General features: G+C 68.7%; 48 protein-coding genes and 1 tRNA gene. 30 read left to right on the top strand and 19 right to left on the bottom strand.

Going from position 1 to position 57,414, the window contains the following annotated elements; all coding sequences use genetic code 11:
* Nucleotide 1: 1 nt before the first annotated feature.
* From AB0395_RS11250 to AB0395_RS11220, 7 genes are all read right to left on the bottom strand, one after another.
* On the bottom strand, nucleotides 2-241 hold the full coding sequence (locus tag AB0395_RS11250) for an acyl carrier protein (protein WP_271220373.1): 240 nt from the start codon (nucleotides 239-241) through the stop codon (nucleotides 2-4).
* A 73-nt stretch (nucleotides 242-314) separates the two neighbouring features.
* Nucleotides 315-1,271, bottom strand: coding sequence for a beta-ketoacyl-ACP synthase III (locus AB0395_RS11245; protein WP_366279305.1), 957 nt, complete (start codon nucleotides 1,269-1,271; stop codon nucleotides 315-317).
* The gene (locus tag AB0395_RS11240; protein WP_366279304.1) at nucleotides 1,268-2,164 is read right to left on the bottom strand and encodes an ACP S-malonyltransferase; all 897 of its coding nucleotides are present in this window, start codon (nucleotides 2,162-2,164) and stop codon (nucleotides 1,268-1,270) included. Before AB0395_RS11240 ends, AB0395_RS11245 begins: the two co-directional genes overlap by 4 nt.
* 117 nt (nucleotides 2,165-2,281) lie before the next feature.
* Nucleotides 2,282-3,391, bottom strand: coding sequence for a helix-turn-helix domain-containing protein (locus AB0395_RS11235; protein WP_366279486.1), 1,110 nt, complete (start codon nucleotides 3,389-3,391; stop codon nucleotides 2,282-2,284).
* A 199-nt stretch (nucleotides 3,392-3,590) separates the two neighbouring features.
* Complete coding sequence (locus AB0395_RS11230; RefSeq protein ID WP_366279302.1) at nucleotides 3,591-4,067, bottom strand: DUF350 domain-containing protein; 477 nt, start codon at nucleotides 4,065-4,067, stop codon at nucleotides 3,591-3,593.
* Nucleotides 4,068-4,114: 47 nt separating this feature from the next.
* Nucleotides 4,115-5,275, bottom strand: a complete 1,161-nt coding sequence (locus tag AB0395_RS11225) for a glutathionylspermidine synthase family protein (protein ID WP_366279300.1) — start codon at nucleotides 5,273-5,275, stop codon at nucleotides 4,115-4,117.
* A gap of 10 nt (nucleotides 5,276-5,285) precedes the next feature.
* Nucleotides 5,286-5,690, bottom strand: a complete 405-nt coding sequence (locus AB0395_RS11220; RefSeq protein ID WP_366279297.1) for a hypothetical protein — start codon at nucleotides 5,688-5,690, stop codon at nucleotides 5,286-5,288.
* 139 nt (nucleotides 5,691-5,829) lie between these two features.
* Here AB0395_RS11220 and AB0395_RS11215 point away from each other — a divergent pair, with 139 nt between their 5' ends.
* Nucleotides 5,830-6,531 carry a YafY family protein gene (locus tag AB0395_RS11215; RefSeq protein ID WP_366279295.1) on the top strand — a complete coding sequence of 234 codons (702 nt, stop codon included), beginning with the start codon at nucleotides 5,830-5,832 and terminating at the stop codon, nucleotides 6,529-6,531.
* A gap of 286 nt (nucleotides 6,532-6,817) precedes the next feature.
* The gene (locus AB0395_RS11210; RefSeq protein WP_366279293.1) at nucleotides 6,818-7,789 is read left to right on the top strand and encodes an alpha/beta hydrolase; all 972 of its coding nucleotides are present in this window, start codon (nucleotides 6,818-6,820) and stop codon (nucleotides 7,787-7,789) included.
* Nucleotides 7,790-7,869: 80 nt separating this feature from the next.
* Here the strand turns inward: AB0395_RS11210 and AB0395_RS11205 are convergent, their stop codons facing one another.
* Entirely contained in the window at nucleotides 7,870-8,403 is a 534-nt protein-coding gene (locus AB0395_RS11205; RefSeq protein WP_366279291.1) for a MarR family transcriptional regulator, read from the bottom strand.
* A 77-nt stretch (nucleotides 8,404-8,480) separates the two neighbouring features.
* On the opposite strand from AB0395_RS11205, the gene AB0395_RS11200 reads away from it, so the two are divergent.
* Nucleotides 8,481-9,749 (top strand): amidohydrolase family protein, encoded by a 1,269-nt coding sequence (locus AB0395_RS11200; RefSeq protein WP_366279289.1) that lies wholly within the window; start codon nucleotides 8,481-8,483, stop codon nucleotides 9,747-9,749.
* Nucleotides 9,750-9,772: 23 nt separating this feature from the next.
* Here the strand turns inward: AB0395_RS11200 and AB0395_RS11195 are convergent, their stop codons facing one another.
* Nucleotides 9,773-10,081, bottom strand: a complete 309-nt coding sequence (locus AB0395_RS11195) for a metalloregulator ArsR/SmtB family transcription factor (protein WP_366279287.1) — start codon at nucleotides 10,079-10,081, stop codon at nucleotides 9,773-9,775.
* Between the two features lie 373 nt (nucleotides 10,082-10,454).
* Here AB0395_RS11195 and AB0395_RS11190 point away from each other — a divergent pair, with 373 nt between their 5' ends.
* Nucleotides 10,455-12,278, top strand: a complete 1,824-nt coding sequence (locus AB0395_RS11190) for a bifunctional serine/threonine-protein kinase/glutamate ABC transporter substrate-binding protein (RefSeq protein ID WP_366279285.1) — start codon at nucleotides 10,455-10,457, stop codon at nucleotides 12,276-12,278.
* Between the two features lie 179 nt (nucleotides 12,279-12,457).
* Here the strand turns inward: AB0395_RS11190 and AB0395_RS11185 are convergent, their stop codons facing one another.
* Nucleotides 12,458-14,038: an alpha/beta fold hydrolase gene (locus tag AB0395_RS11185; protein WP_366279282.1), complete on the bottom strand. Its 1,581-nt coding sequence runs from the start codon at nucleotides 14,036-14,038 to the stop codon at nucleotides 12,458-12,460.
* 104 nt (nucleotides 14,039-14,142) lie between these two features.
* Complete coding sequence (gene aceE / locus AB0395_RS11180) at nucleotides 14,143-16,890, bottom strand: pyruvate dehydrogenase (acetyl-transferring), homodimeric type (protein ID WP_366279280.1); 2,748 nt, start codon at nucleotides 16,888-16,890, stop codon at nucleotides 14,143-14,145.
* Between the two features lie 393 nt (nucleotides 16,891-17,283).
* Between aceE and AB0395_RS11175 the strand changes: the two genes are divergently transcribed.
* The 7 genes from AB0395_RS11175 (at nucleotide 17,284) to AB0395_RS11145 (ending at nucleotide 20,754) form a co-directional block, all read left to right on the top strand.
* Nucleotides 17,284-17,691: a secondary thiamine-phosphate synthase enzyme YjbQ gene (locus AB0395_RS11175; RefSeq protein WP_366279277.1), complete on the top strand. Its 408-nt coding sequence runs from the start codon at nucleotides 17,284-17,286 to the stop codon at nucleotides 17,689-17,691.
* A gap of 123 nt (nucleotides 17,692-17,814) precedes the next feature.
* Nucleotides 17,815-18,243, top strand: a complete 429-nt coding sequence (locus AB0395_RS11170; RefSeq protein ID WP_366279275.1) for a DUF3052 domain-containing protein — start codon at nucleotides 17,815-17,817, stop codon at nucleotides 18,241-18,243.
* An 83-nt stretch (nucleotides 18,244-18,326) separates the two neighbouring features.
* Nucleotides 18,327-18,785: a peroxiredoxin gene (locus AB0395_RS11165; RefSeq protein WP_366279272.1), complete on the top strand. Its 459-nt coding sequence runs from the start codon at nucleotides 18,327-18,329 to the stop codon at nucleotides 18,783-18,785.
* A 59-nt stretch (nucleotides 18,786-18,844) separates the two neighbouring features.
* Nucleotides 18,845-19,168 (top strand): hypothetical protein, encoded by a 324-nt coding sequence (locus tag AB0395_RS11160; protein ID WP_366279270.1) that lies wholly within the window; start codon nucleotides 18,845-18,847, stop codon nucleotides 19,166-19,168.
* Between the two features lie 111 nt (nucleotides 19,169-19,279).
* Nucleotides 19,280-20,227 (top strand): ROK family protein, encoded by a 948-nt coding sequence (locus tag AB0395_RS11155; protein WP_366279268.1) that lies wholly within the window; start codon nucleotides 19,280-19,282, stop codon nucleotides 20,225-20,227.
* Between the two features lie 31 nt (nucleotides 20,228-20,258).
* Nucleotides 20,259-20,333: transfer RNA gene (locus AB0395_RS11150), tRNA-Val, on the top strand.
* 286 nt (nucleotides 20,334-20,619) lie between these two features.
* Nucleotides 20,620-20,754, top strand: a complete 135-nt coding sequence (locus AB0395_RS11145; protein ID WP_366279265.1) for a hypothetical protein — start codon at nucleotides 20,620-20,622, stop codon at nucleotides 20,752-20,754.
* A 40-nt stretch (nucleotides 20,755-20,794) separates the two neighbouring features.
* Here the strand turns inward: AB0395_RS11145 and AB0395_RS11140 are convergent, their stop codons facing one another.
* The gene (locus AB0395_RS11140; protein WP_366279264.1) at nucleotides 20,795-21,802 is read right to left on the bottom strand and encodes a recombinase family protein; all 1,008 of its coding nucleotides are present in this window, start codon (nucleotides 21,800-21,802) and stop codon (nucleotides 20,795-20,797) included.
* Between the two features lie 299 nt (nucleotides 21,803-22,101).
* Between AB0395_RS11140 and AB0395_RS11135 the strand changes: the two genes are divergently transcribed.
* Both AB0395_RS11135 and AB0395_RS11130 read left to right on the top strand, forming a co-directional pair.
* On the top strand, nucleotides 22,102-22,671 hold the full coding sequence (locus AB0395_RS11135; RefSeq protein WP_366279484.1) for a TetR-like C-terminal domain-containing protein: 570 nt from the start codon (nucleotides 22,102-22,104) through the stop codon (nucleotides 22,669-22,671).
* Between the two features lie 71 nt (nucleotides 22,672-22,742).
* Nucleotides 22,743-23,921, top strand: coding sequence for a GDSL-type esterase/lipase family protein (locus tag AB0395_RS11130; RefSeq protein WP_366279261.1), 1,179 nt, complete (start codon nucleotides 22,743-22,745; stop codon nucleotides 23,919-23,921).
* Nucleotides 23,922-24,018: 97 nt separating this feature from the next.
* Here the strand turns inward: AB0395_RS11130 and AB0395_RS11125 are convergent, their stop codons facing one another.
* Nucleotides 24,019-27,138: a Tn3 family transposase gene (locus tag AB0395_RS11125; RefSeq protein ID WP_366279258.1), complete on the bottom strand. Its 3,120-nt coding sequence runs from the start codon at nucleotides 27,136-27,138 to the stop codon at nucleotides 24,019-24,021.
* Between the two features lie 148 nt (nucleotides 27,139-27,286).
* Nucleotides 27,287-27,496 (bottom strand): hypothetical protein, encoded by a 210-nt coding sequence (locus AB0395_RS11120; protein ID WP_366279256.1) that lies wholly within the window; start codon nucleotides 27,494-27,496, stop codon nucleotides 27,287-27,289.
* A gap of 190 nt (nucleotides 27,497-27,686) precedes the next feature.
* Here AB0395_RS11120 and AB0395_RS11115 point away from each other — a divergent pair, with 190 nt between their 5' ends.
* Both AB0395_RS11115 and AB0395_RS11110 read left to right on the top strand, forming a co-directional pair.
* Nucleotides 27,687-28,394 carry a hypothetical protein gene (locus tag AB0395_RS11115; RefSeq protein ID WP_366279253.1) on the top strand — a complete coding sequence of 236 codons (708 nt, stop codon included), beginning with the start codon at nucleotides 27,687-27,689 and terminating at the stop codon, nucleotides 28,392-28,394.
* Nucleotides 28,395-28,671: 277 nt separating this feature from the next.
* Entirely contained in the window at nucleotides 28,672-29,022 is a 351-nt protein-coding gene (locus tag AB0395_RS11110) for a hypothetical protein (protein ID WP_366279251.1), read from the top strand.
* A gap of 240 nt (nucleotides 29,023-29,262) precedes the next feature.
* On the opposite strand, the gene AB0395_RS11105 is transcribed toward AB0395_RS11110, so the two are convergent.
* Entirely contained in the window at nucleotides 29,263-29,583 is a 321-nt protein-coding gene (locus AB0395_RS11105; RefSeq protein WP_366279249.1) for a GYD domain-containing protein, read from the bottom strand.
* 361 nt (nucleotides 29,584-29,944) lie between these two features.
* Between AB0395_RS11105 and AB0395_RS11100 the strand changes: the two genes are divergently transcribed.
* On the top strand, nucleotides 29,945-30,805 hold the full coding sequence (locus AB0395_RS11100) for a 3-methyladenine DNA glycosylase (protein ID WP_366279247.1): 861 nt from the start codon (nucleotides 29,945-29,947) through the stop codon (nucleotides 30,803-30,805).
* Nucleotides 30,806-31,481: 676 nt separating this feature from the next.
* Complete coding sequence (locus AB0395_RS11095) at nucleotides 31,482-32,507, top strand: SPFH domain-containing protein (protein WP_366279245.1); 1,026 nt, start codon at nucleotides 31,482-31,484, stop codon at nucleotides 32,505-32,507.
* Nucleotides 32,508-32,987: 480 nt separating this feature from the next.
* On the opposite strand, the gene AB0395_RS11090 is transcribed toward AB0395_RS11095, so the two are convergent.
* Nucleotides 32,988-34,466: a M4 family metallopeptidase gene (locus AB0395_RS11090; RefSeq protein WP_366279242.1), complete on the bottom strand. Its 1,479-nt coding sequence runs from the start codon at nucleotides 34,464-34,466 to the stop codon at nucleotides 32,988-32,990.
* Nucleotides 34,467-34,878: 412 nt separating this feature from the next.
* Between AB0395_RS11090 and AB0395_RS11085 the strand changes: the two genes are divergently transcribed.
* The 7 genes from AB0395_RS11085 (at nucleotide 34,879) to fxsT (ending at nucleotide 45,301) form a co-directional block, all read left to right on the top strand.
* Entirely contained in the window at nucleotides 34,879-35,730 is an 852-nt protein-coding gene (locus AB0395_RS11085) for a hypothetical protein (protein WP_366279241.1), read from the top strand.
* A 168-nt stretch (nucleotides 35,731-35,898) separates the two neighbouring features.
* Nucleotides 35,899-36,426 carry a hypothetical protein gene (locus AB0395_RS11080; RefSeq protein ID WP_366279238.1) on the top strand — a complete coding sequence of 176 codons (528 nt, stop codon included), beginning with the start codon at nucleotides 35,899-35,901 and terminating at the stop codon, nucleotides 36,424-36,426.
* 31 nt (nucleotides 36,427-36,457) lie between these two features.
* Complete coding sequence (locus tag AB0395_RS11075; RefSeq protein WP_366279236.1) at nucleotides 36,458-37,429, top strand: DUF4231 domain-containing protein; 972 nt, start codon at nucleotides 36,458-36,460, stop codon at nucleotides 37,427-37,429.
* A 171-nt stretch (nucleotides 37,430-37,600) separates the two neighbouring features.
* Complete coding sequence (locus AB0395_RS11070; protein WP_366279233.1) at nucleotides 37,601-37,774, top strand: hypothetical protein; 174 nt, start codon at nucleotides 37,601-37,603, stop codon at nucleotides 37,772-37,774.
* A gap of 14 nt (nucleotides 37,775-37,788) precedes the next feature.
* A complete protein-coding gene (locus AB0395_RS11065; RefSeq protein WP_366279230.1) occupies nucleotides 37,789-40,083 on the top strand; it encodes an FxsB family cyclophane-forming radical SAM/SPASM peptide maturase in 2,295 nt (764 codons plus the stop codon).
* Nucleotides 40,084-40,184: 101 nt separating this feature from the next.
* On the top strand, nucleotides 40,185-41,399 hold the full coding sequence (locus AB0395_RS11060; RefSeq protein WP_366279228.1) for a TIR-like protein FxsC: 1,215 nt from the start codon (nucleotides 40,185-40,187) through the stop codon (nucleotides 41,397-41,399).
* A 5-nt stretch (nucleotides 41,400-41,404) separates the two neighbouring features.
* The gene (fxsT, locus tag AB0395_RS11055; protein ID WP_366279225.1) at nucleotides 41,405-45,301 is read left to right on the top strand and encodes an FxSxx-COOH system tetratricopeptide repeat protein; all 3,897 of its coding nucleotides are present in this window, start codon (nucleotides 41,405-41,407) and stop codon (nucleotides 45,299-45,301) included.
* A gap of 2 nt (nucleotides 45,302-45,303) precedes the next feature.
* Here the strand turns inward: fxsT and AB0395_RS11050 are convergent, their stop codons facing one another.
* On the bottom strand, nucleotides 45,304-46,170 hold the full coding sequence (locus tag AB0395_RS11050; protein ID WP_366279222.1) for an alpha/beta hydrolase: 867 nt from the start codon (nucleotides 46,168-46,170) through the stop codon (nucleotides 45,304-45,306).
* Between the two features lie 180 nt (nucleotides 46,171-46,350).
* Here AB0395_RS11050 and AB0395_RS11045 point away from each other — a divergent pair, with 180 nt between their 5' ends.
* From AB0395_RS11045 to AB0395_RS11030, 4 genes are all read left to right on the top strand, one after another.
* A complete protein-coding gene (locus AB0395_RS11045) occupies nucleotides 46,351-47,367 on the top strand; it encodes an RNA polymerase subunit sigma-70 (protein ID WP_366279219.1) in 1,017 nt (338 codons plus the stop codon).
* Between the two features lie 97 nt (nucleotides 47,368-47,464).
* Nucleotides 47,465-48,571: a serine hydrolase domain-containing protein gene (locus AB0395_RS11040; protein WP_366279217.1), complete on the top strand. Its 1,107-nt coding sequence runs from the start codon at nucleotides 47,465-47,467 to the stop codon at nucleotides 48,569-48,571.
* A gap of 127 nt (nucleotides 48,572-48,698) precedes the next feature.
* Entirely contained in the window at nucleotides 48,699-50,696 is a 1,998-nt protein-coding gene (gene recQ / locus AB0395_RS11035) for a DNA helicase RecQ (protein WP_366279214.1), read from the top strand.
* Between the two features lie 252 nt (nucleotides 50,697-50,948).
* Complete coding sequence (locus AB0395_RS11030; RefSeq protein ID WP_366279212.1) at nucleotides 50,949-52,199, top strand: hypothetical protein; 1,251 nt, start codon at nucleotides 50,949-50,951, stop codon at nucleotides 52,197-52,199.
* Nucleotides 52,200-52,402: 203 nt separating this feature from the next.
* Here AB0395_RS11030 and AB0395_RS11025 read toward each other — a convergent pair whose 3' ends face one another.
* Nucleotides 52,403-53,266, bottom strand: coding sequence for an NAD(+)/NADH kinase (locus AB0395_RS11025; RefSeq protein ID WP_366279209.1), 864 nt, complete (start codon nucleotides 53,264-53,266; stop codon nucleotides 52,403-52,405).
* Nucleotides 53,267-53,317: 51 nt separating this feature from the next.
* Nucleotides 53,318-53,734, bottom strand: a complete 417-nt coding sequence (locus AB0395_RS11020; RefSeq protein WP_366279207.1) for a hypothetical protein — start codon at nucleotides 53,732-53,734, stop codon at nucleotides 53,318-53,320.
* 558 nt (nucleotides 53,735-54,292) lie between these two features.
* Here AB0395_RS11020 and AB0395_RS11015 point away from each other — a divergent pair.
* Together AB0395_RS11015 and AB0395_RS11010 are read left to right on the top strand one after the other, a co-directional pair.
* Nucleotides 54,293-55,678, top strand: a complete 1,386-nt coding sequence (locus AB0395_RS11015) for a family 2B encapsulin nanocompartment shell protein (protein WP_366279204.1) — start codon at nucleotides 54,293-54,295, stop codon at nucleotides 55,676-55,678.
* Between the two features lie 476 nt (nucleotides 55,679-56,154).
* Nucleotides 56,155-57,222, top strand: a complete 1,068-nt coding sequence (locus AB0395_RS11010; protein WP_366279482.1) for a family 2 encapsulin nanocompartment cargo protein polyprenyl transferase — start codon at nucleotides 56,155-56,157, stop codon at nucleotides 57,220-57,222.
* Nucleotides 57,223-57,414 lie beyond the last annotated feature (192 nt).

The following is a 57,414-nucleotide window of genomic DNA, read 5'->3' as shown; positions in this document are numbered from 1 at the left end:
TTCAGTTCTGGATGAAGTTGATGACGTCCTTGACGGTCTTGAGGTGCTTGAGCTGCTCGTCGGGAATCTCGACGCCGAACTCGTCCTGGGCGGCGACTGCGATCTCGACCATGGACAGCGAGTCGATGTCGAGGTCGTCAACGAAGCTCTTCTCCGGGCTGACCTCGGAGGCCGGGATCCCGGTGATCTCGTTGATGATCTTGCCGATACCAGCGAGGATCTCCTGCTCGGTCAGGGCCATGTCGAGTGTTCTCCTTGGGTTTTGGTGATGATTCGGTGTTCTTCGGGTTTTGCACGGCGGGGCCGTACAAGCTTTATGGGATCTCGATGACCTGGCCGGCGTAGGTCAGACCCGCGCCGAAGCCCAGCAGCAGGGCGAGCCCGCCCGACTGGACCTCACCGCGTTCGATCATCCGGGACAGCGCCAGCGGGACGGAGGCCGCCGAGGTGTTGCCCGCCAGCACGAGGTCCTTGGCGACGACGGCGTTCTCCGCACCGATCTTACGGGCGATGGCCTCGATGATGCGCAGGTTGGCCTGGTGGGGCACGAAGGCCGCGAGATCGGCGGGGTCGACTCCGGCGGCCTCGCAGATCTCCCTGGCCACCGGGTGGAGCGCCGTGGTGGCCCAGCGGAACACCATCTGGCCCTCCTGGCTCAGGAAGGAGTCGCGGTCCTTGACCATGATCGCCTCGGACTTGTCGCCCGCGCTGCCCCACACCACGGGGCCGATGCCCGGGGTCTCCGAGGGGCCGACGACCGCGGCGCCCGCGCCGTCGGCGAAGATCACGGCGGTGGTCCTGTCGGTCCAGTCGATCCACTGGGAGAGTTTCTCGGTGCCGATGACCAGCACGTTGGTGGCCGAACCCGCGCGGATGGCGTCGTCGGCGACGGCCAAGGCGTAGCAGAAGCCGGAGCAGGCGGTGTTCACGTCGAATGCGCCGGGGGCGTCGATGCCGAGGCGGGTGGCGACCCGGGCGGCGGCGTTGGGGATCTGGCTCTCGAGCGTGCAGGTGGCGACGATCACCAGGTCGATGTCGGAGGTCGAGAGCCCGCTGGCGGCGAGGGCCTTGCCGCCAGCCTGCACGGCCAGGTCGATCTCGGACTCGGACTCGGTCGCGATCCTGCGTTCCTTGATGCCGACCCGGCTCTGGATCCACTCGTCGTTGGTCTCCATGGTCGTCGACAGGTCGTCGTTGGTGACCACGTTGGACGGCTGGTAGTGGCCGAAGGCCAGGATCCTCGCGCCTGGAGCGCCCTGTCGTACTTTCACTTGAGGGCCTCTCGCGCCGCATCCAGATTGTCGGGGGTCTTCAGGGCGACGGTCTTCACCCCGCGCAGTGCGCGCTTGGCGAGCCCGGTCAGCGTGCCCCCGGGAGTAAGTTCGATCATCGTGGTGACGCCCATGTCGGCCATGGTCGCCATGCAGGCGTTCCAGCGGACCGGGTTGGCGATCTGGCTGACCAGGCGGTCGACGAACTCGGCGCCGCTCGCGACCGCGGCGCCGTCGGCGTTGGACAGCAGCGTGACGGCCGGGTCGCCCGGGGTGATGGCGGCGGCGGCGACGCGCAGCCGGTCGACCGCGGGGGCCATGTGCTCGGTGTGGAAGGCACCCGCGACGGAGAGCGCGACGAGCTTGGCCCGCGCGGGCGGGTCGGCCTTGAACTCCTCGAGCTGCGCCAGGGTGCCGCCCGCCACGATCTGTCCCGCGCCGTTGACGTTGGCGGGGGTGAGGCCGTGCTTGTCGATGGAGGCGAGCACTTCCTCCTCCTCGCCGCCGAGGACGGCGATCATGCCGGTCTTGGTGACCGCGGCCGCCTCGGCCATGGCCAGGCCGCGCTCCCGCACGAGGGTCAGGGACTGCTCCGGGGTCAGCACTCCGGTCAGGGCGGCGGCGGTCAGCTCACCGACGCTGTGCCCGGCGACGATGTCGGGGGAGGCCCCGAGGATCTCGGCGACGGCCAGCCCGGCGGCTACGAGCAGTGGCTGCGCCACCGCGGTGTCGCGGATCTCGTCCGCGTCCGCGGTCGTCCCGTAGGAGATCAGATCGAGGCCGATCAGGTCGGACCACGCGGACAGGCGGTCCGCCAGACCCGGTATCTCGAGCCACGGGGTCAGGAAACCTGGAGTCTGGGCGCCTTGGCCCGGCGCGACGAGTACGAGCACGAAATCCAGCCTGCCCTGTAGAAGTTCACTACACGGATAGGGATCCTAACGAACTTTGTGCTCACTATCTTGTAGGAAGCCTACAGCGCGAGTTTCACGGAGGTTAAGTAAAGAGGGCTACGTCACGATCGTTTCGGACAGGCGGCCGAGGATGAGTCCTACCTGCAGTGTGAAGGCGGAACGACCCTCCGTCGGCTGGTAGCCCGTCAGTTCGGTGATCTTGCGCAGGCGATAGCGAACCGTGTTGGGGTGCACGAACAGTAACCGGGCCGTGGCCTCCAGGGAGGTGCCCTGCTCCAGGTAGGTCGCGAGGGTGTCGAGGAGGGGAGTTCCCGCCAGCGGGACGTAGACGTTCTCGATCAGCTGGTTGCGCGCGTCGGCGTCGCCGTCGATGGCCCGCTCCGCCAGCAGGTCCTCCGCGTGGACGGGCCTGGGGGCGTCGGGCCATCCCGCGGCGGCCCGCAGCCCGGCTATCGCGGCCCGCGCCGAACTGGCGGCGGCCTGCAGGTCGTTCACCTCGGGCCCGATCACGATCGGGCCGGGGCCGAAACGCGGGACCACGTGCTTGGCCGCGGCGCCGACGCTGTCCGCGCCGCCCACGATCACGATCAGCCGGCCACCCTGGACCCCGGCCAACATGTCGAGACCGGACCTGCGGCCCCGATCGCGCAGCCCGTCGATCACCGCCTGCGGGTCGTCGTCCGGCGTCTGCCCGGCCAGCACCACGATGGGGGAGGAGGTCCAGCCGAGCGCGGCGGCCCACGAGTGCAGGCCGTCGTCGACCTCACCCCTGACCAGCGCGTCGACGATCAGCGCCTCGAGGCGCGCGTCCCAGGCACCGCGCGCCTCGGCCTCCCGTGCATAGACCTGGGCGGCGACGAACGCGACATCGCGGGTGTAGCGGAGCATCGCCTGCTGGAGCTGGTCCTCCCCGCCCGGCGCGGCCAGCTCCCCGGTCTGCGCCTCGACCACCTCGACCACGATCCGGACGATGTCCACCGTCTGCTGCAGCGATATGGACCGCTTCAGCTCCCTGGGCGCGGTGCCGAAGAACTCGATGCTGGGGGTCGGGCGCCCCTTTCCTGCGTGCTGGAACCACTCGACGAACGCGGCGATGCCGGCCTGGGCGACCAGCCCGACCCAGGACCTGTCCTCCGCGGACAGGGCACGGAACCACATCAGCCGGTCGTCCATCCTCGCCATGGCGGCCGTCCCCAGCGCACCCATGGCCCTTTCCAGCCTGCGCGTGGTGTCCTGCCGTACCCGGTCCGAGTGGAGATCACTCGGCTCGGCCTCGGCCACGACGTCGCTGTGTCTGCTGGCTCGCTCGTTCCGCTCCCTCACGTGACTAAGAGTGCCAGGTCGGATGAGATGCACCAGCCGTCGCCCGTGATCGGGCGCGGGCCCCGCGCCCGATCAGGCGGGATCAGATGACGGCGACGGCGGTGATCAGGCCGATGACCATGTGGGTGACCGCCAGGAGTCGCGTGCCCGGCTGAAGGTCGGCCTCCTCGACCAGTTCGCGGACCGAGATGCCCGCCACCTTGTCGAAGGCGATCATCGCCACGGTCTGTACGGCGATGCCGACCAGCCCGAAGACCAGGGTCGCCAGCAGGCCCTCGTGCAGCGCCCCGCCCGAGGACCAGATGGAGGCCGCGACGATCAGCCCGACGGCGGCCAGGCCCGAGGCGGTGAGCGTCGCGGCGTTGGGGTTGCGGTCGACCTTGATCAGTCGGCTGAGCTTGCCCGGGGTGGCCAGGTCGATCACATAGAAGCCGATGATCAGCAGGATCACGCCGAGCGCGGCGTAGGAGGCGATGGCGAGGGCGCCGCGGCCGAGGGTCTCGGCGAGCGAGACCGTGTCCGCGCCCGCGGTCGCGAGCTGCTGGGGTGTGGGGGTCATGGTTGCTCTCTTTTCGGGACTCAGAGCTCGATGGGGTTCTTCGGGCCTCAGAGCTCGATGCGGTGCGGGACGAAAGACGACGTGTCGTCGGTGATGAATCCCGAGGTCTCGCGGATGCCGACCCCGGCCGCCTCGTCGTGGACGACCCAGGCGCCGAGCACGGGACGCCAGCCGTCGAAGACCGGCAGCGCCTGGAACTCCTGGTAGACGTGGCCCTCGGCGCCGTAGTCGCCCGCGGTCTCGACGCGCTGGCCGGGGGTGACGATCCGCATGCTCGCGCCCTCCCTGCCGAGCAGCGGCTTGACGATGTAGGAGGGCATGTCCCGGGGGCCGTCGAGGTAGGCGGGCAGCAGGTTCGGGTGGCCCGGATACAGCTCCCAGAGCACCGCGAGCAGTGCCTTGTTCGACAGCAGCATCTTCCACAGTGGCTCGATCCAGGTGGTGGAGACCTGGTGGCGCACCGCCTGGGCCCCGAACGGGTCGGTGATCGCCCACTCCCACGGGTACAGCTTGCAGAGCGAGCGGATCACCCGGCGCTCCATGTCGACGAAGCGCAGGTTGAGGCCGTCCCAGCCGATGTCCTCCATGGCCACGGCGATGGTGTTCAGCCCCGCCTGCCCGGCGGTCTCCTGGAGGTAGGCGAGCGTCATCGCCTCCTCGCCGGTCTCGTCCATCCTGGTCCAGGCGAAGTGTGCGGGCCCGGTCGGCAGCCCGGTCGCTATCTGCCGCCACCGGTCGATCAGCCGCTCGTGGATGGAGTTCCACTGGTCGTCCTCCGGGTGGAGGTCACGCAGCCAGAACCACTGCACCACCGAGCTCTCCAGCAGGCTGGTCGGGGTGTCGGCGTTGTACTCCAGCAGTTTGGCCGGGCCCGTCCCGTCGTAGCGGAGGTCGAAACGGCCGAACAGGTGGGGGTCGCCTCGTCTCCACGACGCGGCGATCTCCGGCGCGGCCCACGCGGGCACGGCGAAGTCGGCGTAGCGGCCGTGCTCGACGACGTGCTCGACGGCGTGCAGGCACATCCGGTGCAGCTCTTCGACCTGCTCCTCAAGGCTGAGCACCTCGTCCATGGAGAAGACGTACTGCACGCCTTCGTCCCAGTAGGGGCGGTCAAGGCCGTCGGGGTGCGCCGTGCGGTGGTAGGCCAGGCCCTGGCCTTCGATGATGCTCTCCCAGCCGTCCCTGGGGAGCGAGATCTGTCGTCTCATCTGCCCTGGCTCAGCTGCCGCCGCCCCAGCGGCTTCCGAAGCCGCCGCGTTGGATCACCGTGCCCTTGCGGGTCACGATCTGGACGTCGGACGGTCGCACGGTGGTACCCCGCCCGATCCTGCTCCCCAGCCTCGTGCCGCCGTAGTACCAGCGGTAGGCGCCGCTGGAGCCGTAGTAGCGGGGATGGTCGTCGTCGCAGTAGTCGTCGTCGACGATCGTGTAGGAACCGTCCGGCTGGTAGCTGTTGAGGTCGACGCACTCGGCGCCGACCTCCTCGTAGTCGTCCTGCGCCGAGCAATAGCCGACGAGGAGCAGCGAGACGACGCCTATCCCGGTGAGGGTGATGACCTTTGAGGCTTTGGAACCCGAAGGCTTGGCGTCGGGCTTGCGGGAGAGGTTCTGTCCAGCAGCCATCGGGTGTTTCGGACTTGCGGCCATCAGGCTCCAATGCGATGTGTCGCAACAGGGTATCGATGCTGTTTTGTCTGTTCAACCGTTCATCAGGGACGGGGACACACCGAGACTGTCGGTATCGGCGCGTAACGTCGCGAGTGTGAACCGCACCGATCGGCTTTACGCTCTGGTCGAGGAGCTTCGCGCCGTCTCGCCCAGGGCCCGTCCCGCCCGCGAGCTCGCCGCCAGGTTCGAGGTGAGCATCCGCACGGTCGAGCGCGACATCTCCGCTCTTCAGCAGTCCGGCGTGCCGATCTACGCCGAGCCCGGCAGGCGCGGCGGTTACGTTCTCGACAAGAGCATGACGCTGCCTCCGCTCACCTTCACCCCGGCGGAGGTGGTCGCGGTCGCCGTCGCGCTCGGCCGCGCAAAAGACAGCCCGCTCGCCTCCCACGCCCGCAGCGCCCTGCGCAAACTGGTGGCCGCGATGCCGCCGCCCGAGGGGGCCACGGCCAGGGATCTCGCCGCGCGGATCCACCTGGTCGTCGAGCCCGAGCCGTACCCCAGGGTGTCGAAGGTGATCGAGCGGGCGCTGCTGCACCGGCGGGTGCTGCGGATCGAGTACGAGGACCGGAAGGGGGATGCGACCGTCCGTGAGGTCGAGCCGACGGTCTTCGTCGGCGGACGCGGCGGCCACTGGTACCTCGTGGGCATGTGCAGGCTCAGACAGGACGTGCGTGTCTTCAGGCTCGACCGCATCCGCAGGGCGGAGGAGACCGAGGAGGCCTCGCCCGAGCACTCACTCGACCGGTTCTCCATGGAGGTTCCCAACGTGATCCTGTGGAACCTCGATCTCGGCTGAAACACCGACAGGGGGGTTGTCGCCGGACGGGCTGATCGCGTCGGGTCCCCGGCCGGGGACCCGACGCGTCCGCTCTCGGCGGGCGCGTCCAGGAACGCCGGCGACGCCGTCGGGTTCGCGCGAGGGGGCCGTTCCCGTGCCGGGAAAGGCAGGGAAGGCAGGGAAAGGCGCAGACTTAGACGTCACGCATCGGTTCATGTGCGTCCGTGTCCAGATGGCGGCGAGGGGCGGTGACCTGGTGAGAGGGTGATGCATCATGGGGCCACGCAATGTGAGGAGACCTCTGATGGCCTACAACTTCGATCCGCAGCTCGCCCCGTTCACCGTCGACCTGCTGCCCGAGCACGACCTGAAGGACGTGGTGACTTCCAGGGAGGTGCTCAAGGAGTTCTTCAGCTCGATGCCGAACGGTTTCCCCGAGACCGTGGTGGTCGAGGACAGGGAGATCCCCGGTCCCGCGGGGCCGGTGCGGGTGCGGGTTTACGCGCCGCGTGAGCGGACCGGGGAGGCGGCGCCCGCCATGGTCTTCATCCACGGTGGTGGTTTCATCGTGGGACAGGTGGAGATGGGCGACGCGCTGCTGTCGTCCCTGGCCGAGACCATGGGCGTGGTCTCGGTCTCGGTGGACTACCGGCTCGCGCCGGAGAACCCGTACCCGGCGGGGGTCGAAGACTGCTACGCCGCGCTGGTCTGGACGGCCGAGCACGCCGACGAGCTGGGCATCGACCCCTCGCGGATCGCGGTGGGCGGCGAGAGTGCGGGCGGTGGCCTGAGCGCCGCGGTTGCGCTGCTGGCCAGGGACCGCGGCGGACCCGCGCTCTGTCTGCAGTACCTCGGCATCCCCGAGCTCGACGACCGCCTGGAGACCACCTCGATGCGGCAGTTCGTCGACACTCCCGGCTGGAGCCGCGACAAGGCCGAGATCAGCTGGGACTTCTACCTCGGTGAGGCCCACCGGCCCGGAGGCGCCGACGTCCCCGTCTACGCCGCTCCGGCCAGGGCCGAGGACCTGTCAGGGCTTCCGCCCGCGTTCGTGGTGGTCTGCGAGTTCGACCCGCTGCGGGACGAGGGCCTGGCCTACGCCGCCAAGCTCGTCCAGGCCGGGGTCCCGGTCGGCCTGCACATGTATCCGGGCACCTTCCACGGCTGCTCCTGGGTCCCCGACGCCCAGGTCTCCCAGCGCATGCAGGACGACCTCGTGTACGCCCTCCGCCGGGCCTTCCACCCGGTTTCCGGCAACCCGCAGGTGAGCGCCTGAGCGATGTGCCCGCCCAGGGCCTCCCGGCAGGAACGGCCCATTCCCCCTTTCCGCGCCGGGAGGCGGGGCTTTTTTCGTGATCAGCCCCGCCGGGAGACGCTCGCCCGGTCTCCGAGCGCGAGCAACACCTCGCGCAGCAGGTCCGCCAGGGCACGCGCGGTCTCATCGGGCACGTTCGCGAGCAGGTTCCCGTGCGCCTCGGTCGTGGCCAGGGCGAGCTCCTCGGCCCGCCGGGAGCCCAGCGGTGTCAGGCGCACCCAGGAGCTGCGGCCGTCCGCCGGGTCGGGCTCGCGTTCGACGAGCTTGGCGGTGGTGAGCCGCTGCAGGATGTTGCTCGTCCCTCCCGTGGTGAGCGAGGAGCGGGAGGCGAGCTGACTGGGTTTGAGGCGGTAGGGGGTTCCCGCCCTGCGCAGCGTCGCCAGGACGTCGAACTCGGCATAGGTCATTCCGTACTCACCGAGCACTGACTGGGTGACCTCCTCGACCAGGGCCTTCAGCCGCCCGGCACGCTTGATGATCTCCAGCTGGACGGTGGCGGTCTCGGGCAGCTCCGCCCGCCACCCCTCCATCATCTCGTCGACGTGGTCCCGTCCCGCGGTGTTTCCCGGTGCCATGGGATTGAGGATAGCTCTCCCCCCTGATAGCTTTTAAGAAAGCTTTTTCAGTTACTTTCGTGACAGGGAGATGCCCCATGCGCATGCTCATCGCCAACGGAACCGTCATCGACACCGATCCGGAGCCGCGCGTCCTGCCGGGCGCGGACGTTCTCGTCGAGGACGGGGTGATCGTCGCCGTCGGCGCGGGACTCGGCGCGGAAGACGCCGAGGTCGTCGACGCGACCGGCCTGATCGTGCTGCCCGGCTTCGTCGACACGCACCGGCACGTCTGGCAGAGCGTCCTGCGCTCGGCCGCGGCCGACGCGACGCTCGGGAGTTACCTCGACCTCGTCCTGGGGCGGTTCGCCCCCGCCTTCCTCGCGGAGGACGTCTACGCGGCCAACCTGTGGGGCGCGCTCGAGGCGCTCGACGCCGGGATCACCACCGTCTACGACTGGTCGCACATCCAGCTCACCCCCGCCCACACCGACGCCGCGATCGACGGGCTCGGCGAGTCGGGGATCCGCGCCGTCTTCGGCTACGCCCACCCGGGCACCGACGACGCCTCCCGCAGGGAGGACGAGGTACGGCGGGTCGCCTCACGCGGCCTGCCGGGCCTCCTCACTCCGGCTCTGGCGGCGTGGGGGCCCGTCTACGGCTCGGTCGAGGCGGCGCAGGCCGACTGGCGGCTGGCCCGTGACCTCGGGCTCCGGATCAGCGTGCACGCGACCGGGACCGGGACGGTCGAGCGGCTGCACCGCGGAGGGCTCCTCGGGGCCGACGTGATGTTCGTGCACGGCAACGGCTTCACCGACGAGGCGATGAAGCTCGTCGCCGACAGCGGCGGCGTCGCCTCGGTCGCCCCCGCCGTCGAGTCCCAGATGGGGCACGGACACCCGGAGACCGGCAGGTTCCGTGGCTTCGGGGTCACGACGGGGTTCGGCGTCGACACGGTGACCGACACACCCGGGGACATGTTCGCCGTCATGCGTGCCGCGTTCGCCGCCGAGCGGAGCCGGGGCGGATCGCTCACCACCGCCGAGGTACTGCGGATGGCCACCGTCGAGGGGGCGGCGGTCCTGGGCATGGACGACCGGATCGGCTCCCTGCGGCCGGGCAGGCAGGCCGACGTCATCATGCTCCGCGCCGGTGACCTCGGCCTGGCACCGGTCCACGACCCGATCGGCGCCGTGGTGACCGCCGCGGGCTCGGCCAACGTGGACACCGTGATCGTCGCGGGCCGGGTCGTGAAGCGGGCGGGGCGCCTGGTGGACGTGGACACGCGCAGGGCGCTCGACCTGGTGTCCCGCTCGGCGGCGCGGATCGCCGAGGCGGCGGGAACGGCGGCTCCGGTCGCGCCGTGACCGGCGTCGAGCGTCCGGGCGGCTCAGCGCAGCGCGTTCAGCACGGAGTCGAGCAGCCCGGGGAAGCGGGAGTCGAGGTCGTCGCGGCGCAGCCTGACCAGGCGAGACCTCCCGTCCATGGTGGTCAGGGTGACCCCCGCCTCGCGAAGGACCCGGTAGTGGTGGGACATCGTGGATTTGTGCACGTCGATGCCGCTGCCGATGTCCCCGCAGTTCTCGCCGTCGCTCTCGGCGAGCCTGGCCAGGATCTCCAGTCGCACCGGGTCCGCCAGCGCGTGCATGACCTCGGCCAGCTTGATGTCTTCCTTCGCAGGATGCCAGGGCTCGCGCATCAGTTCACCCGCACTTTCACGGGGCCATCCTAACGCGGCGTTGGATGGTTGGTTAACCGTCCAACTCTCTGGGGCGTCCGGCCCCAGGCGGGCCGCCTTTTCTCTGGCCCGCTCCTCCCTCTTCTGTGTCTGGCCGTGAAGTTCCGGGCTTTCCGGTCCCCGGAATGTGTGAATTTATATTGTTTATCCTGATTTATGCCTTAATGTCGGATGAGGGGAAGGTGGTGTGGCGCTTTCCTCTCCGGCGTCCCTGGCCTGCCGGAATTCTCGTATCTCGTCTTCGTCTCGACGGTCCAACGGTTCAGGGAAAAGGGTGATCTCCACCGTTCGGATGTGTAATCTCCGGGAAGGGGCTTTATACAAGGGGTCGGCAATGCCGGAAGTCAGACCGCTGAGGCCAGGGGACCCGCTTCAGCTGGGGGAATACACACTCAAAGGCAGGCTGGGGGAGGGCGGGCAGGGAGTCGTCTATCTGGGGGAGTCGGAGAGCGGGGAGCGGGCCGCGGTCAAGCTGCTGCACGTGCGCTTCACCGGGGAGGTCCATGCGCGGTCCCGCTTCGCGCGTGAACTCGCCGCCGCCCGCCGGGTCTCGGCCTTCTGTACCGCTCAGGTGCTCGCCGCCGACCTCGACGGCGAGACGCCGTACATCGCGAGCGAGCTGATCGAGGGACCGTCGCTGCGCCATGTCGTCGAGCGTGAGGGGCCGCTGTCCGGGGAGGCGCTCGAACGGCTGGCGATCGGCACGATCACCGCGCTGACCGCGATCCACCACGCGGGGATCGCGCACCGTGACTTCAAGCCGGACAACGTGCTGCTCGCCGCGGACGGTCCCCGGGTGGTCGACTTCGGCATCTCCAAGATCATCGATGAGAGCGGAACGATCACCACCCGCGCGGTCGGGACCCCCGCCTACATGTCCCCCGAGCAGATCGCCGAAGAGCACGTCGGCTTTCCCGCCGATGTGTTCGCCTGGGGTTCGACCATGGTCTTCACCGCCACGGGCAAGGCGCCCTTCGCCGGGGACACGATCGTGGCGACGCTCAACCGTGTCATCAACCAGCAGGCCGACCTGAGCCTGCTTCCCGACGGCCTGCGCGAGATCGTCGGACTGTGCCTGAGCAAGGACCAGGCACACCGGCCGACCGCCGACGAGGTGCTGAAACGCCTGCTCGGTCATCCGGCCGACGAGGCCGAGGCCTCGGAGGAGGTGCTGGCCGAGGGCGTGCAGGCCGCCACGATCGACCTGACCCGTCCCGAGGGTGCTGCTCCCGCCCGGCGGCGGCGCAGAGCCGTGACCGGCGGCCTCGTGCTCCTCGGGACGGCCGCCGCGGCTCTCCTGGTCGTCCAGCTCGGCTTGACACCGAGCAGGAGCGCCGCGCTCCCCTCGCCGACGACCGTCACGCCGACCCCGAGCTCGACCCCGACGGTCTCGACGGGCTCCGACCTGCTCGACCGGATCAGGGCCAAGCACGTGCTCAGGGTCGGCTACCGTCAGGGACTGCCCGGCGTCTCCCTCGGCGACCCGCGTCGTGGCAGGCCGCTGCGCGGATTCGAGATCGACGTCGCCAAGTACATCGGAAAAGCCCTGGGAGTTCCGGAGGGCGGGGTCACGTTCGTGCCCGTCGGCTACGCCGACCGGGAGACGGCGGTCGAGGAGGGCACGGTCGACCTGGTCATCGCCAACTTCTCGATCGACACCGCGGACCGCGGGCGGGTCGCCTTCGCCGGACCGTACTATCTCGCCCACCGCGACGTGCTCGTCAGGGCGAGCGCGGGAATCTCGAAGCTCAGAGACCTGCGCGGCAGGACGATCTGTCTCACGGCAGGCCAGACCACCGCGGTGATGATCCGCGACAGGGGCGTCGACTTCGTCGCCCTTGAGGACGAGGACACCTCCCGCTGCGCAGCCCGGGTGGCGGACGGCAGCGCGGACGCCCTGTCCGGTGACGACATCCTGATCGCCGGGTTCGGCGCCCGCCCGCGCGGGGCCAAGCTCAAGATCGCCGGGCTCCGGCTCACCTCGGAACGGTACGGCGTGGCTCTCAGGCGGGGCGACCCGATCGGCTGCGCGGCGGTCAACGACGCCATCAGCTCCATGTACGAGGACGGGACCGTGCGGCGGCTGCTCGACTCCTACTTCGGCAGGGTCGAGTTCCACGCCGCGACCAGGCAGCCCCGCCTGGAGAACTGCCGATAGCCGAAACCGGCCTCGTCAGGAGAGCCGCCGACAGTGAACGCCGCTCCGCCCGCTGCCCGGCTCTCCGCCCGCCTCCTCACGTTGTCCGTCTCCCCCATCCTCAGATGACCCCCCAGAGGCCTCCAGATGGCCTCACAGCGGCTTTCCGATGGCTTCACGGTGACTTTATCGCCGCCGGATCACGGCGAGGGGCAGACGGTGCCGTGCGCGGGCACCTTGCCGTCGAGCAGGTAGCCGTCCGTGAGCTTCTTCACACACGAGTCGCCGGACAGGTACGCCCCGTGTCCCTCGCCCTTGTAGGTGACCAGCACACCGGTCTTGAGCTGGGCGGTCAGGCTCGGCGCCCACTCGTACGGCGTCGCCGGGTCACCGGTGCCGCCGATGACCAGGATCGGTGCGGAGCCCGTGGCGTCGATCTTCCTCGCCTCGTCACTGCCGGGCACGGGCCACACCGCGCAGAGGGCGCCCATTCCCGAGCCGCCGAACAGCGGGGAGATCTTCTGGGAGGCGGCCTCGGTCTTCGCGAGCTGTTCGCGGGTCGGCCGCTCCGAGGTGTCCACGCAGGTGATGGCGGGGAAGCTGCTCATGATGGTCGCGTAGGACCCGTCGGGCATGCGCGCGTTGTAGGCGTCCGCCAGATACAGCAGGATCCGGCCGTCGCCCTTGAAGCCCCGGCTCAGCCCCTGTTCGAGCAGCGGCCAGGTCAGGTCCGAGTACAGCGCGGCGATGACGCCGGTCACCGCCAGTCCCTGGGTGAGCTTGCGGTCGCCGACGGGCAGCGGGTTGATCCGCAGGTCGTCGAGGAAGGTCTGGACGTTCTTGTTCGCGCCGGGAACGTCCGCGCCGACCTCGCACTCGCCGGGACCCTTGATGCAGTTCTTCAGGAAGGAGTCATAGGAGTGCTGGAAGGCGGTCGTCTGGGCCAGCGAGCGCTGCTCCAGCGTGACGCTCGGGTCGAGCGGCCCGTCCAGCGCGAAGCGGTGCACCTTCTTGGGGAACAGGGTCGCGTAGACCGCGCCGAGCTGCGTGCCGTACGAGATGCCGAAGAAGTTGAGCTGCTTGTCGCCCAGAGCCTCACGGAGCTTGTCCATGTCGCGGGCGGCGTTGACCGTGCCGACGTGGGGCAGGATCTTGCCCGAGGTCCGCTCACAGGCCTGCACGAAGTTCTTGATGGTCCTGTTCTGCTCGGCCCGCGCGGCCGCGTCGGTGGCCTGGGTGTCCATGGCGAGGAACTTGTCCATCTCCCTGTCGGTGCCGCACCTGACGCCCGCGGTGCGCTCGACCCCGGGCGGGTCGAAGCTGACCAGGTCGTACTGAGTGTTCAGGCTTCCGAAGATCTTGTAGGACTGGGCCATGGTGTCGACGCCGGACGCGCCGGGACCGCCGAAGTTGAACACCAGGGAGCCGAGCCGCCTGCCGGGCTCGGTGGCCTGGATGCGGATCACCGCCATGTCCAGCGTGTCGCCACCGGGTTTTGCGTAATCCAGCGGGACCTGCAGTTTCCCGCACTGGAACCTCGGGTCGGGGCGGGGGGTCGCTCCGTCGGGGCGTTTGATGTCGGTGCAGGGGCCCCAGACGATCCGGTCGGGCCTGGCAGTGCCGGATGTCGTGCTCGGCGACAGGGGCGGGACCGCGGGGGAGCTCGGTTCCGAGATGTTGGCCACGGCGCCGTATCCGCCGGGCCCGTTGGCGTTGCCGCAGGCGGCCAGCGCGGTGGAGAAAACCGTTGTCACGGCGACGGCCGTCAGGATTCTTCGCATGAAGCGCCCCCTCGAATCGAACTGTTCGCCGGGGGAAGCGATTCCACACTAACCGGGCGAGGCCTTCCATAGGCAGAAGGACCCGCCCGGCAGCGGTCACATCGTCACAGTCCCAGGGACTGCGTGTCGTTGCTCTCGACGCCACCGGCCTCGGTGACGCCGTTCTTCAGGTGGTACTTGGCGATGGCCTCCTTCAGCACCCGCCCGTCGAGCTCGCCCCGCTTGACCAGCTGGGTCAGCACGGCCAGCGTGATCGAGGCGGCGTCCACGTGGAAGTGGCGGCGCAGCGCGGAGCGGGTGTCCGACAGGCCGAAGCCGTCGGTGCCGAGCGAGGTCCAGTCACCGGGAACCCACTGGGCGATCTGGTCCTGAACCGCGCGCATGTAGTCGCTGACGCCGACGAACGGCCCCTCGACCGTCGACAGCGCCTTGGTGACGTACGGCACGCGCTGCTCGGAGTCGGGGTTGAGCAGGTTGTGCTCCTCGACGGCCAGCGCCTCGCGGCGCAGCTCCGTCCACGAGGTCGCGGACCAGACCTCGGCCGCGACGCCCCACTCCTCCGCCAGCATCCGCTGGGCCTCGACAGCCCACGGGCCGGCCACGCCGGAGGACAGGATGTTGGCCCTGGGGCCGGAAACCGCGGGGGCGGGGGCGAACCGGTACAGGCCCTTGAGCAGGCCCTGCACGTCCAGGTCCGCGGGCTCCGCGGGCTGGGCGTACGGCTCGTTGTAGACGGTCAAGTAGTAGAAGACGTTCTCCGGCTGCTCGCCGTACATCCTCCGCAGGCCGTCCTTGACGATATGAGCCAGCTCGAAGGCCCACGACGGGTCGTAGGACACCGCGGCCGGGTTCGTCGAGGCGGTCAGCGGGGTGTGACCGTCCTCGTGCTGCAGGCCCTCGCCGTTCAGCGTGGTGCGGCCCGCGGTCGCGCCGAGCAGGAAGCCCCGGCCCATCTGGTCGGCGAGCTGCCACATCTGGTCCGCGGTGCGCTGCCAGCCGAACATCGAGTAGAAGATGTAGATCGGGATCATGTGCTCGCCGTGCGTGGCGTACGACGTGCCGACGGCGATCGTCGAGGCCATCGACCCCGACTCGCTGATGCCCTCGTGCAGGATCTGACCCTCGGTCGATTCCTTGTAGGACAGCAGCAGCTCGCGGTCCACGGCGTCGTAGGTCTGGCCGTGCGGCGAGTAGATCTTGGCGGTCGGGAAGATCGCATCGAGACCGAAGGTGCGTGCCTCGTCCGGGATGACCGGCACGAACCGGTGGCCGATCTCCTTGTCGCGCATGAGGTCCTTGAGCAGCCGGACGAACGCCATGGTCGTGGCGACGTTCTGTTTACCGGAGCCCTTCTTGAGCTGCGCGTAGGCCGCGTCGCCCGGCAGGGCGATCGGCTTGGCGCGGACCACACGCTTGGGCAGGAAGCCGCCGAGGGCCGCGCGCCGCTCCTTCATGTACTGGATCTCGGGGTCGTTCTCGCCCGGGTGGAAGTAGGGCGGCAGGTCGCCTTCGAGCGCGGAGTCCGGGATCGGCAGGTAGAGCCGGTCGCGGAACTCCTTCAGGTCGGCCTTGGACATCTTCTTCATCTGGTGCGTCGCGTTGCGCGCCTCGAAGTCCTTGCCCAGCGTCCAGCCCTTGATGGTCTGGGCGAGGATGACCGTCGGCTGGCCGACGTGCTCGCGCGCCGCCTTGTAGGCCGCGTAGACCTTGCGGTAGTCGTGACCGCCGCGCGACAGCTTGCGGATGTCCTCGTCCGACAGGTGCTCGACCATCTTGCGCAGGCGCGGGTCGCCGCCGAAGAAGTCCTCGCGGATGTACTCGCCGGTCTCGACGGAGTAGGTCTGGAACTGGCCGTCAGGGACGGTGTTCATCTTGTTGACCAGGACGCCGTCGACGTCCGCGGCCAGCAGCGGGTCCCAGTCACGACCCCAGACGACCTTGATGACGTTCCAGCCCGCGCCCCTGAAGTAGGACTCGAGCTCCTGGATGATCTTTCCGTTGCCGCGTACCGGGCCGTCGAGACGCTGCAGGTTGCAGTTGATGACGAAGGTGAGGTTGTCCAGCTCCTCGCGGGCGGCCAGGCCGATCGCGCCGAGCGACTCGGGCTCGTCCATCTCGCCGTCGCCGAGGTAACACCACACGTGGCTGCGGCTGGTGTCCTTGATCTTCCGGTTCAGCAGGTAGCGGTTGAACCGGGCCTGGTAGATCGCGCCGATCGGGCCGAGGCCCATGGAGACCGTCGGGAACTCCCAGAAGTCCGGCATCAGGCGCGGATGAGGATAGGAGGGCAGGCCCTTGACACTGTGCGAGAGCTCCTGCCTGAAGGCATCGAGCTGCGCCTCGTTGAGGCGGCCCTCGAGGAAGGCGCGGGCGTAGATGCCCGGCGCCGCGTGGCCCTGGAAGAAGACCTGGTCGCCGGACTCCCCGTGGTCCTTGCCGCGGAAGAAGTGGTTGAAGCCCACCTCGTAGAGCGAGGCCGCCGAGGCGTAGGTGGCGATGTGCCCGCCGACGTTGGTACGGGCGTTGGCGCGCGTCACCATGACGGCGGCATTCCACCGGGTGTACGCCCGGATTCTGCGCTCGACGTACTCGTCGCCGGGGAACCAGGGCTCTCGCTCTGGGGGAATGGTGTTGATGTAGTCGGTGCTGCGCAGGCCGGGGACCCCGACCTGATGTTCGCGGGCCCGCTCCAGTAGGCGAAGCATCAGGTAACGGGCCCGAGTGCGACCTTCCGTCTTGATGACGTTGTCGAGCGACTCGAGCCACTCCTGGGTCTCGCTTGGGTCGACATCAGGGAGCTGGCTGGGTAGGCCGTCGCTGATAACCGAGAAACGCTGGCGTCCGGAAGCCACTGGGTCTCGCCTTCCGAGGATGGACTTTTGTCTGGTGTAGGTCGTCTTCCATCCTGGTCGCTTACCCCGGAAAGTGCATCTCTACTGACCGGTAACCAGGAAGACCCTGCTGGCAGGGACACATAAGTGGCCTAGACCACCGATGGTAGGACGAATTGCACCCAAAGGGTACATGGGCATCGGTGCTTTACGGAGGCCTGGGCGGCACCAACCGCGCTGTCACCCGATGTCTTTCGAGGGATGGGAAAGCGAGGGGCCTGCGAGGTAGGGGTGACCGGAGGCCCTGCCCGCCGGGGGGCCTTGCCTGTTCGGGAGGGAGCCTTGCCCGGCCCCCTTCCTCGTCGCGGGGCCTCGATCGTCGTCCCAGCTCAGCGCGGATCGTAGGATCGGTATGTGAGATCTCAGACGATCGAGGTGGTGACGGGCTCCCGTGAGAGGGTGCACGACATCACCTCCGAGTGCGAGAGCTTCGTCCGGTCGTGCGGGGGTGACGGGCTGTTGCACGTCTTCGTACCGCACGCGACCGCGGGGATCGCGCTGATCGAGCTCGGCTCGGGCAGTGACGACGACCTGATCGCGGCTCTGGGAGACCTGCTTCCGGCCGACGATAGATGGAGGCATGCGCACGGTTCCAAGGGGCATGGACGGTCGCATGTCATGCCCGCTCTCGTTCCGCCGTACGCAACCGTCCCGGTCCTGGCCGGGCGGCTCGCGCTGGGCACCTGGCAGTCCATCGCGCTGGTGGATCTCAACGTCGACAATCGGGAACGCCAGGTCCGTTTGTCATTTTTGTCGGACTAATTCATACGTAGCCCAGTCGTTGCCGTGGCGACCGTTGACGACCGAGGGTCACAGCGTGTGGACTGTGCCGAAGCACTTTGAGCACCGTGTAGCTGCGGGGCCATTCAAGCAGGAGGGACAAACGTGAGCGCGACCGCGGGTCAGGCGCAGGGCGAACGCGGCCTGGCCGAACGACTCGGCCTCAAGCCGGGTCAGGTGGTGCAGGAGGTCGGCTGGGATGAGGACACCGACGACGATCTGCGCGACTCCGTTGAGGAGCTGACCGGCAACGAGCTGGTCGATGAAGACTTCGAGGACGTCGTCGACGTCGTGCTGCTGTGGTGGCGCGACGGTGACGGGGATCTGTTCGACGCCCTGAGCGGCGTGGTGACCAATCTGAGTGACGGCGGCCAGATCTGGCTGCTCACTCCCAAGGCCGGTCGCGACGGGCACGTGGAGCCCAGCGACATCGGGGAAGACGCCACGACGGCGGGTCTCTCGCAGACGAGCAGCATCAGCGCTGCCCCCGACTGGTCGGGAACGAGGCTGGTCACGCCCAAGGCGCGCCGATAGGGTCCTGCCCTGCCGTACGGCTCGGGCGAGCCGTACGGCAGGATGATGGCCTTGTCCATCATCCGATGAAAGGACCTTTGGACATGACGGCAGAGGTGGGTTCCCCGGCTCCGGACTTCGAGCTGAAGGACCAGCACGGCACTCCGGTCAAGCTTTCGGGCTACCGGGGTAAAAAAGTCGTGCTGATTTTCTACCCTCTCGCGTTCAGCAGCGTCTGCCACGGTGAGCTCTGCGCCATCCGCGACGAGTTCGTCGCCAAGGCGCCCGGTGACGTCCAGGTGGTCACCGTCTCGGTCGACTCCATGTTCACCCACCGTGCCTGGGCCGACCAGGAGGGATACACCTTCCCGCTGCTCTCCGATTTCTGGCCGCACGGGCAGGTCGCCCGGGCGTACGGTGTGTTCGATGAGGAGAAGGGCATCGCGACGCGCGGCACCTTCGTCATCGACGCGGAAGGCGTGGTCCGCTGGAGCGTCGTGAACCCGATTCCTCAGGCGCGCGACATCGCCGAGTACCACAAGGTGCTCGCTGAACTTTCTTAAGCGGTGGGCCCGCGGGCGCTCACAAGGCGTCCGCGGGCCGCGACCTCTCGGAGGCGATCATGCCCTGCTTCTCCTGCGGGGCCAGGCAGACCGACCCGGTCCGCGGCGCCAGTCCGTGGAAGCGCGGAGTGCGCGGGGAGACCCAGGTGCTCATCTGCCCGGACTGCCAGCGCACGCACGACCTCGAACTCGACAGGTGCTCCTCGTGCGGTTCCGTGGCGCTCATCTGCAGGCTCGGCGAGGTCGAGTGCCACTCCTGTGGAGCGGTCCGTCCCGCGAGAGTCGAGGAAAGGGCGGACACGCCCTGCGCGCCAGGGCCGTCGAAAGAGCTGTCCGACGAGGTCGAGGCGGCGCTGAACCGGGTCCTGGGGCGAGTTCATTAGTGCTCATAAATCTGCTTTAAGCGCATTTATGGGCATCTGTGGTGATGTGGCGTTATTGCCATGCATTATGGTCAGGCTCGGACCCCTCCCTTCGACCTGCTGGATGCGCGTATGAGCTCCTTCGTTGTGGCCCTTGACGTCGGTGGCACGTCCATGAAGGGAGGCCTCGTCACCCGCTCGGGAGAGATCGTTCTCATCGAGCGTCGTGACACCCCGCGTGAGAGGGGTCCCGCGGCGGTCGTCCAGGTGATTCGCTCCTTCATCGACGACCTCGCCACCGCCGGCGGCGGCCTCCCCGCCGGAGTCGGCCTCGCCGTACCCGGCCTGGTCACCCCGGAGGCGGCTCTCTACTCCGCCAACATCGGCTGGCGCAACGTCAAGGCGGAGGACTTCGTCCCGCTGGACGTACCGGTCATGCTTGGGCACGACGTGCGTACCGGTGGTCTCGGGGAGAGTGTTCTCGGCGCGGGCAGGGAGATCTCCGACTTCCTGTTCCTGCCCATCGGCACCGGCATCGCGGGTGCCGTTGTCCTGCACGGCGAGCCGTACGGCGGGAGCGCCGGATGGGGCGGCGAGATCGGTCACATCCCGGTCTTCCCCGACGGTGAGCCGTGTGCCTGCGGTCAGATCGGCTGCCTCGAGACCTATGCCTCCGCCTCCGCCGTGGGGCGCCGCTACTCGGCCAGGACCGGTTCGCCCGCCACGGCCGAGCGGGTGGCCGCGCTGACCGCCTCGGGCGATCTCGTGGCCACAGAAGTGTGGGGCGACGCCGTTGAGGCCCTCTCGCTCGCCCTGGCCACCTACACGCTCCTCCTGGACCCCGCCGCGATCGTCCTGGGCGGCGGCCTGTCCGAAGCGGGACACCTACTGTCCGACCCCCTGGCCGAACGCCTCCAGAAACGCCTGACCTTCCGCGAGGCACCTCCGCTCCGCTCCGCCTCCCTCGGCGTCAACGCGGGCATGCTCGGCGCGGCCCTGCTCGGCTGGCGCGCGGCCGGATGCCCCGACGCGGGCGCCGCATGGTCGCTTGATGTGCTGAAGTCCCCTCCGGTGGCGTAAGGTGTTATCCCGTCTGCCGACGGGATAACAGGGGCGCTTAGCTCAGCGGTAGAGCGCTCGCCTTACAAGCGAGATGTCACTGGTTCGAACCCAGTAGTGCCCACCATCAAGGCTCTGACCTGGAGTAATAGGTCAGAGCCCTCTGCGTTTCCGGATGAGATGTCGGGCCTCATCGCTCGGTGGATGCTCGCTGTATCGGCGATCACCTCAGAGAGATGGTCTTCCTGCCCGGACGGGTCCGCTCTTTTGGCGGCTTTGCGGGAATCTTTGAGGGGGTGTGGGGCAGAGCCGGGGGCGGATCCCGGACTGCCCCGATCCTGTTCTTGGCATGGCTCATGAGAGCGGGCTGAACAGGCCTGTCGCGCGAGGAGGTACGACTTACACTCGTCGGTATGAGCGTCATGCGTGAGGAACTGCACCACCTGGTGGACCAGTTGCCGGAGGCAGAGCTGCGTCCGGCCCTGGAGTTGATCCGTGGTCGCCTCAACGTCAGAAGGAGACGGACGGCTCTTGGAACCCGGGTGTGAGTAGTTGCGGTACAGGAAATCCCGTTGAGAACGATCATGGTCATGAGCTGCTGAGCGCCGCGGCGCCCGGGCGGGGCCGGGGGACGTCTGGGGTGGAGAGCTCGGCGAAGTCGGCGTGGGCCTGCTCGACGGCTTCGGGATACGCCTCGCGCTTGGCGTGTTCGGCGAGCGCCCGGTAGATGCTGGCTACCGAGGGGTTGTGTCCCTTGCGCTTGCCGGTGGGGATGATCAGGTCGGGCTGGATCTGCTCGACGGACTCGCCGCCCGCACGGCGCCGCAGCACGGTGTGCAGCATGTCGTCGGTGATGACCGGGGGCCGGCCGCCGTGCTTGCCCTTGCGGGCCGCGGTGTCGATCCCCTCCAGCGTGGACTCGCGGATGTTCTCCCGCTCGGTCTCCGCCATCGCGGCTAAGAACGCGAACAGCAGCTTGCCCGGCCCGGTGGGGTCGTAGAGGCCGGGCAAGGGCCCGGCGAGCATCTCCAGGATGAGGCCGTGGGCGGTGAGGTGGTCGGCAAGCGCGGTGAGTTCGGCGGCGTCGCGGCCCAGCCGCTTCATCTCGTACACGGTGAAGATGACCCGGCAGTGCGGGGCGTGCGCCTTGACCTCGCGTGCCGTCCGCAGCGCCTCCTCGAACTTCGGCCGCACGCGGATGCGGGTGCTGATCTTTTCGCTGAAGATCTTGTCTCGGGGGATGCCGTGCCCCGCGAGCGCGTCGAGCTGGGAGTCGAGTTCCTGCCCGAGGGTCGAGCAGCGGGCGTAGCCGATGCGGATGTCCGCGCTCGGCGGGTCCGGGTCGATTGGTGCCGGGGGCGGGGTGCCCGGCCGCCACGGCTGGCCCGGTCCGCGGTCGGCGGGGGTCGGTACCTTCAGTGCCTTCTTCAGGCGGGGCACCTTTGTGAAGCGGCGGGTGTGGTAGGCGGAGGTGACCGCGCCGGAGCGCGAGCGGCACGGGGAGCCGGGCTGTGCGTCGCACTTCGGGCAGGCGTGCCGTTCGACGTCGTCGGCGTCTGAGTGGTCGACCGGGGCGGAGTGCTGAGGGTCCGTCATGGGCCCGGATTTTCGCACAATGCAAGTCTCAGAAGGGGGGCCATCCTATTTTTGTGTGAGAACGGGTTGTGAGAGCCGATCGGGGTTCGGGCGGGGTCCGGCGGCCCGTTCTTGATCTTGCTCGGACAAAGGGCCGTTTGTGCGAATCAAAGGGGGCGCCCGCGCGGCTTCGTCGGCGGCCTGTCGTCGCGCTCGCCCCATTCGACAGAGTGCGCCAAACCTTAAGAGGACACACCGTTGCCTATAGAGCATAGGTAAATGTATGCTGATCATAGTCGTACTGTGAGTAGGTGATGGTTGTGGTTCGGGCAGGACTGAGCCCGGAGCGGCTGACGCTCGCTGGTGCGGAACTCGCCGATGTGGCCGGTTTCGATCAGGTGACTCTGTCCGAGCTCGCCCGGCGTTTCGACGTGAAGCCGGCGAGCCTGTACGCGCATGTGAAGAGCTCCCACGAGCTCAAGACCCGGATTGCGCTGTTCGCGCTGGAGGAACTCGCCGACCGGGTCGCCGATGCCGTGGCCGGGCGTGCGGGCAAGGACGCCCTGAAAGCCGTCGCGAACGCCTACCGGGACTACGCCCTGGAACACCCCGGCCGGTACGAAGCGGCCCGGTATCGGCTCGACCCGCAGACCGCCGCGGCCAGCGCCGGTGTCCGGCATGCGCAGATGACACGGGCGATCCTGCGTGGCTACGACCTGGCTGAGCCGGACCAGACGCACGCGGTCCGCATGCTGGGCAGCGTTTTCCACGGCTATGCCTCTCTGGAGGCGGCTGGCGCTTTCGACCACACGGACATCGCCGCGCAGCAGTCCTGGGCCTGGACCTTGGACTGCCTCGACACTGCATTGCGGAGCCGATCCACCCCCTGACCGGGCCGCTCAACCGCAACGGGCCCCATACCGACCCGGCACCCCACCCCCGAATCAAGAGGCTTGAAGTAATGAGCACCGAGCAGAACCCGATCACCACCCCGATCACCGCGGACTTCCTGCGTGGGCACCTCGACGTGGAAGAGACCGCCCACGGCCTGCTGCCGCACCGGCTGCCTGCCTGGGCGCGCCGCCAGATCCCCGACGACCGGCTGGCCGTGGCCGAGGCCCAGCCCTCCGGTGTCCGGCTGGCCTTCCGCACCAGCGCCACCACCATCGGCCTCGACACCTTGCCCACCAAGCGCGCCTACCTGGGCTTCCCGCCCCCGCCGGACGGCGTCTACGACCTCCTGGTCGACGGTCGCCTCGCCGCCCAGGCCACCGTGGACGGCGGGAACCTGCTCACCATCACCGACATGCTGACCCAGAGCGCGGAATTCACCCCGGGCCCCGCCGGCACCGCCCACTTCACCGACCTCCCCACCGGCGAGAAGGACATTGAGATCTGGCTCCCGCACGCGGAGACCACCGAGGTCATCGCCCTGCGCACCGACGCCCCCGTCGAGCCGGCCCTGAGGACCGGGCGCCGGGTGTGGTTGCACCACGGCAGTTCCATCAGCCACGGATCCAACGCGGTCTTCCCCAGCACCATCTGGCCCGCCCTGGCCGCCTCCGCAGGCGATGTGGAGCTGATCAACCTCGGATTCGGTGGCAGCGCGCTGGTCGACCCGTTCACCGCCCGCGCGATGCGCGACACACCGGCCGACCTCATCAGCGTCAAGCTGGGCATCAACGTCGTCAACAGCGACGTCATGCGCCTGCGGGCCTTCACCCCTGCCATCCACGGCTTCCTCGACACCATCCGCGAGGGCCACCCCACCACCCCCCTGCTCCTGGTCTCCCCTATCCTGTGTCCGACCCACGAGAACACCCCCGGGCCTCTCATGCCGGACCTCTCCGATGGAACCCTGAAGTTCAAGGCCACCGGTGATCCGGCCGAGGTCGCCGCCGGGCGACTGACGCTCACGATCATCCGCGACGTCCTGGCCGACATTGTCAAGCAGCGGTCCGCCGAGGACCCCAACCTCCACTACCTCGACGGACTCGACCTCTACGGCGAGAGCGACCACGACGAGTTCCCTCTGCCGGACGCGATCCACCCCAGCCCCGAAGGACACTGCCGCATCGGCGAGAACTTCGCCAAGCTCGTCTTCGCAAACAACGGGCCCTTCGCCATCACGACTGGCTGACCCGGCTACCCGTGGTCGGCGGGGAGAGCGTGATGGCTGGCTCCCCCGTACCGCACCACCCTGTAGGCAACCAGGACTCGGCCACACATGCCGGGGGCTACCCCTCCTCGGGCGCGTCCGGATCACGGAAGGGCCGCAGTCCCTGGCCTGGGCCGCTGGCGGTGATGTTGAAGAGGTACCGGCCCAGGAAGTTGATGTGCCGGTCCTTGAGCGGGGAGAGGCGGGCGACGTCCTCGTCCTTGATATCGTGGCCCTCGGCGCGGAGCCGAGCGACGGCGGCATCCAGGTAGCGGGTGTTCCACAGCACCACGGCGTTGAGGACCAGCCCAAGGGCGGCGAGCTGGTCCTCCTGGCCCTCGCGGTACGCCTGGCGGATCTGGCCCCGGCCGCCGTGGCAGATCGCACGGGCCAGGCGGTGACGGGACTCCTGCACGGTGAGCTGCCGGTTCATCAGCCGCCGGTAGGTGTCGTCGACCGGGTCGACCACGGCGAGCAGGTGCATGGTCTTGTCGATCCGACCGTACTCGGCGAACGCGGCCCCCAGCGGGGTGGGGTGGCCCTCGCGGCCGAACATCCGCAGCAGGTCGTACGCGCGCACCTGGTTGGTGATCAGCGATCCGGCGACGCGGAGCATGTCCGGCCAGTGCGTAACGATCCGCTTGAGGTTGACCTTGTTGCAGGCCACCGCATCCAGCGGCCCGTACCCCGACGACTCGTCGCCGTCGGGCAGGTCCGCGCGCCAGAACCGCTGGTCGTTCAGGTCACGGAAGCGCGGGGCGAAGCGGAAGCCGAGCATCTTGTACAGGCCGAACGCCATGTCGGAGTACGAGGCGTTGTCGGTGGCGACCATCTCCGGCCTCACCCCGCCGTCGAGGTTCAGCAGAGTGTCCAGGGTGTAGAGGCTGTCGCACGGGGTGCCGCGTACGACCGTCGCGCCGATCCCGGCGACCTGGTCGTTGACCGCGTTGAGCCAGGTCACGCCCCGTTTGTAGCCGTAGTACTTGGGCGAGGGGCCGGTGTTGATGCTCTTGACGGGGACGACGAAGCGCAGACCGTCGACGGAGGCGAGCAGCCCGCCGCCCCACATCTGGGCCAGCTCGATGGAGGACTGAGCGGTGATGAGTGCGGCGTTCGCCGCGGCGATGGTGTCGGCCCGTACGTAGTTCTGGTCGACGTGAGACAGGCGCGAGCGGGTCAGAGCCTTGTTGTTCGGGTCGATGACCGGGGTCAAGCCGATGTTGCAGCTCTGCGCCACCAGCAGCGCGACCAGGGAGACCAGCAGGCCCTCCATGCGGGTGCGCCGGTCGGAGACGTGACCGAAGGCGTCGAGGAACCCGGTCCAGGAGTGGACCTCGAAGAGCAGGTCGGGCAGGTCGATCCTGGGGAGCATCGCCTCCGTGGTGTTCTTCAGCCAGGTCAGCGACTCCGGCTCGCCCACCGCGCCGAGCTTGTCCACCGACAGCGTGGCGCGGCCCCCACCCTCGGGAACGACAATCTCCACCTTCGCGTCGTCGCCGGCCTCCTCCATGCGGTCGGCCATCTGCCGCCACGCCGCATCCAGCCCCCGTGTGAGCTGGGCCAGATGCTCGCCCGCGTCCTCGGTCAACGACAGGCCCGCGAGCACGTCCGGGCGCATCGCCTCCCACCGGGCCCCGTCCAGCAGGCTCGCGCGCGGGTCCGCCCACCGGTTCGACGGGGCAGCGAACACGTCGCGCCGGTTCAGCGCACGGTGCAGCTGCTCCAGCACACACACCACGTACGCATCCCGGTCCACGGAGCCCTGGGGCAACTTGGCGTTGGAGAACACCGCCCGCTTCCACATCGCGGGCACCAGCTCGGCGTCGACCTCACGGGGCAGCAGCGGCCGGTCCTTGACCCGGCGGCGCGAGAGCGCAGGCAGCCGTCGCACCGCCTTGAGCAGGCGCCGCCCGGCCGGGGCCGCACCGAGCGCGTCCGACTCACCCAGCAGGGACAGGAACGGGCGCACGGTGTTGTAGCGCAGGGCCAGCTTCTCGCGCATCGCCGCCTCGGCCGACCTGTCGTCCTCCGGCACCAGGGCCTCGATGGTCGCGACCGCCGAGGAGACCGCCGTCTGCGGCACCGCCTCCTCCACGGCCGCCCACAGCGCGGCCACGTCCAGGTCCGTCTCGTGCTCGGCGACCAGGTCCAGCTCCTCGGTGAGGATCTTCGACGCCTTCGCCAGGATGCGGGCCGCCTTCTCCAGCTGCGGCAGCATCGCCAGGCGTTCCCGGTCCGAGGCCCGCCGCGCAGGGCTGATCAGCCGGTTCGCCATCAGCACCGCGAACAGGTCGAGCGCGTCGTCGACCGCTTGCGCCTCCAGCTGGCGCACCACCGCCGTCAACAAGGCGGTGCGCCGTGGCTCAGGCGCCCGCTCGATCGTCTGCACCTTGCTCAACTGCCCGTACCGGGCCAGCGCCGAGAGCCGGTTCACCGGCACCCTGGAGAGGTTCACCCGGCCCAGCGCGAACGCGGAGATCTCCTCCACCCGCTCCATGGCCCGCACCATCGCGGTGCCCGTCGTCTTCGTCGGCGGCGTACGCAGCCGCTCCAGCTCCGAGCCCCGCTTGCCCTCCGGCACGTCGAGCAGCCCGGCCAGCGCCGGCGCGAGCGCGGGATCGGCCCGATGGGTCGCACGGGCCACCGCGTCGTACAGGCGCCGCTCGGCCGCCGTACGGGCCTCCGACACCTGCCGGGCCAGCACCGAGACCCCGGGCAGCAGCACCCGGTTCTTGCGCAGCCAGGTCACCGCGTGGTTGAACAGCGCCACCGGCCCCTCGGCGTGCGTCCACGCCCGCCCGTACAAGAAGCTGCGGAACTCCCGGCCCCACTTGCGGTCGGTGAAGTCGTGGTACGTGAACCGCTCCTGGATCTCATCCGCGTGTTCGTACACCGTCGACCTGCGCTCGGGGTACCGCTTCACGCACGAGGAGTCCTCGATGCCGAGCTGCCCGGCGAGGTACTCCACGACCTCCCAGGGCACCGCCAGCGGGTCCTCTCCCTGGAACCGGCCGATGTAGCGGACCGTGCAGATCTGCACCGCCATGCCCAGACGGTGCACATCCGTACGACGCCGCGCGATCAGATCACGGTCGTCATCGTCGAGAAAGAAGAACCGCTCCAGCTCCGGGCGCGTAGGCACCTCGGTGAACCTCCCGTACGCCTCGGCCTGCTCATCAGTCAGAAACTCCACCGGCACGAGCCGGACCATAGCCAGCGGCGACGACCAACCGGCGGCTTTCCGCGAACCTCAGCAGCAGCCGCATCCGGTGTGCTAACCGACCATGATCGTTCTCAACGGGATTTCCTGTACCGCAACTACTCACACCCGGAACCGTGCGTGGCCTTCATGACTCCAGCCTCTCCTGGTCGCGGAGCCGCTGGGCGAGATCGGGAACGCTGTCGGCGTCGACCGTCTGGCAGAGGCCACGTTCCACTTCTTCGTCGGTGAGGTGCCGACCGTTCCGGGTGGCCCACAGACGCTCTTCGGAACTTCGCCAGATGCACCAGCCGGGGAACGCCGCCTGGAGGTCTTCCAGAATCACGGGTGTTGACATGGGGTAAGCGTCATTCGGTGAGAGTGACGAACCCACCTCATTCCAGAGACGTCCAGGACGTTTCAAAGTTAGAGTCGAAAACGTCCCTGACGTCCTCGCTTCCCCGGGGTGGATAGTGGCTAATGTCGCTTTACGTCGTGCAATGCTGGACGCGAAAGTAAACGATCAGCGCCTTGCGGACCATTGTGGGGTGGACGTCAAGACCGTGGCACGCTGGTTGCAGGATGAGGCGCGAATCCCGCATATACGGCACCAGTGGGCGGCCGCCGAGGTTTTGGGAGTTGATTCGGTAGTGCTGTGGCCAGAGGCGATCCGCAACACTGTGAAGACCGGTCTCGACCGGGAGGTCCTGACCGTCTACCCTTACCGGTCGGCCTGCCCCAAGTCCGTTTGGCGCAGCCTGATCACCTCGGCCCGCAACGAGATCGTGTTCGCCGGATACACCAACTACTTCCTGTGGCTGGAACACCCCAACCTCGCCAAGGTCCTCAGGCGCAAGGCCGAGCAGGGCTGCAAGATCCGTTTCCTGATCGGCGACCCGGACAGCGAGGTCACCCGGCATCGGGAGGAGGTTGAGAACGTCCCGCTGACGGTCTCCACCCGCATTCGGATCACCCTGTCGGAGATCGAGCAGGTGCGGGGGGTGCCGGGCATCGAGGCCCGGTACGGCGACGAGCACATCGCGATGAGTGTCTTCCGCTTCGACTCCGAGATGCTGGTGACGCCGCACCTGGCCAAGCTGGTCGGGCACGACTCGCCCATGCTGCATCTGCGCCGCTACCAGGACGACGGCCTGTTCGACAGGTTCGGCTACCACGCCTCCGAGCTGTGGAGCAACGGCCGGGATGTCTGGACCGAGGGGCCGAAGGGCCGCGCGGGGATTATGAGTCCCGGGTGACCAACTCGGTGACACGACTGCGGATAGGTGTGAACAACCACGGATCACGGGAAATCGGAGCCACCGGTCAGCGCCGGTATCGATTCCGGTCAGGCGCGGGTTGCATCCACGGGCATAACCTGCCTAGAAGACTGTAATTCCGCCCACAATGGGTGCGGACGAAGATTGCGTAGTCGGGAGACTAATGGATTGGGCAAACATTCAGCATGATCCCACCGGGTGTGCCAACCAGGTCGACGCCGCCTTTGATCGGGGCGATCCTTTGGTTGGGAGGGCTGTGATTGGATTGTCCCTGTGTCATGACGATGCCAAGGCCATTGCTCCCCGGGCGCGCAGAGCCATCGCCTCCGGCGGGCAGGAGCTTCGCTGCCAGGGGTTGACCGCCGTGTCGCACATGGTCCGCCGTACCGGTGAGATCGACGACGTGACGCTGGAGACCTTGCGGCTGCTTCTGCGCGACCCCGACCCCGTGATTCGCGAGTACGCAGGCGACAGCGTCGTCGCCGATGTGTGGATCTTCGTCCCGCATTCCCGTCTACCGGGTTGGTTGGGCAGGCGGCAGAGACTGCAGAGCGTCAAGTGGTGGTTCGTGATGAGGTGGACAGGCGTCAGTCGGTGTTTCCGCTGATTGACGAAGGGAGGCTACCTGCCGTTGGTCTGAGGCTTTTGTGACGTAGCCGGTGGGCGCCAGGTTGTCGATGCCGCTGAGTCTGCCCATAGTGGCCAATGCCGTTGCACCGAACTGTTCTGAGTGACCAACTGGGTGACAACGACCACGGACAGGGCCGGACAACGCTGGATGGTCGTGGCGCCAACGATCGCTCACCCGGTCAGGGGGGCTGAACCGTGGTAACGGTCGCGATCGCTGTCATGCGCCAGGGGCCCGGTACTCCACCTCCTGCCTCGTGGCCTCGTCGATCTCCTCCGCCGTCAGAAGGACAACCGTCTTCGTCCGTGCTCCACCGGCTGCCGAAACCCTCAGACCCACAGCGGCCGAAGCCGTGTTGCTCGGCAAGTCGGCAATGATGTAGACGTCGTTCTCGCCGAACGCGAAATACATCTGCTCGACCCGGCCACTTACGCTCTCCACCATGCGCTCCACTGCCTGGAGACGCGCGCTGCCTCCGTCTCGAAGCACCCCGTTGAGGCCGTCCACGGTGTAGCTCGCCTGAATGAGGTATTTGGGCATGATCAAGTTCCTTTCCCGTGCCACCGCCTCACGCTGGGGCGGCCGTTGTGGTCACGGGGTCGAAGTTCTCAGCTTCGGATGACAGTAATCCCGCCCGCTGTACTGATTTCCCTTCGGAGAGTCAACGAATGACCTGGTCCTGACTCCCGCTGACCTGATCACCGCCGCTCCGGCAGGAAGCGCCGTGGCTGACGACCTCCGCCCGATCCGCTGCGGAGGAGACCTTCCCTCCTCCCACGTCCCACCATCTCCGCGGACGTGACCCGGCCTGATCTGTTTGCGGTGGACGGTCTGACCACCCTGTTCCGGTGCGGACTCCGGGGCGCCACGGGTACCACCGGCTCGCGCGTACCATTCGACGGTGGAGGTTCTGGAGCCAGAAGTGTGGCGGGCTCGGGCGGAGGCCCACCGGCAACGGGTCGAGGTGTGGGCGGCGCCGCACCTGGCGCGCAGGGCGCGGGGTGAGGCCCATCCCGTCGAGGACTTCCTGTTCACCTACTACGGGCACCGGCCGGCGAAGCTGCGGCGGTGGCATCCGGGCGCCGGGGTGGTTCTGAAGGGGGCACGCGACTTCGGCCGCGACTACCTCGACACCCCCGAGGGAGCCACACTCGACACCGGGACGGTGATGGACAGGCGCGGGCCCACCGTCGAGTGGATCGCGCGGCTGCTGAGCGCCACCGCGGCACGGCCGGCGTATTTGGGCTGTTTCGGCCTGCACGAGTGGGCGATGGTCTACAAGGCCGCGGAGGTGCGGCACGGTGCCTGGCCGCTGCGGCTCAGCGATGAGGAGATCGCGGAGGTCGTGGAACAGCGAGGTGTGCGGTGCGGCCATTTTGACGCGTTCCGCTTCTTCACCCCTGAGGCGCGCCCGCTCAACGTGCTGCAGCCGACACGGCAGAGCCAGCATGAGCTGGAGCAGCCGGGCTGCCTGCACGCCAACATGGACCTGTACAAGTGGGCGTACAAGCTGTCGCCGCTGGTGAGCGGTGAGCTGGTTACCGACTGCTTCATGCTGGCCCGTGACATCCGTGCCGTGGACATGCGGGCCAGCCCGTACGACCTGGGCTCGCTCGGCTATCGGGCGATTCGGATCGAGACGCCCGAGGGACGGGCTGAGTACGCGACCGAGCAGCGGGGGTTCGCCGAGCGGGCGCGGCACCAGAGGCAGCGGCTGCTCGATGCCTGCGAACGGCTGCTCGCCGACACTCGCCGCTCCTGACCCACGGCGCCCGGGCCGGACCGGCTCGACACTTCCCCGCAGGATGATTCGCGGTCTCAAGAGTCGATCTCCCATATGGTGACGGCTCCTGTTCCGGGCTGGATGGTGGCTGACCCTACGTTCCTGGGTCATGCCTGTGGCATCGCCCTGCCCAGGGAGGAGCCCGAGAACGAGCGCGCTGTCCTGACCGGTGAGACTGGCCCGCAGTTCCAGCAGTACCGCCACCAGGTCGTCACGCAGGTTCGTGGTGTCGGGCGATGCGCGGTACCCGGGCTGTGTGCGGGCCGCCCGGCCTGTTCGGTAAAAAGCGCATATCGGGCATTTTTCATCGCGCTACGATAGAACTGTTCGAATGGGCGAAGCGGTCAGACTGCGCCTGGCGGACAGGCACTTCCAGGAGGTGTGCCGTGTCCAGTGACAGCGAACGCGAGGCGTTGCGCGAGATCCGGTGTCGGCCGCCGATCGAGGACCCGGGCTTTGCGCGGGTTTTCGACACCGGCGCGCGGTGCCTGCGTCGTACGCCGTCCGACCTGGCCCGGCGGGGCCATCCGATCTCGCCCGTGTTCGGTCCGTTGTCCCAGGTGATCCCACCCGCCACGAGCGGGACCGGTGAACCGGTTGCCGATCCAGAGGGCCTTCGGGGCGGCGGGACCGAGGGGAGACATGGGGGTGTGAAGTGATCACCGTTGTCATCTCCGCGCTGATCGCGGTCTTGGTGCTCGGCGCGATGTGGCTGGGGAGCGGCGTCCGGGTCGTCAGGCAGTTCGAGCGGGGCGTCGTGTTCCGGTTCGGGCGCGTCCAGGCCGAGCTCCGTAATCCCGGGCTCGCCCTGATCGTGCCGGTCGCCGACCGGCTGCAGAAGGTCAACATGCAGATCGTCACCATGCCGGTGCCCGTCCAGGACGCCATCACCCGTGACAACGTGACGGTCCGGGTGGACGCCGTCATCTACTTCCGGGTCGTCGACCCGGTACGTGTGATCGTCAACGTTCAGGACTACGAATCCGCCATTCGCCAGGTGGCGCTGGCCTCGCTGCGTTCGATCATCGGCAAGAGCGATCTGGACGACCTGCTGTCCAATCGGGAGCGGCTCAACCAGGGGCTGGAGCTGATGATCGACAGCCCGGCCGTGGGCTGGGGCGTGCACATCGACCGCGTCGAGATCAAGGACGTGGTGCTACCCGACACGATGAAGCGGTCCATGTCGCGGCAGGCCGAGGCGGAACGTGAACGACGCTCTCGCGTCATCACCGCCGAGGGTGAGCTGCAGGCCTCGGAGAAGCTGGCTCAGGCCGCGCGGGCGATGGCCGTGCAGCCCGCCGCGCTGCAGTTGCGCCTGCTCCAGACCGTCGTCGAGGTCGCCGCGGAGAAGAACTCCACCCTCGTGCTGCCCTTCCCCGTCGAACTGCTCCGCTTCCTGGAACGCCTGACCCCCGCAGAGGCCGGTCGGCCTGCCGGCCAGGCCGTCCCGGCACCTCCCGAGAGCGATCGGCCTGCCGATCGGGCAACCCCGGAACTTCCCGAGACCGACCGGGCAACCCCGGAACTTCCCGAGACCGACCGGGCAACCCCGGAACTTCCCGAGACCGACCGGGCAACCCCGGCACTTCCCGGCGGTCTGTCGACATCGGCCGACCAGCATCCCGCGGACACCCACATCCCCGGCCAGGTCACACCCAACGGCGCGGAAATCAACCGGTAGGCCGCCCCGGGGCTCGCCGCAGGACTCGGGCCTCCAACGTTGCCGAGGCCTCGCGGACCCGGGCCTGTAGCTCGGCCTCTTCGTGACCGGCAAGGGTCGCCAGGTCGCGGGAGCAGTGCCGTCTCAGCGGGACCCTCGTGTGCTGTGTCTCCCACAAGGGCCTCAACTGCCACAGAAGCCTGCAGCAGCGCCAGCGCGACCTGAACGACCTGAACGACTGGTGGGATCGCCACAGAAGAGAGGAGCACCACGAAAGGTGGTGAGACCTGGAGCGTCGGCCGGGAGAATCGCGCTGTGAAGGTACGGCGTTGGCGGGTTCTTGAAAAGATCTTAGTCGGGGAGACCGGTGAGGGCTGAAAACATATTCAGACCCTCATCGGCTTTGTGGCTCAGGCGACCGGGCTGGTAGGCCAGACGGTTGGGCCACCCCGGCCTGGAGTTGTGCGGGCCGGGAGACCGGCCCGCACCGACTACCGGGTTCTAGTCGTCGCCCCCCGCGACTGTGAGGGTGAAATAGGTCGTCTTGGTGGAGCTGTCGGAGGTCGCGACGAAGGCGATGGTGTAGGTGCCCTGAGGGACGCTGGCCGAGACGCTGATGGTCGCCGTGGCGGAGTGACCGTACGAGATGATGTTGACGGTCGTCCCCGCAGGGTTGCCGCTGGCGGACAGGGTCACCTGCTGGGCCGTGCCGGGCGACAGGTTGATCTGGACGGTGGTGGATCCGCCGGGGCTGACCCTGGCCGAGGGCGGGGTGACCGTGATCTCGAGGGGAGAGGGGGAGGTGCCGGAAGGGCTGGTAGGACTGGGAGGACTGGGAGTAGCGGAAGGAGTGGGAGTGGGCATCGAGCAGGTCGGCTCGCCGGCCTGGACGGGGACACGGATGGCGGCCCACGCGGCCTTGGTCGCGTTCATCTCGGGGCAGCCGTAGAGGTTTTTGGCGGCCTGTACGGTGGCCAGGCGTGCCTTGCCGTACGACCAGCCAAGGGACTTGCGCTGGAGTCCCAAATAGAAGATCCGGGCGGCTTTCTGGATGCCGATGCCGGTCAGCGAGGTCGGGCCCGCGCAGACCGGGCTGGCGGGTTTGCCCGGCGGGTTGGTGCCCTCGGCGAGCAGGTAGAACCAGTGGTCCTGCGGTCCGCCGTCGGCGGGTGGGATCATGGAGAGGGGGTAGCAGCTCCGATGATTCGTCAGTGAGGGGTCGTACATGTGCATGACCGGCCCCGCGCCCACCACGTTCACCTCCTCGCCGATCAGATAGTCGGGTTCGTCCAGAGCAAGGGGGTGGTTGACGTAGTGCTCGGTCAAGGTGCCGAAGATGTCGGCGGCCGACAGGCGGAGGGACTGCGCCTCCGCGCCGTTCCCGTCGTAGGCGCCGGTTTTCTCGTAGACGGCGAGGCCGTAGTGGTAGCCGACCAGGTCGAGTGAGGTGAGCTGGTTGGTGTTGGCGCTGTTGTGGCCGAAGACGACGCGGGTGCCGTCCCAGTAGGCGTTGACGTCGGTCAGGCCGACGGACGCCGGGTAGGAGCGGCCGGCTCCGTCGACGCCGTTGCGTCCCAGCCAGTTGCGCAACATGTCCCAGTGTTTCTGCGCGGCGAACATGACGTCGACGCAGGCGGTCTCCAGATTGGTGCCGGTTCCGTTGCCCCAGGTGTCGGTCGTCTTGGTGAAGACGGGGCCGTTGAGACGGCCGCAGCTCAGGCCGGGGCGGGTGGTGTCGGTCAGGGAGTACAGGCCTCCGGAGTTCGTGGTCTGGATGGTCACCGGGTTGCCGTTGAAGTAACTGTTGCCGGAGCCCAGGAGCGCCTGGCCGGAGGAGAGGCTTCCGCCCGTGCCCGTACTGTGTGTCGTGGCGAGCCGGGACACCGTGCTCGTGGTCTCCGCGCCGCTCGCCGGTGTCGTCGCGCCCATGGCGACGACCGTCACGAGAGCGGCCGCTCCCAGCGTGGTTTTGAGGTTCATACGCGATGACTCCTTGTCCGCAAGGAGCCGTGGCCGGCCAGGGCTGCCCCAACGGTGACATCGGCACGAGGGGCAAGGAACCCCCTAAAACCCCATATTTCGGGCGTATGGCACTTCTGGGAAAGCGTGGGCCGGGGGCCGGAAAGCGCGTTCCGGCCCCCGGCAGAGTCAGGCTCAGCGGAGGTCCCGTCCTTTCGACGTATTCGAATTCAGAAAACGCGGGGGTGAGCTGCTGGAAGGTCCGGTTTTGTGAGCTGATCGGAAATTTTGTCCGCATGGGTTGTTGGGAAGCGGGAAGTCTTCCCCGCGCCCCTCAGGGGGTCTCGGTTCGCCGTGATCCCGGTCCCCGTGGGGTGAGCACAGGCACTCCTTCAGTGCTGCCGTTGGTTCCGGATCAAGCCCGATGGAGGACATGGTGAAGCCAACGAACTCTGATAGACCGAACGAAGCGCTGTCGAGCGGGCCGGGCGGGCCACGCGGGCGCGTTCCACGCCCGCTGACCCTCGCCGCCGCCGTCGTGCTGGCGGCGTCCGGCGGCGTGGGGGTCTCCTCGGCGGCGTCGGCGTCTCCGGCGCCCATTCCGACGGAGCAGGAGACACCGACGCCCACGGCGACGGCGAGCGAGACACCTACCGGGACGGCGGTCCCCACCGCCACCGCCACCGCGACGCCGACCCCGGCTCCCACCGCCACCGCGGCGCCGTACGTCCCTCCGCTGACGTTTCCCGGCACCCTGCACGGCGAGTTCGTTCTGCCCGCGAAGGACGGCTGCGGTTTCACGGTTTTCACCCAGACAGGGGAGGCGACCGCTCTGGCGCAGGACTCGATCACTGTGAGAAGCCAGGACGGCTTCGAGAAGGCGTACACGATCGACGACTCGACCAGGATTCTCGCGGGCAGGCGGGGCAACGAGGTCAAGCAGGGGGACTGGGTCTCGGTGACCGCCGCCACGACCGCGGAGGAGACGGCGACGGCCGCCTATGTCTTCGACCTGTCGCGGCCCAGCAGGAACCTCTGGCGTGGCGGCGGCTGGTGGCTTCCCAGGCAGTGGCGTCCCGGGGCCAAGTGGCGCACTCCCACTCCCTGCCCGACCCCGACTCCCACGGCCACTCCCACGACCCCGCCGACCTCGACGCCGACCTCGACGCCGACACCGACGGAGACGCCGACGGACGTCCCGACGACGCCCCCCGCGGAGCCGGTCCCCACGGCGACGGACACCGCGACCCCGGTTCCCACCCCGACCCCGCCTCCGGCCCCCTGAGCCCGTCCCCCGGTGGGTGCGGGTAGCACCTCCGGGGCGTCCGTGCTCGGGAGAGACGAAACCGATGTGTAACCGTCATGAGTCGTCGCAGCTCAGAGCGGCACGAGCGCGGGCGACACGTCTTTGTGGACTGCCTTTTCCCAAGGTTACGGGGATACGCTCCCCAGCATGAACGGCGATACGGACCGGCGGCGGGGTGCACGGGTGCGACGCCTCCAGCATCACCGCCGCCGGCCTGTGCCGACCAGGATCGCCGTCACGGGGCACCGTGACCTCGCCGGTGACACGGCCTCGCTCGTCGACACCGAGGTCCGGGACTTCCTGCGGCAATACGCTCCCGGGTTCGTCGGGATATCCTGCCTGGCGGGTGGCGCCGACCAGATCTTCGCCGCCGCGGTCCTCGACCTCGGCGGCGCGCTCGAGGCCATCGTCCCCGCCCGCGAGTACGGCGAGGCGTCCTTCGACGTGTTGCTCCGCAGGGCCCGCGAGATCCGCAGGCTGCCCTTCGAGACGCCGTCCCCCCATGCGTACGCCGCGGCGAACGAGCTGCTGATCGAGTCGGCCGACCTGCTCCTGGCCGTGTGGGACGGGTTTCCCGCGCGTGGCCTCGGTGGCACCGCCGAGGCGGTCGAGGCGGCCACGAGACGCCGGATGCCGGTGCGCGTGATCTGGCCACCCGGTGCCAACAGGGCTTGACATCGTTTGAGACTTTGGTTCATCTCAAGGCGTGGAGGTGCTTCCGGAGTCCGAGTTCCCCGCTCTGTACCAGTCTGCCGATCGCACGGCCGTTGCCAGCCAGCGCAGATTGCTTTTCGCCACAGGGGTTCGCCTGTCCTCGCTGGTCATAGCCGCGCTTTGCGGTTCCTTCAGCCCCGGCCCCGGATGGCTGAGCACGACGGCCATGATCGCCGCGGCGGCGCTGGGGGTGGCTCTCGTCACCGAGGTCTATCTTCTGACGACGCGGCCGGACCGGCGGTGGTACGAGGCGCGGGCGGCCGCGGAGTCGGCCAAAACCCTGGCCTGGCGCTATCTGGTCGGCGGCGAGCCCTTCGGCCTGGACGGCGCGGGAGCCGGAGGCCTGGACGTCCGGCACGGTGACATGAACGGCGGCAGGGAGGGGAGCGGAGACGACGGGGCGAACCCGCAGCTCGATCACTTTCCCGACCGGCTTCTTCTCCGCAGGTTCAGCAAGATCACCTCTGATCTGCGCAGCATCGCTCCGGTCTCCATCATCAACGGGAACGCTCAGGTGACCGACGGGATGCGTGCGATCAGAGCGCTCCCGCTCCACGAGCGCAAGCGCCATTACATGGTGGGACGGCTGGACGACCAGCGGGCGTGGTACAGCGCGAAGGCGAACCTCTACGAGCGCCGTGCCGCCGTCTGGCTGGTCGGCGTGGCCACGGTTGAGGCTCTCGGCCTGGTCGCCGCCACCATCAAGGCCGCCATGGGCGATCACGGCCTGAACATCGACCTCCCCGGCGTCATGGGCGCGGCGGCCGCGGCGGCCGTCGCGTGGCTGCAGACCCGCCAGCACCAGCAGGTCGCCAGCGCCTACTCACTCACGGCCCTGGAGTTGGGAGACATCGTGGTCCGTGCCGCCTGGCCGGCGACGGAGGCGGAATGGGCTCACTTCGTGGATGAGGCGGAGGAGGCCATATCGCGCGAGCGTATGCTCTGGGCCGCCTCTCACGCTTAAAGGGATATTTAGGACTAAATAGCATTCATGGTGCTTTTGTGGAGCCGGTGGTCAAGCTTTACGGGTTACGGTCCCAAAAAGAGGTCATTCCGGGGGGTCGTGCTGTAGCGTTATCATATTACTGTCCTAGGTATTCGATCTTCGAGTGCCTGTTCGCATTGGTTTGGGGCTATGCATATCATCGAAGAGAAGCAGTCCGAGGTCGCGTCGGACGTCAAGGACCTGCGCGATGTCCCGTTGGACCGTGTTCCTCAAACCGATGCAGACAGCATCGTGCGGCGTGTCGCTCCTGGGGCCGCGCCCGTTGAGCGCGTCTCCGTCGCGGCTTTCAATTCATCGATCTGACCTGCGGGGCCGTAGTGGACGGGCCCTTCGTGCCATTCCGACAATTCGTACTTAAGGTTCATAGTCGGTGTGATCTGGCGTGTGACCATTGTTATGTGTACGAACATGCGGATCAGAGCTGGCGGGGCCGTCCCAAGGTGATTTCGGACCGGACCGTGGTCCGAGCCGCCGAACGTATCGCCGAGCATGCCGCCAAGCACGCTCTCGATCGTGTGCACGTCGTGCTGCACGGTGGTGAGCCACTCCTCGCGGGCCCCGCCAGGCTCGGTCGCATCGCCACCGAGCTGCGCGGGCGGCTCGACGGCCTGTGCGCGCTCGATCTGCGGGTGCACACCAATGGTGTGCTGCTCGACGACCGCTTTCTCGACGTTTTCGCCGAGCACGACGTCAAAGTGGGCGTCTCGCTCGACGGTGATCGCGTGGCCAACGACAGGCATCGGCGTTACGCCGACGGGCGCAGCAGCTACGACCGGGTGATCGCCGCGGTCGAGCTGCTGCGCCGCTGTCCCGAGCTGTACGCCGGGCTGCTGTGCACGATCGACGTCGCCAACGACCCGGTGGCGGTTTACCGGGCGCTGGCCGCGCTGGAGCCCCCGCGCGTCGACTTCCTGTTCCCGCACGCCACCTGGGACGACCCTCCCGTGCGTCCGGTCCCGACGGCGTACGCCGACTGGCTCATCGAGATCTTCGAGGTCTGGTCCGCCGAGGGCGCCGGGATCCCGGTGCGCCTGTTCGAGTCGATCATCCGCACCAGCCGGGGCGACTCCAGCCTCACCGAGTCGCTCGGGCTCGAGCCGTCCGACCTCGTCGTCATCGAGACCGACGGTGGCTACGAGCAGGCTGACTCTCTCAAGACCGCCTTCGACGGGGCGCCCGCGACCGGCTTCGACGTCTTCGAGCACGATCTTGACACGGTCGCCACGCACACCGGCATCCTCGCCCGCAGACAGGGACTCGGCGGGTTGTGCGAGACCTGCCGGGCCTGCCCGGTCGTCGACAGCTGCGGCGGAGGACTCTACGCCCATCGTTACCGGACCGGAGCGGCCTTCGCCAACCCCAGCGTCTACAGCCCCGACCTCTTCAAGCTCATCACCCACGTCCGGAGCAGGACCACGATGCCGACTCACGCGGTGCCCCACAGCACCATCGACGCCCTCGCGAGGGGGTACGGCGACGACCGCGACGTCGGCTGCCTCGCCGAGTCGCAGCGCACCCTGCGCCGGGGGCTCCTTGCGGGTGTCCACGCGCGGGCGACCACGCCCGGCTGGGATCTGCTCACCCGGCTCGACGCCGAGCACCGGGACGCCGTCGACACGGTGCTGGACCACCCCTATGTGCGGGTCTGGGCGGTGGAGTCCCTGCGGGACGCCACGCACGCCGGGCACCTCGCCAACATCACCGCGGCGGCGGCGATCAGGGCGGGAGTCAAGGCCGAGATCACCGTCAGGGTGCTTGACGGGCTGGTCCACCTGCCGACCCTGGGTGTGCTTGAGGCGGGGCGGGGCGCAGAGGCCCGGCTGCTCGTGGACGGCGGGCGCTTCACGCTCGAAGGCAGGCCGGAGGTGGCCTGGCAGCCGGTGAGACGGCTCGTCGCGGGTGACTTCTCCGTCACGCTCGAGGACACCGACCCCTACCGGGACTGCCACGAGCACCCGGTGGCGGCGCGGCTGACGTCGGACGACGTCGCCGCCTGGCAGCGGGTCTTTGCGCAGGCGTGGACGCTGATCGAGTCCGAATTCCCCGCCTACGCCCCCGGCCTGCGCGCGGGTCTGTCCACCCTGACCCCGCTCGCCCCTCCGGATCGGGGCGGGGACGCCAGCTCAACGGCCCGGCACGCCTTCGGCGCGGTCGCGGTCGCGATCCCCGAGGACCCCGCGACTCTCGCGCTGCTGCTGATCCACGAGTTCCAGCACGTCAAGCTGGGTGCGGTGCTGGACATCGTCGACCTGTACGACGAGTCGGACGCCAGGAGCTACTACGCGCCGTGGCGGCCCGATCCCCGGCCGCTCGAGGGGCTGCTGCAGGGAACCTACGCCCATGTCGCGGTCGCCGATTTCTGGCGGACGCGGCGCCGTTCCGCCTCCGTCCCCGCGGATGTGCAGTTCGCCCGCTGGCGGGAGCTGACGGCGAAGGCGATCGAGACCCTGGACCTCTCGGGGGCCATGACCCCTTTGGGGGCGCGCTTCGTCGCCGGAATGCGCCACTCGGTCGAACCATGGCTGCGGGAGCCCGTCCCCGATGACGCGGTGGCCGAGGCGGCCCTGCTTTCCCACCGGCACCACACGGCCTGGGTGAAACAGGAGAGCTGATCTTCTTATCCCGTTGATCTTCCTTTCCCGAGAATCGGGATGTTGGCACTTTTGTGGCAAAGCCTGCGTTCTTATAGTTAAATCTCGGGAGAAGGAGGCGGATGACCACCCCAGGCAAGCCCGCTCAACCCATCGGGCCATACTTCTTCCTCAGCTACGCGCATGTGCCCTCAAATGATCTCGCCGGTAGAGGTGACCCTAATAAATGGATAGAAAGGCTATTTCGGGACTTATGTGATCATATTGTCCAGCTCACCCGGGCCCTCCCGGGGGAGACGGGGTACATAGACAGGGATTTACGGACTGGGGATAACTGGTCGCAAACACTGTCCGAACGCCTTTCCGCCTGCCGGGTTTTCGTCCCCCTCTACTCCCCCCGCTACTTCGAGAGCGAGCAGTGCGGCAAGGAATGGGCCGCCTTTCTTGGACGCGCCTCCCATTACGAGGGGCCCGGCGCGATCGTGCCCGCCATCTGGGCTCCCGTGCGTGCGGCGGCCCTCCCGCACGCCGCGCAGGCGATCCAGTTCAACCACACGGAGCTGGGGGTGCGATACGCGGAGGAGGGTTTCTACGGGATCATGAAGCTCCGTAAGTACCGCGACCACTACCAGGCCGCGACCTTCGCCCTGGCCCAGCGGATCGTCGAGGTGGCCGAGTCGGCGCCGATGCCGTACGGGAAGATCCGCGATTACACGACCATGCCGAGCGTCTTCGCGGGCCACACTCCCGAGCGTCCGGTGACCGTGACCGTGGTCGCCCCCGACCTGGACAGCCTTCCCGAAGGACGCGGCGTCTACCACTACGGGCGGACCCCGCGCGAATGGGATCCCTTCCGCAGCAGCGGCGGCATGCGCTCCCTGGCCGACCGGGCGGACCTGATGGCCCGTTCCCGGGGCTTTCTGCCGCACGTCGGCACGCTGGAGGAGCACGCGGAAGCGCTCTCGGCCAAGGTGCCGCACTCGCCGGGAGTGATGCTGGTCGACCCCTGGGCGACAGCCGGGGACGACTGCAGAGAGCTGCTCCGCCCGGTCAACCAGCCGGGACGGCAGTGGATCACCGTCATGGTGCCCTGGAATCCCGAGGACCAGGAGAGCGTCCAGCAGCGGCCGAGGCTCAAGGCCTGCCTCAACGAGGCACTCGGTCACAAGCTCGCCGAGCCGACCGCCGTCCCCGACGTTCCCACCCTGGACGTCTTCGGAATCGCGCTGCCGGAAGCCCTGAACAAGGCGACCCAGCACTACTTCAAGCACGCCCCCGCGTACCCGCCGGAGGGCGAAACAGTCGACAGACCCAGGCTCGTCGGACCGGAGGAGTAGCCACCATGAGCGAGGGCCGGATCGTCACCTTCTACTCGTACAAGGGCGGTACCGGGCGCACGATGGCGCTGGCCAACACGGCGTGGATCCTCGCGAGCAGCGGCAAGCGGGTTCTCGTCGTCGACTGGGACCTGGAGTCCCCGGGTCTGCACAAGTTCTTTCGTCCCTTCCTCGAGGAGGGACTGGTCGCCCAGACCTCCGGGGTCATCGACCTGATCACCACCTACCAGTGGGCCGTGATGGAGGAGGACCAGGGCAGGGAAAGACCGCGTGACTGGCACCGCGAGTACGCCCGCGTCGAGCCGCACGCCGTCTCCCTGGAGTTCGACTTCCCCGACGAGGGAACGCTCGACCTCGTCTCCGCGGGGCGGCAGAACCGCGACTACTCCTCCGTGGTCTCCGGCTTCGACTGGGACACCTTCTACGAGCGTCACGGCGGAGGCCGGTTCATCGACGCGCTCCGTGACGACATGAGGGCCTGTTACGACTACACGCTCATCGACAGCAGGACCGGGCTGAGCGACATCGCGGACATCTGCACGGTCCAGATGCCGGACATCCTCGTGGCCTGCTTCACCCTGTCTGATCAGGGCATCGAGGGCACCTCCTCGGTGGCACGGCATATCGACGAACGGTACGCCGACCGCAACATCCGCATCCTGCCCGTCCCCATGCGCATCGAGACGGGTGAGAAGGAGAAGTGCGACGCGGGGCGGAGCATCGCCAAGCGGAAGTTCGAAAGATTCCCCAAGGGGATGAGCCGGAACGAGGCAGACCAGTACTGGGGCGCGGTCGAGATTCCCTACACCCCCTTCTACGCCTTCGAGGAGATCCTCGCCTCCTTCGGCGACGAGCCCAACAGGCCGGGCTCCATGCTCTCCGCGTTCGAGCGTCTCACCGGCGCGATCACCAAAGGTGAGGTCACCTCCTTTCCCCAGATGGAGGAGTCCGTACGGCTGCGCCACCTGGAACGGTTCGTCCGCCGCCAGCCGGCGCACCAGCCCGACGTCTACCTCAGCTACGCCTCAGGGGACCGCATGTGGGCGGACTGGATCGCGGCCCTCCTCGACCGGTACGGCTACCACGTGATGTTGCGCAGCCTCGACTCCGAGGCGGCCGCCGACTTCACCGCGGACTCGCCAAGGACGATCGTCGTGCTCTCCGGCGCCTACATCCACTCTCCGCGCAGCCGCGAGGTCTGGCAGCGGCTCACGAACGCCGAGGCCGAGGGCCAGGCAGAGCTGATCGCGATCCGCGTCTCCGAGTCCCGCTTCCCCTCTCCGTTCGGGGACCGCGCGCTGACCGACCTCACCCGGATCCCGGAGGCGCCCGCGGCGCAGATCCTGATGAAGGCCTTCGGCAGGGCCGACGGCGGTATGCCGCTGGACCTGAGCGCGCTCGGCGCGCGCTTCCCGGGGAGCGAGCCCGCCGTGTGGAACGTCCCCGCGCGCAACGCGGCCTTCACCGGGCGTGGCCCCGTGCTCGACACGCTGCGCGGCCAGCTCGTCGGCCGCAACCGCCCGACGGTGGTTCAGGCGATCTACGGTCTTGGCGGTGTCGGCAAGACCCAGGTGGCGCAGGAGTACGCCCACCGCTTCAAGGCCGACTACGACCTGGTCTGGTGGATCTCCTCGGAGGACCCCGAACGGATCAACTCCGCGTTCGAGGAGCTCGCCAGGCAACTCCGCATCCCCGTCACCGACACCGTCTCCGAGGTCGTCGAGGCGGTGCGTCAGGCGTTGCGGATCGGGGAACCGTACGGCCGCTGGCTGCTGATCTTCGACAACGCCGGGGATCCGGAGAGCCTGGGGGCCCTCTTCCCCGGCGGATCCTCAGGGCATGTCCTGATCACCTCGCGCAACCAGGCGTGGTCGACCGTGGCCGAGCCCCTGGAGATCGACGTCTTCAGCCAGGAGGAGAGCCTGGAGCACCTCAGCCGCAGGGTTCGCGGGCTGGCGCCAGGGGACGCCCTGAAGGTCGCGGAGGAGCTGGGAAACCTGCCGCTCGCGGTCGAGCAGGCGGCGGCCTGGCTGGCGGAGACCGGCATGCCCGCCGTGACCTTCCTGGAGGAGCTGAAGACGGAAACGGCCCGGGTGCTGTCCCTGGGGCAGCCCGCCGACTATCCGCACCCCGTGGCGGTCACCTGGAACCTCTCGCTCGGTCAGCTGCAGGAGAGCTCTCCCGCCTCGGTCAGGCTGCTCGAACTGTGCGCCTTCTTCGCCCCCGAGCCCATTTCGATGCAGCTCCTCTACAGCGACGAGATGATGGAGGCGCTCCTTCCCTTCGACGAAACGCTGCGCGAGAAGCTCGTCCTGGGGCGGGTCATCCAGCAGATCGGCAGGTTCGCGCTGGCCAAGGTCGACCAGGGCAGCAACACCATCCAGGTGCACCGCCTCGTCCAGGCGGTGATCCGCAGCCAGATGTCGGACGATCAGCAGCAGCAGGCCTGTCACCAGGTCCACCGCATCCTCGTCGGAGCCAGGCCCCGGCAGGGCGACGTGGACGACCCCGAGAACTGGATGCGCTACGACCTGCTCTGGCAGCACCTGCAGCCCTCGAAGGCGACGGAGTGCACCGAGGAGGAGACCCGGCAGCTGCTCACGGAAAGGGTGCGCTACCTCTGGAAGCGCGGTGACTTCGAGCAGGCCCTTGGCCTGGGGGACGACCTGGCGCAGTACTGGGAGGGGGTGTTCGGCGTCCAGGACCGGCAGCGGCTGCACCTGCTGTTCAACGTGGCCAACGTCAAGCGCTCCCAGGGCAAGTACGAGGAGGCGAGAGACCTCGATGTGTGGGTGCGCGAGCAGCAGCTCAGCGGGGTCGGGGACTATCATCCGCACACGCTGATGACCACGGGCGGCCTCGCCGCGGACCTGCGCGGTCTCGGCGAGTACGAGAAGGCGCTGGAGATGGACAAGGCCACCTACGAGCAGTGGAAGATGCTGTTCGGCGAGGAGCACCCGCGCACCCTGGCCTCCGCGAACAACCTGGCGCTCGGTTACCGCCTCATCGGGGACGGCCTCAGCGCCCGCGACCTCGATCAGGACACACTGCAGCGCCGTACCCAGGTGCTCGGCATCCACCACCCCTACACCCTGTTCTCCGCCGCGCAGCTTGCCCGCGACCTGCGCGAGATCGGCCAGTACCGCGAGTCGGTCGATCTGCTGCAGGCCACCTTGCAGCACTACCGTGAGTCGCTGGGGGAGAACTTCGTCGACACCCTGCGCGCGGCCAAGAGCCTCGCGGTCTCGCTGCGCAGGGCGGGCGAGCCGCGGGAGGCCGCGCAGCTCGCCAAGGAGACCGACGAGCGGTACAGGCTGCGGTACGCAGGCACGCCGGACGCGCTGGCCGCGACCCTGGAGCTTGCCTGCTGCCTGTCCGCGCTGGGCGACAAGGAGGGGGCGCGGACCCTCGCCGGCGAGATCGCGCGCACCTACCGGGAGACCCTCGGCGAGAACCATCCGGGCACGCTCATCGCGCTGAACAACCTGGCCACCTACATGCGCGGCACCGGAGAGCTGGAGAAGGCCACGGTCCAGGCGGAGACCGTGCTGGAGGGGCTGCGTGCGCGTCTCGGCGCCAACCATCCCTTCGCCCTGTCCGCGGCGATCAACTTCGCGAACTGCCTGGGAGACGGAGGACGGCTCCAGGCGGCGCGGTCGCTGGAGCAGGAGACCCTGGCGGCCCTGCGGGTCAAGCTCGGCGAGGCGCATCCCGACACGCTGGTCTGCGAGGCCAACCTGGCGGTGACCCTGTGGTCGGCGGGTGAGATCGTCAAGGCGGAGCGGCTCAGGAGCAGGCTGCTGCAGGTCATGGGGCGCTCCCTGGGCGAGACCCACCCGACCGTGATCCAGCTCCAGGAGTGGGGACGTATTAACAGAGATCTCGAACCCCAGCCCTTCTGACGTCAGGCCGCGGTCAGCCAGGTCATTATGTCGGGCATCACGCGCAGGGCGCCGAAATGTGCCACCCCCCGCTCGATCACCACTTCGGCGCCGGGGATCCGCCGGCCAAGCCAGTGCGCGTGCCCGACGGGGGAGAACACGTCCGCCTCGCCGTGCCAGAGCAAGGTGGGCACTGTGATGACGCCAGGATCGAACCCCCACGGCGCGCTGAACGCCAGGGCGTCGTCAAACCAGCCGTGCCCCGACTTCCGTACGGCTTCGGCGAAGTTCCGGGCCAGCATTCTGCGAATCCCGAAATCCGCCACGACGTGACGATCGGGCTCGGGCAGGTCGTGGTCGAGCGCGGGGACCAGGCGGGTCGGGTCGGCTCTGATCTGCTCGACGGTCGGGGAGAGCAGCGCCGAAACCGCGCTGTGGCCGAGCGCCGCGGCGGTGTACTCGTCCACGTTCGACACCGCCATGCCCTCGAACCAGTCAAGCCCCTCCGCGTCCCAGGGCGCGAGAGGGACGAGCGCCGCGACCCTCGTCGTCCGCTCCGGCAGCAGCGCCGCGCAGGCGAGGGCGTGCGGGGCGCCCCCGGAACGGCCCAGCACGGCGAACGACCCGATTTTCAGATGGTCGGCGATGGCCGCCATGTCCTCGGCGACATCGGCCACGCTTCTCCCTTCCCTCCGGTCGGACAGCCCATATCCCGGCCGGTCGTATGTGATGAGCCTTACTCCCAGGCGGTAGAGCACGGTCGCGCGTGGTGAGGGGCCAACTCTGCTGCCCGGCGTGCCGTGCAGCAGGAACACGGGGTTTCCCTCAGGCTCCCCTTTCTCCTCGACCGCGAGCGTTCTCCCGTCACGGGTGGACACGAACCTCGTCAAGATACCTCCTCGCTTTTTACGAGGATCTTCCTACCTGTCATGAAATTTGTCCTATAGCGATTTGTTGTGGAAACACCTCACTCACCTTGCTGTAACGGGACATCGTTGTCTCTGATTGATTCCGGTGGGTATGAATTGCGATTTTTCGTAGTGTGGGAGAGATGGCTATAATTTTCTGCCATGACCGGCATCAGCCACACGCCAGCCGTTTCCGAGGCCGTCCACCAGGGGGAGACCGGTGGCGTGGACGGGTTCGGCGAGCGGGCGGAGGAGCACCGGCGGGAGCTCCACGTGCACTGCTACCGGATGCTCGGTTCCTTCGACGAGGCCGAGGACCTGGTGCAGGAGACGTTCCTGCGGGCCTGGCGCAGGCGTGAGACGCTGCGGAGCGAGACCGGTCTGCGCGCCTGGCTGTACCAGATCGCGACCAACGCCTGCCTGGACCACCTCAGGGCGCATCCCCGGCGGCCACAGCCACGTCCCGCGCCGGTCCTGGCCGCGGATCCGGGGCTCGAACCGCCCGCCTCCGGCGCCGTCCCGTGGCTCCAGCCGTACCCTGACGAGCTGCTGGACACCGCCGACGTGGTCGTCGATCGTGAGACGATCGAGCTGGCCTTCCTGGTCGCGATCCAGCACCTGCCGCCCAGGCAGCGGGCGGTGCTGATCCTGCGCGACGTGCTCGGCTGGTCGGCGCAGGAGACCGCGGTGTCGCTGGAGCTGACCGTCGCCGCCGTGAAGAGTGCTCTGCAGCGCGCCAGGCCGACGCTCAAGGAGCACCTGCCCGCGCGGCGCCTGGAGTGGGCGGCCTCCGCCGAGCCGACCCTGCAGGAGCGCGCGGTGCTGCGGCGCTACATCGACGCCGTCGAGCAGGCGGACCCGTCCGTTCTGGCCGAAGTACTGCGGGCCGACGTGTGGCAGACGATGCCGCCCGCCCCGATCTGGCTGCTGGGGCGCGAGGCGTTCATGGCGTCGTGGACCCCCGCGATGGTCGGGCCCGAGGCCTGGGGCGACTGGCGGCTTCTCGCCACCCGGGCCAACCGGCAGCCCGCCGCCGCCGCGTACCTGCGCAGGGCGGGCCAGCCGGACTTCAGGCCCTCCTGGCTGGGAATCCTGCGCGTCGAGGACGGGCTGGTCACCCAGATCACCACGTACGGCGAGGAGACCTTCCCCAGGTTCGGTCTTCCGTCCTCGCTCTGATCCCCGCCACGGGCTCGGGAGCCTGTCTCCGAGACGGACCGATTCCTTTTTCGCGCGCCCCTCGTCATACGGGGGAGCTTTCGAGAGAGGAACCACCATGACCGATCTTCAGAAGGATGTGCAGGCCGCCATCGACGAACTCGTCGAGTCGGGGGCGGAGCGCGGCGTGCAGGTCGCCGTCTACCGGCGCGGCGAGCTCCTGGTCGACGCCGTCGCGGGCGTCGCCGACCCGGAGACCGGCCGCCCCTTCACCTCAGGAACCCCGGTCTACAGCACCTCGACGGGTAAGGGGGTGACGGCGGCCGTCGTCCACGTGCTGGCCGAGCGCGGGGTCCTCGACTACGAGACCCGGATCGCGGACGTGTGGCCGGAGTTCGCCGCGCACGGCAAGGAGAAGGCGACCGTACGGCACGCGCTGACACACGCGACCGGTGTTCCCGGGGTGCCGGTCGGCACCACGCCGGAGGACCTGTGCGACTGGGACGGGATGTGCGCGGCGATCGCCCGTGCGACGCCGTGGTGGGAGCCGGGGACCCGGTTCGGCTACCACCCGCAGAGCTACGGCTACATCCTCGGCGAGGTTGTGCGCCGGGTGACGGGCAGGCGCATCTCGCAGGTGCTCCGCGAGGAGGTCGCGGGACCGCTCGGCGTGGCCGACGAGCTGTTCTTCGGTGTCCCGGAGTCCGAGCTCGGCAGGCTGGCCAGGCTTGAGGACGAGGGGCCCGCGGTGGAGCTGCCCGCCGAGGTGATGGCCCAGATCCCGTTCTTCAGGGTGGTCGACGGCTACACGGCGGCTCCCCTCGCCGCGCTTCCCGACGCCGCCTTCGGCAACCGCGCGGACGTGCTCGGCTCAGACATCCCGGCAGGCGCCACGATGACGGCCCGTGCGGTCGCCCGTATGTACGACGCCCTGCTCGGCGGAGCGCTCGTCTCGGCTGACCGGCTGCGCGAGCTGTCGTCCCCGGCGGTGACGGGCGTGGACGAGGTCACCGGCGCACCGGCCACCTGGGGGCTCGGCTACTCGATCGGCCTGACCCCGGCACTCGGCGCTCCGACCCTGTTCGGAATGGCAGGCAGCGGAGGGACCGCCGCCTTCGCCGACACCGCGACAGGCGTGAGCGTCGGCCTGACGAAGAACCGCGCCTCGGCCGGTGAGTTCGGCACCGTCGAGCGGATCAGCCGGATCGCGCTCGGGCTGGACTGATCGCGGCGCCGCCTCACGCGCCGTGCGGGCGAGACCCGAGCCCGCACGGCGCCCCGCCGTGTTCCTCCCGGCAGGCCGTTCTCCGGTTCTCTCCGGTGCGAACCCCGTGGCCTCATACAATGACGCGGTGCCCTCCTCAGAGAACGATCCCGGAGACATCGGTCTTGACCACCCCGGCTGGGAGGCAGACACCGCCGAGCCACCCGGCGGAGCTCTGAGCGGGCCCGAGACGAGCGACGACGTCCTGAACGGGGCGGCGGGCGGGCTCGACGAGGACGGGGCAGGGGAGAGCGACGCGGCGCGGGTTTTGCGGCGGGTCTTCGGCTACGCCTCGTTCAGGGAGGGGCAGCAGGAGATCATCGAGCACGTCGTCGGCGGTGGCGACGCCCTCGTGCTCATGCCCACCGGCGGCGGTAAGTCCCTGTGCTACCAGATCCCCGCGCTCGTGCGCCAGGGCGTCGGCGTCGTCGTCTCGCCGCTCATCGCGCTCATGCAGGACCAGGTCGATGCCCTGACGGCCCTCGGGGTTCGGGCGGGCTTCCTCAACTCGACCCAGGATTTCGACGAGCGCGCCGCGGTCGAGTCCGCCTTCCTGGCGGGCGAGCTCGACCTGCTCTACCTGGCGCCGGAACGCCTGCGGGTCGACTCGACGCTGAGGCTGCTCGACCGGGGAAAGATCTCGCTGTTCGCCATCGACGAGGCGCACTGCGTGGCCCAGTGGGGCCATGACTTCCGGCCCGACTACCTCGCCCTGTCCGCGCTGCACGAGCGCTGGCCCGACGTGCCCCGCGTCGCGCTGACCGCGACCGCGACCCCGGCGACCCACGCCGAGATCGCCTCCCGGCTGAACCTGGGGCAGGCCCGCCACTTCGTGGCGAGCTTCGACCGCCCGAACATCCAGTACCGCATCGAGCCGAAGAACGAGCCGAAGCGGCAGCTGCTGAAGCTTCTGCGCACCGAGCACCCCGGCGACGCGGGCATCGTCTACTGCCTGTCACGGAGCTCCGTCGAGAAGACCGCCGAGTTCCTGGTGGAGAACGGGGTCCAGGCGTTGCCGTACCACGCGGGACTCGACGCGCGCACCCGGGCGGAGAACCAGGGGCGCTTCCTGCGTGAGGACGGCCTCGTCATGGTCGCCACCATCGCCTTCGGCATGGGCATCGACAAACCGGACGTGCGCTTCGTCGCCCACCTCGATCTCCCCAAGTCGGTCGAGGGCTACTACCAGGAGACCGGCAGGGCCGGGCGTGACGGCCTGCCCTCGACCGCCTGGCTGGCCTATGGCCTGCAGGACGTCGTGCAGCAGCGCAAACTGATCGACACCTCGGAGGGCGACGACGCCCACCGCAGACGGCTCGACACCCACCTCGAGGCCATGCTGGCCCTCTGCGAGACGGTCGAGTGCCGCAGGGTGCGGGTGCTCGACTACTTCGGTCAGCAGGGCGCCCCCTGCGGCAACTGCGACACCTGCCTGTCGCCGCCCGAGTCCTGGGACGGCACCGTCGCCGCCCAGAAGGTCCTGTCCACGGTGTTCAGGCTCATGCGGGAGCGGCGCCAGAAGTTCGGCGTCGGGCAGATCGTCGACATCCTGCTGGGCAGGCAGACGCCCAAGGTCACCCAGCACGGCCACGACTCCCTGACGGTGTTCGGCATCGGCACCGAGCTCGGCGAGGCCGAGTGGCGTGGCGTGGTACGGCAGCTGCTGGCCCAGGGACTGCTGTCCGTCGAGGGCGACTACGGCACCCTGCTGCTGACCGAGGCGAGCGCCGAGGTGCTCGGCCGCAGGCGGCAGGTCATGCTGCGGCGCCAGCCACAGCGGGAGACACAACGGGAGACACAGCGGGAGGCGCGGGCCAAGACTCCCAAGTCCCGCCGCGCGACCCCCGTTGACCTGCCGGAGGAGGCGGTGCCGGTGTTCGAGCGGCTCCGCGCCTGGCGTGCCGCGACCGCGAAGGAGCAGGGGGTGCCCGCGTATGTGATCTTCCACGACGCGACCCTGCGTGAGATCGCGGCCGGAGCGCCGTCGTCCCTGGCCGAGCTGGCCGGGATCAGCGGTGTCGGCGAGAACAAACTGGCGAAGTACGGGCAGGAGATCCTGGACACCCTCGCGGCGGAGCAGGCCTGAACACACGGTCGGGAACCGGGGCCGTTTCCGGTCACGAAACCGCGCCGACCGCTTTCCATGAACAGAAAGTGATCTTCAAGTCACCGTAAGGCATGGAACGCCCGGCGTCAGGGGCCTCACGTGCGCAGCGACGGCACTCCGGTTCGATTCCGTCACAGACGTGAACACCCGTTTGGCGAACAAGTTGCCGATATTCTGGAATGATCTCGTTCATATCCTGTCGGACATCGAGACTGACGGACAGTGAGTGAGATGCCCCCCATTGATCAAATCAGCGCCTTCGCGTCGGACAAGCCGGTCATAACGGTCATCATCTGTGTGATCGGCCTGGCGCTCCTGGGCCTGGCCTACATCGCCCTCAGAGCCGTCTACCGTGTCGGAAACCAGTTCTTCCATCGTTACGTCGCCCCCCGCCCGGCCGAGGACATCCTCACCGTCGTCGCCGCCAGCATCGCCACCGGCGTGTCCGCGCAGGGCATGTGGCGCTTCTCCGGTGACGTGCTCGGCTTCGACGGCCCGCTGCGGCTGCTGCTCTTCGCGTTCATCGAGGTCGCGGTGATCACCAGCGCGGTACGGGCCCGCCGCAACATGCGGGAGAACTACTCGGCGGGCATCGACGGCATCGCGGTGTGGACGCTCACCGGCCTGTCCGCGGTGCTGTCGAGCATGGACGCCCGTAGCCTCGCCGAGGCCGTCTTCAGGCTCGCCGCCCCGCTGGTCGCCGCGTGGCTGTGGGAGCGGGGCATGGCGATCGAGCGGCACCGCATCACCGGGCGGCACCGCATCAACTGGCGGCTCACCCCGGAGCGCATGCTGGTCCGCGTCGGGCTCGCCGAGGTCAGTGACCGTACGGCGAGCGAGGTCGACGCCCACAGGCGGCTGACCCGGGTCGCGCTGGCCGCCAAGCGTGCCCGCGCGCTCCGCGAGACGGGGGCGTCCGACCGGAAGATGCGCGGCGCGCTCACCAAGCTGGACCGGGCGATGGACCGAGCGGTCGAGCACACCGGCCTGGCGGTCGACAGCAACCGCCAGGAGGCGCTGCTGTCCCAGATCGGGGCGCTCTACAACACCTCCGCCCTGATCGACCTGAGCCCGCCGGTGCCGTGGGCCCCTGAGCCCGAGGAGACGCCGCAGCTCTCGCCCGCGCTGCCGGCGGCCGTGCTGGACGACGATGATGACGAGGGCGAGGTCGAGATGCTCGATGTGACCCCTCCCGTCGTCGACACGGCGCAGCGCGCGGCCCTGATGCGCGCGGCGCGGGAGTACTGGGACAAGCAGATCGAGCGGAAGTTCGTCCCCAGGGCGGCCGACATCGCCCACGAGATCGGCATCTCGCTGACCACCGCCCGTGAGTACCGCGCCCTGTGGAAGCTGGAGCCCCGCGCTCACGCTCTGATAGAGGCCGCCTACAACGAGCACGGCATCATCGACACCGGCACCTTCCCCGCGATCGAGACCCAGCAGGAACGCATCCTCACCGTCAACGGCTCCTCTCACGGCTGAGCCGGGGAACCCGGGAAACGCCGGGGAACACGGTGTGACGGCCGGTGGCGGGCGCGCGCCGGCTCGTCCTCGTCGGCGAGTTCGTCTCCACGCTCACGGCGCGGGAGACGAGGGGCCCGGGTTTCGGCCTCCTGCGGCGCGCCGCCGGGCGACAAGGGGATGCAGGGCGCGGGGGAGGTCCGCGGGCCGTAGGACGGCCGAGCCTACTCGACCTCCGCGCTTCCGTTGACGCGGAGCTTGCGGCGGGCGCGTTCGTAGAAGGTGGTGCCGCCGAGCCGTACCACCCATGCGGCGGCACGCCGCGCCGTGACGGTCAGCCGGTCTCCCGGCGACAGGTGACCGGCGACCGCGCCGTCCACCTCGACGGCCAGCCTGCCGCTCGACGGGAGCAGCTCCAGGGTGACTTCCTCCTCGGCCGACAGGACCATGGCCCGGTTGAACGCCGAGTGGGCGGCCGCGGGCACGACGAGGAACCCCTCGACCGTCGGGGAGACGATGGGGCCTCCCGCGGAGAAGCTGTAGGCGGTCGATCCCGTCGAGGTGGCGACGATGACGGCGTCGGCCGCGTAGCGGACGAAGGGATGCCCCGCGACCGCGACCGCGACCGCTGACAGCCCGTCGCCGGGAGTGCGCACCAGGGCGATGTCGTTGAACGCGGTCACCATCCCCGTACCGGGCAGCGGTGCTCGCACCGCCATGCGGGGTTCGACGGTGTAGTGATGGTTGTCGATGGCGGAGAGCGCCGGGGGCAGGTCGTCAACGTCGATCTCGGCGAGAAATCCCAGCTTGCCGAGGTTCACCCCGAGAATGGGGGTCGACCGGCCGGTGATGAGCCGCATGGTGCGCAACATGGTGCCGTCACCGCCCAGGCTGACGAGCAGGTCGGCGCGTTCGACCAGACTTTCCGCGTCGACTGATACGGCGCTGCAGTCGATGCGCCCGACCTCGTCCGGCAGGCCGAGCACCGTGACGCCGCGGTCGCGCGCCCACTCCACGATGGCGTCGATGGCCACCTTCGAATCACGCTGCGGGTGCAGAACCAGCCCGACCGTTTCGACCATGCCCATTCCGCCACTGTACGGCCCGGCGCTGAACGGCTCCGTCCCGCACGTGACCGCTCAGCGCTGGCGCCGCCGTTTCATCCGCGCCTCGTGGAGATGACGGTGGCCGTCCGCCAGCTCGTCCCTGATCCGTTTCTCCAGGTCGGCGAAGAAGCGGTAGTAGCAGTCCTCGTACTCCTCGACGATCTGGAAGGTCCATCGGCCGGGCAGCACGTCGCGGCCGATGAGCTCGTCGGCCACAAGGTCGGCGAGCTCGTGATGGCCTCCGGCGCGCAGCAGCTCGACGACCTGGTCGAGTTGCAGGTCGGCGTGGCCGGTGAGCTGGTGGAAGGAGTAGAGATGGCCCCTGGCCCTCTCCGTGGTCTCCAGTGCCTCGGAAAGCCTGCCCAGCGCCTCGACGGTGACGTCGTCGATGCCGGCGGGCTCGCAGGGCCAGGGGGGCGAGGGCCTGGCCCGCTCTCCGTCCTGAGTCACCTGGCCTCCTCACAACAGGTTCACCACGACAGGGTTCACCGCGCCCGGCGGGGAGAGGCGAGGCTTGGCGGCGGTCACCGAACCCGGCGACGTGGCGCCCTGCGTCGTCTCTCACCGGTTCCTCGAAGGCCGCTCGGCGATCGGACCGCGGGAATCTTTCTGTACCCAGGTGCCGGGGAGTGAATCGCGCGGGCCCGCGGTCGGGCGCCGGACCGGCTCCCGTGTTCCGTCCGCAGGGCATCGCCGAAAAGACCGCTTATGTGTGGACTGAGCATGGTGGGGTGATGTTTCCGCCTGCAAATTCCAATATCGCCGTTCGGTCGAACCTTTCCGACAATAGCGATTTTCGTGTTTTGTTTAATGATGTTTAATGCTTGACAAGCTATTTAATGTGACTCCAAAATTGGATCGCTCCGCGATGGCGGTTTGCACCCGAGTCCTCGTCTCAGAGGTGGGAAGGGTGCTATGAATTCGGTCGCGGTCAACCCCTCGCTCTCCTTTTTCTGATTCACGTCTTCGGCCTCTTTTCGATCCGATTACGGATGGGTGGTGTGTGTTGTGACGGAGCTCGATGCCGGCAGGCCGCAGTTGAGCCTGGGCACGGACGCGGCGCGCAATCTCGCGACGACGACCAAGACAGTGCCGCAGATGCAGGAGATCTCCTCGCGGTGGCTGCTGCGCGTGCTGCCGTGGGTCCAGGTCTCCGGCGGCACCTACCGGGTTAACCGGCGGCTCAGCTACACCCTCGGCGACGGGCGGGTGAGCTTCACCACGGTTGGCTCCGAGGTGCGGGTCGTGCCTGCGGAGCTGCGGGAGCTCCCGTCGCTGCGCCACTTCGACGATCCCGAGGTCCTGCAGGCGCTGGGGGAGCGTTTCACCCAGCGGGAGTTCGCCGCCGGGGACGTGCTGGTGCAGGCGGGAAGACCCGCCGACGAGGTGGTGCTCATCGCGCACGGCAAGGTCAACAAGGTCGGCGCGGGGCCGTACGGTGACCAGGTCGTCCTGTCGGTGCTGGCCGGTGGCGACCACTTCGGAGACGAGACGCTGGCCACCCAGCAGAGCGAGTGGGAGTTCACGGTCAAGGCGGTCACCGCAGGGACGGCGATGGTGCTGTCCCGGGAGGCCTTCCGCGAGGTGGCCGACCAGTCGGAGACGCTGCGTGCGCACCTGCGCCAGGTGCAGGCCGGTCCGAAGGGGCCGCAGAACAAGTACGGCGAGGCCGCCATCGAGCTGGCCGCGGGACACATCGGAGAGCCCGACCTGCCGGGTACGTTCGTCGAATACGAGCTCGGCCCCCGTGAGTACCAGCTCAGCGTCGCCCAGACGGTGCTGCGCGTGCACACCCGGGTCGCGGATCTCTACAACGACCCGATGGACCAGGTCGAGCAGCAGCTCCGACTGACCATCGAGGCGCTGCGCGAGCGGCAGGAACACGAGCTGATCAACAACCGCGAGTTCGGCCTGCTGCACAACGCCGATCTCAAGCAGCGGATCCACACCCGGACCGGTCCGCCGACCCCTGACGACCTCGACGAGCTGCTCAGCCGTCGCAGGAAGACGCAGCTCTTCCTCGCGCACCCCCGCGCCATCGCGGCGTTCGGCCAGGAGTGCAACCGCAGAGGGCTCTACCCCCTCGGTGTCGACATCGGCGGCCACAGCGTGCCCGCCTGGCGCGGTGTCCCGATCTTCTCCTGCAACAAGATTCCCATCACCGGCAGTCGGACCACGTCGATCCTCGCTCTCAGGACCGGCGAGGAGGAGCAGGGAGTTGTCGGCCTGCACCAGACGGGCATTCCAGACGAATACCAGCCGAGCCTGTCCGTCCGTTTCATGGGCATCAACGAGAAGGCCATCATCTCCTACCTGGTCAGCGCCTACTACTCCGCCGCGGTCCTGGTTCCCGACGCCCTCGGAATCCTCGAAGACGTCGAACTCGGACACTGAGAGCGGGTCATGCGGTATTTCGAGCCCCCTGTTTTCTCCGTGCGGAGTCCGGAACGGTGGAATCCTCATCTGGAAATGGCGCGCACGCACCTCGGAAAACGGATGCGCCGGCCGGTAACGCCCGAATTCGAGTTTTACCGGCCGGACGGGGCCAGGCGTCGGGACCGGCACGGGTTCGGCGCCACGGGCGACAGGCCTTCGCGCGCGTGCGCCCACCCGGACGCGCCGGGCGGGGAGTCCGATCTCGTGACCGGCCGTTACGAGGGGGTACGGACATGACGGCGGTTGAGGGGCGTCCGGCGGCCGGGGCCACGGCTGAGAGGCTCGCGCCGACAGGACCGGTGGGAACCGTCGCCGAGGGATGGGCCTCCTCTGGAGCGGTCACCGGGGAGGTCGTGCCAGAGGGGTGCCCGATGGCGGGAACGGTCGCCGGAGAAGGTCCGGTGACCGGTGGGAGCGCGGCGGAGGGGGGTCTGATGGTCGACGCTGTCACCGAGGGAGGCCTGGTGACCGGTGAGGGCGCGGTGGAGGGGCGCTCGGCGCGTGCGGTGCTCCTGTGGAGCCGCGGTACGGTCGAGCCCGCTCTGCGCTCGGCGGTCGACACGCTGCCTCCGTCGATGCGGCGCATCGCCGGTTACCACTTCGGCTGGTGGGACGAGTGCGGTGAGCCGACCCGGGCCGACAGCGGCAAGGCGATCCGTCCCGCGCTGGTCCTGCTGGCGGCCGAGGCGGTGGGAGGCAGTGCCGCCGCCGCGCTGCCCGCGGCGGTCGCCGTCGAGCTGGCGCACAACTTCTCGCTCCTGCACGACGATGTGATGGACGGTGACAGGACCCGCAGGCACCGCCCCACGGCCTGGGCCGTCTTCGGGATCAGCCCGGCAATCCTGGCCGGAGACGCCCTGCTGGCGCTGGCCTTCGACGTGCTCTCCGCGGACGGTCAGCGAGTCGCTTCCGAGGCGACCCGGAGCTTCGGGGCCGCGATCCAAGAGCTGCTGGAAGGGCAGAGCGCGGACGTGGCCTTCGAGAGGCGTCAGGACGTCGAGCTGACCGAGTGCCTGGTCATGGCGGCGGGCAAGACGGGCGCGCTACTGGGATGCGCCTGCGCGCTCGGCGCCCTGTTCGGCGGCGGTACCCCGGAACAGGTCGAGCGCCTGCGCGCCTTCGGCAGCGACCTGGGACTGGCGTTCCAGCTGGTCGACGACCTGCTGGGCATCTGGGGGGATCCCGAGGTGACCGGTAAGCCGGTTTACTCGGATCTGCGGAGCCGTAAGAAGTCCCTCCCCGTGGTGGCCGCGCTCGCTTCCCCCACTCCCGCGGGACGGGAGCTGGCCGGGCTCTACCATCGAGAACACCCGCTGACCGACGCCGACCTGGTTCACGCCGCCGGGCTCGTCGACGCCGTGGGCGGGCGGGCGTGGAGCCAGGCACAGGCCGACGAGCTTCTGGCGCGGGCGCTGCGCCACCTGCACGCCGCGAGTTCCATGGCGCGGCCCGCCGCCGAGCTGGGAGCGCTCGCCCGTCTTGTCACCCGACGCGACCGCTGAACCGGCCTCAGCCATACCATCGGATGATAGTCAAGTGCGGGGTATGCTTTCCTGACTGAGCGATGGCAGCCTGGGCGCGAATCCATTGTTGACGTGCTCAGATTGGATCGTCGTCGTGAGGGTGGCATTCGTCGGTAAGGGCGGCAGTGGCAAGACCACGCTGTCGGCGCTGTTCACGAGATACGTGGCGAG

It is taken from the genome of Streptosporangium sp. NPDC051023 (assembly GCF_040689595.1).
Taxonomy (GTDB): Bacteria; Actinomycetota; Actinomycetes; order Streptosporangiales; family Streptosporangiaceae; genus Streptosporangium.
Note: the sequence above shows the minus strand (reverse complement) of the source record. Positions and strands in the feature narration are given on the sequence as shown.

What these genes read in the sequence shown, in the direction of transcription:
- AB0395_RS11250 (WP_271220373.1), bottom strand. Translation starts at nt 241, where the DNA reads ATGGCCCTGACCGAGCAGGAGATCCTCGCTGGTATCGGCAAGATCATC.
- AB0395_RS11235 (WP_366279486.1), bottom strand. Translation starts at nt 3,391, where the DNA reads ATGGGTGCGCTGGGGACGGCCGCCATGGCGAGGATGGACGACCGGCTG.
- AB0395_RS11230 (WP_366279302.1), bottom strand. Translation starts at nt 4,067, where the DNA reads ATGACCCCCACACCCCAGCAGCTCGCGACCGCGGGCGCGGACACGGTC.
- AB0395_RS11225 (WP_366279300.1), bottom strand. Translation starts at nt 5,275, where the DNA reads ATGAGACGACAGATCTCGCTCCCCAGGGACGGCTGGGAGAGCATCATC.
- AB0395_RS11220 (WP_366279297.1), bottom strand. Translation starts at nt 5,690, where the DNA reads ATGGCTGCTGGACAGAACCTCTCCCGCAAGCCCGACGCCAAGCCTTCG.
- AB0395_RS11210 (WP_366279293.1), top strand. Translation starts at nt 6,818, where the DNA reads ATGGCCTACAACTTCGATCCGCAGCTCGCCCCGTTCACCGTCGACCTG.
- AB0395_RS11205 (WP_366279291.1), bottom strand. Translation starts at nt 8,403, where the DNA reads ATGGCACCGGGAAACACCGCGGGACGGGACCACGTCGACGAGATGATG.
- AB0395_RS11200 (WP_366279289.1), top strand. Translation starts at nt 8,481, where the DNA reads ATGCGCATGCTCATCGCCAACGGAACCGTCATCGACACCGATCCGGAG.
- AB0395_RS11195 (WP_366279287.1), bottom strand. Translation starts at nt 10,081, where the DNA reads ATGCGCGAGCCCTGGCATCCTGCGAAGGAAGACATCAAGCTGGCCGAG.
- AB0395_RS11190 (WP_366279285.1), top strand. Translation starts at nt 10,455, where the DNA reads ATGCCGGAAGTCAGACCGCTGAGGCCAGGGGACCCGCTTCAGCTGGGG.
- AB0395_RS11185 (WP_366279282.1), bottom strand. Translation starts at nt 14,038, where the DNA reads ATGCGAAGAATCCTGACGGCCGTCGCCGTGACAACGGTTTTCTCCACC.
- AB0395_RS11165 (WP_366279272.1), top strand. Translation starts at nt 18,327, where the DNA reads ATGACGGCAGAGGTGGGTTCCCCGGCTCCGGACTTCGAGCTGAAGGAC.
- AB0395_RS11160 (WP_366279270.1), top strand. Translation starts at nt 18,845, where the DNA reads ATGCCCTGCTTCTCCTGCGGGGCCAGGCAGACCGACCCGGTCCGCGGC.
- AB0395_RS11155 (WP_366279268.1), top strand. Translation starts at nt 19,280, where the DNA reads ATGAGCTCCTTCGTTGTGGCCCTTGACGTCGGTGGCACGTCCATGAAG.
- AB0395_RS11145 (WP_366279265.1), top strand. Translation starts at nt 20,620, where the DNA reads ATGAGCGTCATGCGTGAGGAACTGCACCACCTGGTGGACCAGTTGCCG.
- AB0395_RS11140 (WP_366279264.1), bottom strand. Translation starts at nt 21,802, where the DNA reads ATGACGGACCCTCAGCACTCCGCCCCGGTCGACCACTCAGACGCCGAC.
- AB0395_RS11130 (WP_366279261.1), top strand. Translation starts at nt 22,743, where the DNA reads ATGAGCACCGAGCAGAACCCGATCACCACCCCGATCACCGCGGACTTC.
- AB0395_RS11120 (WP_366279256.1), bottom strand. Translation starts at nt 27,496, where the DNA reads ATGTCAACACCCGTGATTCTGGAAGACCTCCAGGCGGCGTTCCCCGGC.
- AB0395_RS11105 (WP_366279249.1), bottom strand. Translation starts at nt 29,583, where the DNA reads ATGCCCAAATACCTCATTCAGGCGAGCTACACCGTGGACGGCCTCAAC.
- AB0395_RS11090 (WP_366279242.1), bottom strand. Translation starts at nt 34,466, where the DNA reads ATGAACCTCAAAACCACGCTGGGAGCGGCCGCTCTCGTGACGGTCGTC.
- AB0395_RS11085 (WP_366279241.1), top strand. Translation starts at nt 34,879, where the DNA reads ATGGTGAAGCCAACGAACTCTGATAGACCGAACGAAGCGCTGTCGAGC.
- AB0395_RS11080 (WP_366279238.1), top strand. Translation starts at nt 35,899, where the DNA reads ATGAACGGCGATACGGACCGGCGGCGGGGTGCACGGGTGCGACGCCTC.
- AB0395_RS11070 (WP_366279233.1), top strand. Translation starts at nt 37,601, where the DNA reads ATGCATATCATCGAAGAGAAGCAGTCCGAGGTCGCGTCGGACGTCAAG.
- AB0395_RS11060 (WP_366279228.1), top strand. Translation starts at nt 40,185, where the DNA reads ATGACCACCCCAGGCAAGCCCGCTCAACCCATCGGGCCATACTTCTTC.
- fxsT (WP_366279225.1), top strand. Translation starts at nt 41,405, where the DNA reads ATGAGCGAGGGCCGGATCGTCACCTTCTACTCGTACAAGGGCGGTACC.
- AB0395_RS11045 (WP_366279219.1), top strand. Translation starts at nt 46,351, where the DNA reads ATGACCGGCATCAGCCACACGCCAGCCGTTTCCGAGGCCGTCCACCAG.
- AB0395_RS11040 (WP_366279217.1), top strand. Translation starts at nt 47,465, where the DNA reads ATGACCGATCTTCAGAAGGATGTGCAGGCCGCCATCGACGAACTCGTC.
- AB0395_RS11030 (WP_366279212.1), top strand. Translation starts at nt 50,949, where the DNA reads ATGCCCCCCATTGATCAAATCAGCGCCTTCGCGTCGGACAAGCCGGTC.
- AB0395_RS11025 (WP_366279209.1), bottom strand. Translation starts at nt 53,266, where the DNA reads ATGGGCATGGTCGAAACGGTCGGGCTGGTTCTGCACCCGCAGCGTGAT.
- AB0395_RS11010 (WP_366279482.1), top strand. Translation starts at nt 56,155, where the DNA reads ATGGTCGACGCTGTCACCGAGGGAGGCCTGGTGACCGGTGAGGGCGCG.